The organism is Dyella kyungheensis, from assembly GCF_016905005.1.
GTDB lineage: Bacteria > Pseudomonadota > Gammaproteobacteria > Xanthomonadales > Rhodanobacteraceae > Dyella > Dyella kyungheensis.
This window is the reverse complement of record NZ_JADIKC010000002.1, coordinates 279,728-337,398: the sequence shown is the minus strand read 5'-3', so window position 1 is coordinate 337,398 and position 57,671 is coordinate 279,728. Positions and strand designations below refer to the sequence as shown.

Here is a 57,671-nt window from a genome sequence, read left to right as displayed (position 1 = left end):
CAGAGCCAGGGCTTGAGCCTCACCGACGTGCAGCACGTGGTCGAGCAGTCGGGCGATGCCAAGTCCCTGCACCACATCAGCCCCGGCCAGGAGTTCGATTTCCTGCTCGACAGCGACGGCAGCCTCAAGGGCATCCGCTTCGACAAGGACGAGTCCAACCGCACCACCATGCGCTTCGAAGGCGACAAGGCCACGGTCACCGCGCAGGCGCGCGAAGTGGACCATCGCGAACACGTTGCCCACGGCACCATCGACAGCTCGCTGTTCGCCGCCGGTTCCAAGGCCGGCATGAGCAACGCGATGGTGCTCAAGCTGGCCGAGTTGTTCAAGTACGACATCGACTTCGTGCAGGACCTGCGCGAAGGCGACAGCTTCACCGTGATCTACGACGACGTGTACCGCGACGGCGCCTATCTGCATGAAGGCGACATCGTGGCGGCGGAGTTCGTGAACCAGGGCGAGCGCTATACCGCCTACCGCTTCAAGAAGGACGACGGAAGCTTCGGCTGGTTCAGCGAAGACGGCCGCCCGATCCAGAAGTCGTTCCTGCGCATTCCGGTGGACTTCACCCGTATCTCCTCGCAGTTCAGCGCGGCGCGCATGCATCCGATCCTCGGCCTGATGCGCGCCCACCAGGGCGTCGACTATGCCGCGCCCACCGGCACGCCGATCCACGCGGCCGGCGATGGCGTGATCAAGTTCAAGGGCTGGATGAACGGTTACGGCAATTTCGTGATCGTGCAGCACAACGGCTCGATCAGCACGGCCTATGGGCACATGTCGAAGTTCGCCAATGAAAAGGTCGGCCAGCACGTGAGCCAGGGTGAAGTGATCGGCTATGTGGGCATGACCGGCCTGGCCACTGGCCCGCATCTTCACTACGAATTCCGCGTCAACAACGTGCAGCGCGATCCGCAGAAGGTGACCCTGCCCAAGCCGGAACCGCTGCCGGGCGTACAGCTGGCCAAGTTCAAGGCACAGGTGGTGCAGCCGCAACTGGCCCGCCTGAAGACGCTGGACGCCAACATCAAGCTGGCCAAGGCCAGCGGCACCAAGCGCAACGACGACTGATTCCCGTGGACAACGCTTCGGCGCTTTACCTTGGCCTGATCTCGGGCACCAGCGCCGACGGCATCGATGCCGCCCTGGTGCGTTTCGACGACAACACGCCCCAACTGGTGGATGCGCTGACGCATCCGTGGCCGGACGACCTGCGCGCGCGCATCCTCGCGGTGGCGCAGGACGAGGAACGGCTCGATCTGGATGCCTACGGACGTCTCGATGTCGCCATCGGCCAGTGTTTCGCCGAGGCTGCGGCCAAGCTGCTCGAACGAAATGCCGCTCACACGCCGCGGGTGCGGGCGATCGGCTCGCATGGACAGACCTTGCGCCATCGTCCCGCCGGCGAGTTTCCTTTCACGCTGCAGGTGGGCGATGCCTCGGTAATCGCCGAACGCTGCGGCATCGACGTGGTGGCCGATTTCCGCCGGGCCGATGTCGCGGCCGGCGGCCAGGGAGCGCCGTTGCTGCCTGCCGTGCACGCGATGTTGCTGGGTCGTCCGGACGGGACGCGCGTCGTGCTCAATCTCGGCGGCATTGCCAACATCACCGTGCTCGATCCGGCCGGAAAGGTCTTTGGATTCGACACCGGGCCAGCCAATGGCCTGATGGATGCGTGGCATCGGCGCCACCGCGGCGGCGCCTACGATGCGAATGGTGCCTTTGCGGCATCGGGCCGCGTGGATGAAGCGCTGCTCGCCGCCTTGCTGGCGGATGCGTACTTTGCGTTGCCGCCGCCCAAGAGCACCGGGCGCGAGCATTTCCATCTGGCGTGGCTGGAAAGCCATACGGCTGTGGCATCGGGGGCGCCCGCCGACGTGCAGACCACCCTGCTGGAGCTTTCGGCACGAAGCATCGCCGATGCCATCGGGCGCCATGCACCGGACGCCCTCGACGTGCTGGCATGCGGCGGTGGCGTGCACAACGCGGTGCTGATGCGGCGACTGGGTGAACTGCTGGGAACACGCACGCTGGCAAGCACCGCGGTGCATGGCGTCGATCCGGATTATCTGGAAGCCACCGCCTTTGCGTGGCTCGCTCGGCAACGCCTGCTGGGGCTGCCCGGCAATCTTCCCGCGGTCACGGGGGCCCGGGGTCCGCGCGTGCTGGGTGCGGTGTATCCCGCACCACGCTGATCAGAAGCTGTCGTCGCCCAACATGCCATGGGCCTGCGCCAGCGCCGCCGTCGGAGCGCGGGAAAGCGCCTGCACGGCCTCCTGGAAGGCGGCCTTTTCCTTGGCGTCCCATTGACCGCCCAGGGTGGTCAGGTCGCCCGGATCGAGCATGGTTTCCGCAAACACATTCGACGAGGCCATGCCCAGGCCGTGACGCAGTGCATGCAGCACCACATCATTGATCGACCACTGCCTTTCCTTGGCCAACGTCTTGATGCGTTCGGCCATGAGGTTGTCGATATGGCGTATGACGAGGTCCGGCACGGACGCTTCCTCCGACGGTCATAAGCCCCCTGTGACTTCATCTTGTCACAGGGTCAAGGGCGAGACTATCGACCGCTTGGCTGATTCACGTAGAAGGTTCTTTCGCTTCGGCGATGTCCCCGGGGCGCTCCTTGCTGAAGCGCGGCCACAGGATGGCGAACAACAGCATCGCCGGCAGCATCGAAATCACGGTAATGGCGAAGTACCCGCCATACCCGATGACGGCAACCAGGCCGCCGGCAAAGAAGCCCAGGACCTTGCCGGGGAGGTTGACCAGCGAGCTCAGCAGCGCATATTGCGTGGCCGTGTGCTGGCGGTTCACCAACAGCGAGAGAAAGGCGACGGTTGGCGGCCCAAGCATGCCTTCGGCGAAGTTCTGCCCGGAGATCGCCAAGGTCAGTACCGCGAGACTCCCCTGGTTGCCCAGCAGCAGAAGGTAAAGCAGGTTGCTGCAGGCACCCAGTACGATGCACGCGCCCAAGGTCTGCCAGGCTCCCCAGCGGGCCACGCACGCACCACCGACGAACGCGCCAGCGATGCCGATCCAGACTCCATAGATCTTGGTGACAGCGCCGATTTCGGTCTTGCTGAAACCCATGTCGCGCATGAACGGGTTGAAGATCGTACCGATGGACTGCTCGGGCAGCTTGAAGAGCAGGATGAACAACAGCGTGAGCCCGGCGACAACCCAGCTGTATCGGCGGAAGAAATCCGTGAACGGGTCGATGATGCTTTCGCGCATCGCCATGCGCCAACCGAGCGGCGTCGATCGGGCGACGGTCGGTTCACGCATGAAGAGTGTGGTGACGATCGGCAACACCATCGCCACCGCCATGGCCACGTAAATCCACGACCACGGAATGTGGTCGGCCAGGATCAGCGCGACGGCGCCACCCAGCAGCAGACCCAACCGGTAACCCAGCGCATAGGTCGCCACCAGCGCGCCCTGGGCCGAAGGCGGCGCGATCTCGATGCGATAGGCATCGATGGCGATGTCCTGGGTCGCCCCCATGAACGCCACCAGCAGGGTCGCCAACACAAAGGGCTGCAACTGAAGCGGGGTGAAGGCGGCCATCAACAACAGGCCGCAAAGCACACCCAGCTGCGCAAACAACAGCCAGCCGCGACGCAAGCCTAAACGCGTGAACAGCGGAAGCCGCCAGTGATCGAGCAACGGCGCCCATAGAAACTTGAGCGCATAGGTCATGCCTGCGCTGGCGATCATCGTCACGCTCTTCAGCGCAATGCCGTTTTCCTTCAACCACAGGGACAACGTGACGGATACGAGCAGGAAGGGCAGCCCGGAGGAAAAGCCCAGCAGGCACATGGTCCACGCCGCCGGTTCGGTGAACGAGCGCCAGACCGACGGCTTGCGTGCTGCCGGCGCGCTGGCCTCAGTCGGCATAGTCGACCGTATATGGCGCGTGGTCGGAGAACCACGAATCGCGATAGACCGAGCAGCGCTTCAGGCGATCGCGCAGGCCGGGCGTGACCATCTGGTAGTCGATGCGCCAACCCACGTTGTTGGCGCGCGCGTTGCCGCGGTTCGACCACCAGGTGTAGTCCTCGCCCTTGGGGTGCAGCGTGCGGTAGCTGTCGACCCAGCCGTGCTTGTCGACCAGGTCGTTGAGCCACGCGCGCTCTTCGGGCAGGCAGCCGGAATTCTTCTGGTTGGATTTCCAGTTCTTGATGTCCAGCTCGCTGCGCACGATGTTCCAGTCGCCGCACAGCACGTAGTCGCGGCCGCTGTTCATCCATTCGGCAAAGATCGGCGCGATCCAGTCCATCACCTTGAACTTGAATTGCTGCCGCTCATCGCCCGATGAACCCGACGGCACGTACAACGACACCACGCTCAACTTGCCGAAACGTGCCTCGATATAGCGGCCTTCGCAGTCGAACGGTTCCCAGCCCAGCGCCGTGCGCACTTCGTCGGGCTCGCGCTTGGCGTAGATCGCCACGCCGCTATAGCCCTTCTTGCTGCTGGCATCGCGATAGAAACAGTGGTGCCCATCGGGGCGGAACATGGCATCGGACAGCTGGTCTTCCTGCGCCTTGGTCTCCTGCAGGCAGACCACGTCGGCCTTCTGCTTGCGAAGCCACTCGAATACGCCCTTGGTACCGGCGGAGCGGATGCCGTTGGCGTTGAGACTGATGATGCGCATGTCAGGTGCTCTGGATCCCGGGGATGGGCCATCATAGCAATCATGTCCGATCACCCCGATATCCGCGTCGTGCCGGCCGACGCTACCCGCTATCCCACGCTATTGCAGTTGCAGGTGCATGAACCGCAGCGCGATTTCGTCGGGCCCGTCGCTGTCTCGCTGGCCGATGCCGCGCAATGCGGCGGCAGCCAGGCCATGGCCATTCTGTGCGATGACGAACCGATCGGGTTCTACCGCATCGAGCGGCAGCCGCGCAGCATCGCGGACCGTGATTTCGAGCGCGCCACGCTGGGCTTGCGCTCGTTCTTCATCGACGCGCGCTGGCAAGGCCGGGGCCTGGGTACGCTCGCGCTGGTCGCGGTGATGCACGATCTGAAGCAGCGCCATCCCGATGCGTGCGACGTGGTGCTGACCGTGAACGTCCGCAACACGCCCGCGCTCGCACTGTATCGGCGCGCCGGCTTCCAGGAGACCGGCGGGCTGTACCATGGCGGGCGTTCCGGGCCGCAGCACGTGATGCTGGGTGCCCTGCCTACCTGATCCCCACCAGAGAACCTGCCGTGCACGACTACCAGCGCGATTTCATCGAACTCACCCTGCAGCGCGACGTGCTGCGTTTTGGCGACTTCACGCTGAAGTCCGGCCGCCAGAGCCCCTACTTCTTCAATATGGGCCGCATCGATTCCGGCGCCGCGCTCGGCCAGCTGGGTCGCGCCTATGCCGCCGCCGTGGTGAACTCGGGGATCGAGGTCGACATGCTGTTCGGCCCGGCCTACAAGGGCATCGCCCTGGCCGCCGCCACGGCGATTGCGCTGGCCGACCAGCATGACCGCGATCTGCCCTGGGCCTACAACCGCAAGGAAGCGAAGGATCACGGCGAAGGCGGCGTGCTGGTGGGAGCCCCGCTGAAGGGCCGCGTGCTGATCGTGGACGACGTGATGACCGCAGGCACCGCCGTGCGCGAATCGCTGGCGCTGATCCGTGCGCAGGGCGCCACGCCGGCCGGCGTGCTGATCGCGCTGGACCGCCAGGAGCGCGGCCAGACCGACCTATCCGCCGCCCAGGAAGTCACCGCCGAGTTCGGCATCCCGGTGATCGCCATCACCAGCCTGGGCGACGTGCTCGCCTATGCGGGGGAACGGCCGGAGCTCGCCACCGAACACGCGCGACTGGTGTCGTACCGGCAACAGTACGGCGTGAATGCCTGAACGCCCGGGCGTTGGCGAAACCGATCACATCGCCATGCCTGGCATCATGCCAACCTCAAGCTGTCACGGTTCCGGCCGCTATACTTCCGCCCATAAGAGCCTGTTCAAGACCTCCTCGTAGCCCGCGTTGTTCTTGAGTGGCCGCCAGGCGGCAGTGCGTGGCGCAGCGCCTGCCTGGTGGGCAGGTCAAGCCGCGCGCTGCCGCCTGGCGGCCACTCAAGAACAACCCTCCGGGCCGGGGCTGTTTGCCCACAGGCCGGCGTCATCATTCAGTCGTGTACGGACGTACACTCCTTCATTCTTCCTTGTCCTGCGCGCAAACAGCTCCCGGCGCGGGCCACGAGGAGGTCTTGAACAGGCTCTAAGGGGGAATTCATGCGTAAAACAGCTTTCGTCATCGCGTTGCTCGCGCTGACCACTTTCGTGCACGCCCAGAACAAGGCGCCGACCTATCGGTATCGCTGGAAGGATGCGGCTGGCCTGCCGCACTACAGCGACAGCCTCACTTCCGATGCCATGAAGTACGGCTACGAACTGGTGAACGATCGCGGCATCGTCGTCCAGCATGTCGACCGCCAGCTCAATCCGGAAGAACGCGCCGCCGCGCAGAAGGCGGCCGAACAGCAGGCCGTATTGGACCGTGCGGCCGAACAGCGCAAGCGCAGCGACGCGCAGATGCTCGCGGCCTATCCCACCGAGGCGTCGTTCAAGACCTTGCAGCAGGAAAATCTCGACAGCCTCGATCAGCAGATCAACACCACGCGTTCGAACCTGCGCAGCCAGGAGAAGGCGCTGACGGATCTGCTGACCCGGGCGGGCGATATCGAACGCGCCAAGCAGCCGGTGCCGCCCTATCTGACCCAAGGCATCGCCAAGCAGCGCGACGTGGTGGCCCGTCAGCGCGAGGCGCTGGAGCGCGAACAGACTGCGCGGGACGCCCAGGTGCAGAAGAACACGCAGGACCTGATCCACTATCGCGACTTGAAGGCCGCCCAGGCCAAGGAAGAACAGGGCCAGTAAGCGGCGTTCCTTGCAACGAAAAAAGCCCCGGTATGTCCGGGGCTTTTTTTCAGAACGGCAGCTTCAGCGAAGGGTCGGTCGCCAGCAGTTGCTCGCGGAAGACCTTCTTGATGCGCGCGAGCGCCGCCTCGTTGTTCGCGTCGAAGCGCAGCACCAGGATCGGCGTGGTATTGGACGCGCGCACCAGGCCCCAGCCATCGGACCAGTCCGCACGAACGCCATCGATGGTGGTGAGCGTGGCGTCGCCGAAACTCGCCTTCTGGCGGAACGCCTCGATGAAGCGGTAGTGCTCGCCCTCGGCCATCTCCACCTTCAGTTCAGGCGTGGAGACGCCCTTGGGGCAGGTGGCGAAGATCTCTTCGGGCGTGCGCTCTTCCAGGTCGCCGGCGAGGATTTCCATCAGGCGCGCCGCGGCATAGATGCCGTCGTCGAAACCGTACCAGCGTTCCTTGAAGAAGAAGTGGCCGCTCATCTCGCCGGCCAGTTCCGCACCCGTCTCGCGCATCTTGGCCTTGATCAGCGAATGGCCGGTGCGCCACATCATCGGACTGCCGCCGGCATCGAGGATCACGCCCTTGAGGTGCCCCGTGCACTTCACGTCGTAGATGACCGTGGCGCCTGGCTGGCGCGACAGCACATCGCGCGCGAACAGCATCAGCTGGCGATCGGGGAAGATGATCTCGCCATCCTTGGTCACTACACCGAGGCGGTCGCCATCGCCGTCGAAAGCGAGGCCAAGGTCGGCGCCGGTCTGCTTCACCGCGAAGATCAGGTCTTCCAGGTTGTGCGGATCGGACGGATCGGGGTGATGGTTCGGGAACGTGCCATCGACATCGCAGTACAGCGGAATGACCTCGCAGCCGATACCTTCCAGCACCTGCGGGGCTACCGCGCCGGCAATGCCATTGCCGCTGTCGATGACGACCTTGAGGCGACGCTCCGCCTGCACATCGGAAGTGATGCGATCGACATAGTCGGGCAATACGTCGACATGGCGCAGATTGCCCTTGCCGCCGCGCTCGAGGCGGTTGCCCGCGATGCGCTGGTAAAGGTCCTGGATGGCGCCTTCGGCCAGGGTCTCGCCGCCCACCACGATCTTGAAGCCGTTGTAGTCCGGCGGATTGTGGCTGCCGGTCACCGCCACGCCGCAACCGGTATTGAATCGGTACGCCGCGTAATAGACGACCGGCGTGGGCACGGCGCCAAGATCGATCACGTCGATGCCGGCTTCGCGCAATCCATCGGACAACGCCCCCGCCAACTCCGGGCCGGAAAGCCGGCCGTCACGCCCCACCACGATTTCCGGCAGGCCCTTCTCGCGCATCACCGTGCCGATGGCCAGACCCAGCAGGCGCGCGACTTCCTTGGTCAGCGATTTGCCCACCACGCCGCGCACATCGTAGGCGCGGAAGATGGCCGGATCGATGGTAGCGGGCGCTGCAGGGGCCGGTTTGGGCGGAGCAAGACGCACCGGCCGAACGGGCGCTTCTTCTTCCACTGGCGTATCGAGCAGATCGGCCAGCACGGGCTCCGCCAGTTCCTCGCGAACGCGGCGACTCCGCGGACGATTGCGCATCCAGATCAGGTAGATGCCGGCGGCCAGGCACAGCAGACCCAATACGGCGGTCAGGGGCCACACATGGGGCAGCACGATGAAGGCGGTCGGCAGGGCCGCGAGAATGCTGAAGGTGCTGCCATCGACGGCGATGCCGTTGGCTTCGCGCTCTGCCGAGGGGCTGCCCGACGCAAGCAGGCGCATATCGCCGCGATCGTCGCCCTGGCGTAGTTCCAGTCGGCCGCCCGCGGTGGCGATGGATTCAAAGCGCTGCTGCACGGGAGTGAACGGCAACGCGGTCCACACCCACGCCTGCGGATGCGCGGCAGGACCCACTGGCACCACGATGGACAGCACGCGCGAGCCCTTGGTATCGGGCACGCTTTGCGCCAGCGGTTTGCCGTCGGCGCTCTGCGCCGCCATCAGCTGGGCCGCCTTGCCGTAACCGAACACGCGATAGTTGGCGTGCAGCACTTCGTCGAGACTGCCGCTGTAGACCTCGACCGCCTGCGCTTGCGGGACGAGTTGGCGAAGTTCGGTGGCAGCCTGGGCCGGGTCGGCAATGATGTGGGCCGGATCCATCGTGTGAACGGCGGCCTCCACGCGGCCGCGTTCGCTGGCGATCTCCGCCGCCACCGCATCGACTGCCTGCTTCTGTGCCGCGTGCACGCGTTCGACGGCGCTGCCCTCGTCAAAGATCTGCCAGGTCTGCCAAAGGCAGAAGAAGCCGGCGAGCACCAGCAACGTGCCCGCCGCCAGCGGCAGCAGGCGGCGCCCGTCGATCGATCCGGCAGCGCCGGTATTGAAGATCTTGGCCATGTCCTGTCCCCGCACAGGCTATCTGGTCGCTTCGAGCACGGACGCGAACGCCCGCACCATTCAGTTGACGCCGGTCGAACCGAAGCCGCCCTCGCCCCTCTGCGATGGCGCGAACTCTTTCACCACCTTCAGCCGCGCCTGCGCCACCGGCACCAGCAGCAGCTGGGCGATGCGATCGCCCACCGCAATGGTGTACGGCTGCGCGCCGCGGTTCCAGCATGAAATCATCAGCGGGCCCTGGTAATCCGCATCGATCACACCCACCAGGTTGCCCATCACCAGGCCGTGCTTATGGCCCAGGCCCGAACGCGGCACGATCAGGGCGCACCAACCCGGGTCACCAATATGGATGGCCATGCCGCTGGGCACCAGCACGCTTTCACCCGGCTGCAGCGTCAACGGCGCCTCGATGGCGGCGCGCAGGTCCATGCCGGCGCTACCGAGGGTGGCCGCCTGCGGCAGCGGAATCGAATCACCCAGGCGCGGATCGAGAATCTTCAGCTCGACGTCGATGCCGACGCCAGCCGTCATGGGCGCACCGCCCGGTAACGCTCGGCCACCTTGGCCACCAGCTGGCGCGCCAGCTCCGTCTTCGAAGCGCGCGGCAGTTCGATGGCCCCCTCGGGACCGTACAGCGTAAGAGCGTTGTCGGCGGCCTCGAAGCCGAGGCCACCGCCCACCTGGTTGGCGGCAATCATGTCCAATCCTTTGCGCTTGAGTTTGTCTTGCGCGTAGCGCTCCACATCATGCGTTTCCGCGGCGAATCCGACCAAGAAGGGGCGCACGGTTTGCGCAGCCAGCGTGGCTAGGATGTCCGGGTTCTCGGCAAGACGCAGCTCCAGCGGCTGGCCGTCGTGCTTCTTGAGCTTCTGCTCGGCCACTTCGGCGGGGCGGTAATCGCCCACCGCGGCCGCGGCGATATAGATGTGCGCGCCGTTCGATGCCCCTACCACCGCGTCGCGCATCTGTTCGGCGCTGCGCACGTCGATGCGCCGGGCAATGCCCGGCGGCGTCGCCATGCTCACGGGACCGGTGACCAGGGTGACCTCGGCACCGGCCTGTGCTGCAGCCTCGGCCACGGCGAAACCCATGCGACCGGAGCTGCGGTTGCCGATGAAGCGCACCGGATCGATGTCTTCGTAGGTCGGTCCGGCACTGACCACCACCTTCAGTCCGCGCAGCACTTCGTTGCCGAACGAGCCGACGATGGCTGCACGCAGCTCCAACGGTTCGAGCATGCGGCCCGAGCCGATGTCGCCGCAGGCCTGGTCGCCCGACGCGGGGCCGAGGATGTGCACGCCGCGCTGGCGCAAGGTGTCCACATTGGCCTGCACGGCCGGATGCGCCCACATCTGCTGGTTCATGGCAGGCGCCACGTACAGCGGCGCGGCGCTGGCGAGGCAGACGGTGGTGAGCAAGTCGTTCGCCATGCCGTGGGCGAGGCGGGCAATCAGGTCGGCGCTGGCCGGTGCGATGACGATGCGCTCGGCCCAACGCGCCAGTTCGATATGGCCCATGGCCGCTTCGGCCTCGGCATCCCACAGGCTGCTGCGCACCGGCTGGCCGGACAGGGCCTGGAATGTCGTCGCGCTCACGAAGTGCGCGGCGTTCTCGGTCATCACCACGCGGACCTCGGCATCGAGGTCGCCCAGGCGGCGAACCAGTTCGCACGATTTGTAGGCTGCGATACCGCCGGATACGCCCAGCAGGATGCGGCGTTGGGCAAGACTCATGTGATAGGGCCTGACTACCGTTTGGTGCCGTAGCTTACCGGAATCATTCCTGCGTCTCGGTGAAACGATGGCGGGCGGCGCATGGCCGCCCGATGCTCAGGCCGTGACGCGTGGATGCAGGATGTCCTCCAGACCGATGCGGCGCAGCAGCTCCGCACGCACGCGATCGGCCACGCCGTTGACGATCTCGGCGCCGTCCTCGGACGGATCGATATGTACACGGAACGGGCGCTTGCCGAAGGGCTTGTCCACCACCTCGACGATGGCCCGCGCCACGGCTTCCGGATCGGCATCCGCCGGTTCCAGCGAGGCCAGCCCCTTGAAGGCGACCTCGCCAAAGTCGGCGGTGGGGCCCTCGGCATACGTCTTGGCAACGGCTTCATCCGCCGGCGCGCCGGCATGGGCAAAATGCTCGGTGCCCTTGGTGAAGGCGCCCGGCACCACGATGGACGTCTCGATCCCCCATCGCGCCAACTCGCCGGCATAACTCACTGCCAGTGAATCCATGCCCGCCTTCGCCGCGAAATACGGCGCCAGATAGGGCGGCGTGCCGCCGCGGACGCTGCTGGAGGAGACCCACACCACCAGTCCGCGTCCCTGCTTGCGCAACTGCGGCAGCGCGGCGCGGTTGACGCGCTGCGTGCTCAGCACATTGGTGTCGTAGAGCTGGGCGAACTGCTCCGGCGTGAACGCTTCGGCCGGGCCGTAGGACATGTGGCCGGCGTTGTGGATCACCACGTCGAGACGCTGCTGTTCGCCGATGATGTGTGCGATGGCGGCATCCACCGACGCTTGCGAAGCCACATCCATCTCGACGGCGCGCAGGTCCACGCCGTGCTCCTTCGCATACTGCTTCAGCTCCTCCACGCGGGCCGCGTTGCGTCCGTGGGTTTCGCGCATGCCTGCATAGACCGTATGACCGGCGTGGGCCAACGCGCGCGCGCTCATCAGGCCGAAGCCGCTCGAGGCGCCCGTAATGACGATGACGTACTTCATGATGCGTACTCCGGGAAGAACATCGCGTGGCGATGTGTGGAAGGGAACTCAGACCAGGCCGCCGTTGGCGCGCAACACCTGGCCATTCACCCAGGCGCCGTCGGGACCGGCGAGGAAGGACACGACGCTGGCGATGTCATCGGGCGTGCCCAGGCGCTCCAGTGGCGCGGCCTTGGCGAGCTGATCGATCTGCTCGGGCGTCTTGCCCTTGAGGAACAGATCCGTCGCCGTCGGGCCCGGTGCCACGGCATTGACCGTGATGGCGCGGCCGCGCAGTTCCTTCGACAGCACGTGCGTCATCGATTCCACGGCGGCCTTGGTGGCCACGTACACGCCGTAGCCCGGAAAATTCAGGCCCACCACGCTGGTGGAGAAATTGACAATGCGGCCACCCTGGCGCAGGCGCTTGCCCGCCTCACGCAGCGTGTTGAAGGTGCCCTTGAGGTTGATCGCGATGGTGCGGTCGAACAGTGCATCGTCGCTGTCGCTGATCGGCGCCAGCTGCATGACGCCCGCGTTGTTCACCAGCACATCGACGCCGCCGAAGGCGGTTTCGGCCGCATCGAACATGCGGCGTACGGCGGCCGGGTCGGCCACGTCGGCCTGGGCGGTCAATGCACGACCGCCCTCGCCTTCGATCTTGCGGGCGAGGTCCTCAGCCGAGGCGGCATCGCCGGCATAGTTGATGACGACGGTAAAGCCGTCGCGGGCCAGTCGTTCGGCCACGGCGGCACCGATGCCGCGGGAAGCGCCGGTGACGATGGCGACCTTGGATTCGTGCTTGGCAGACATGGGGAAAATCCTCTGAAGGGGCCGACCGTTGTCGGCGTGAGCAAAGGATGGTCTTTTCTTATTGGCGGATAATCTGCTTGAATCCGTCATCATCATTCGGACTGAGCGAACAATGGACAAGGTCGACGCCATGCGCCTGTTCGCCCGCATCGTGGAGCGCCGCAGCTTCACCCTGGCCGCGCAGGACCTGGAATTGCCGCGTTCCACCGTTACCGACGTGGTCAAGCGGCTGGAGGCCCGGCTGGGCGTGCGCCTGTTCGAACGCACCACCCGGCAAGTGCGCCCGACGCTGGATGGCGAGGCCTATTACCAGCGCTGCCTGTGCATCCTGGCCGAGATCGAGGAAGCCGAGGCCGCCTTCACCGGCGCTCGTCCCAGCGGCCAGCTGCGCGTGGACGTACACGGCGTGCTCGCGCGCCACTTCATGCTGCCGGGGTTGCCCGATTTCCTCGCACGTTATCCGGATATCCAGCTGCGCATCGGCGAAGGCGACCGTTACGTCGATCTCGTGCGCGAGGGCGTCGATTGCGTGCTTCGCGTGGGCAAACCCACCGACAGCAGCATGATCGGGCGCCAGATCGCCAGCCTCGCCGAAGGCACCTACGCCAGTCCTGCCTATCTGGAACGCCATGGCGTGCCGGCCACGCCGGACGATCTGGACGGGCACCGGATGGTGGCCTTCGTGTCGTCGGCCGCCGGCAGCGTGCTGCCGCTGGAATTCCAGATGGCCGGCGGTGTGCGCGAACATCTGTTGCCCCACGCCGTAACCGTGGCCGGCGCCGAAATGTACGTCGCCACGGCACGACTGGGCCTGGGCTTGGTGCAGGTACCCAGCTATCGCGTGCAGGAGGATCTGGCCCGCGGCACGCTGGTCGAAGTGTTGTCGCGTTTTCCGCCCACGCCTTCGCCGGTCTACGTGCTCTATCCACAAAACCGCCAGTTGTCACCGAGGGTGCGTGTCTTCATCGACTGGCTGAGCGCCGAGTTTGCCGCACGGCTACCCACCGTGACCTGACCCGCCTGCGGCCCGAACGCTCACAGGGCCGCCGATGCCGGCCGATGGGCACGCCCACCAGTCAGCGGCAGGCTTACCGCCATGAGCATCCGTGAATGGCCCGAAAGCGAACGGCCCCGCGAAAAACTGCTGGCCCGCGGCTGCGCCGCGCTGTCGGAGGCGGAATTGATCGCCGTGCTGCTGGGCAGCGGAGTGCCCGGCAAGGACGCCATCACCTTGGGGCGGGAATTGCTCGGCAGCGCTGGTGGCCTCGGTTCGCTGCTCGCCGATCCCGGCGGCAGCATTCGCTTGCGCGGGATCGGCCCGGCCAAACGGGCCCGCCTCATCGCTGCACTCGAACTGGCCCGCCGCAGCCTGGCAGAAGAACTCGCGGACCGCCCCGCCCTGGCCAATCCTCATGAAAGCGGCAGCTATCTGCGTGCCCAGCTAAGGCACCTGCCATACGAGGTATTTGGCTGCCTGTTTCTGGACAATCGTCACCGCGTGCTGGCGTTCGAAGAACTTTTTCGCGGCACGATCGACAGCGCCAGCGTCCACCCGCGAGAAGTCGTCCGCGCCTGCCTCCGCCGCAATGCATCGGCCGTGATCTTTGCCCATAACCACCCCTCGGGCGTGGCCGAGCCCAGTGCCTCCGACCGCGCCATCACGCGGGATTTGCAGGATGCGCTGCAACTGATCGGCGTGCGCGTGCTCGATCACCTGGTGATCGGCAGCGGCGAGCCCGTGTCGATGGCGATGCTGGGGCTGATCTAGCAGCCCGCGGGCGGCCTCCAGTCTTGACGCCCAAAAAAACAACGGCGCGGGGGGAGATCCGCGCCGTATGGCCGTCTTGTGGGGAGAAAGGAGAGTAACGGCGTGCTCCTGACCCCGTCGGCGGGGAGGAGCCTGGGGGACGAGAGATAGTGTGGCCGTGCCGCATGACAGGCTCGTGACGTGGATCGAGACAAATGCCTAAGGCCTTCCCGCGGCGTGGCTTCTGTGACTTATGCACATTTGGCCTGAGACGGCACTTTCCGTTCACAATCTCCCGAGGGCTTTACATGTGCAATGCATATTGCTGATTTATCTAGTTAATTTTTGTGACACTGCGATTTCCGTGGGAAAATACGCCTGCTGACCTGCAGGACGTTGGAGCTTCCCCACAGAGTTATCCACAGACTTCCCCACCGCAACGCAGCACACGCCCACACACATCGGAGCCCGGCTGAATGGGCCTTCGTCTGATAGGATTGAGGGTTCCATCGCCGTCAGATCCCAGAGCCGTGAAAGAACAGCTGCGCGAACTGCTGCTGCAGGCCATTCGTACCCTGCAGCAAGACGCCACCCTGCCCGCCGACCTCGAAGTACCGAACTTCGTGATCGAACGCACGCGCAGCCGAGACCACGGTGACTTCGCGGCCAATGCGGCGATGCTGCTGGCCAAGCCGGCCCGCGCCAAGCCGCGCGAACTGGCCGAGAAGCTGGTGGCCGCGCTGCCGGCCAATGCCCTGGTGGGCAAGGTCGAGATTGCCGGCCCCGGTTTCATCAACTTCTTTCTCGCGCCGGGCGCCTACCACGCGGAGGTCGAGCGCGTGCTCGCCGACGGCAACGCCTACGGCCGCAGCAACAGCGGCAAGGGCGTGACGGCGGGCGTGGAATTCGTCTCCGCCAACCCGACCGGCCCCCTGCATGTGGGCCACGGCCGCAACGCCGTGCTCGGCGATTGCATCGCCCGCGTGCTCGACGCCACCGGCTGGAAGGTGAAGCGCGAGTTCTACTACAACGACGCTGGCGTGCAGATCCAGAATCTGGCCGTGTCGACCCAGGCGCGTGCGCGCGGCCTGACCCCGAACGATGCCGGCTGGCCGGAAGACGGTTACCGCGGCGACTACATTGCCGACGTGGCGCAGGCCTATCTCAACGGCGACAGCGTCGAAGTGGAAGGCCACGTGGTCACGGGCGCAAAGGACGCCGAGGACCTGGAAGCCATCCGCCATTTCGCCGTGGCCTATTTGCGCCGCGAGCAGAATCTCGATCTGGCCGCGTTCGGCGTCGGCTTCGATGTCTATTACCTCGAGTCGTCCCTCTACTCCCAGGGCAAGGTGGAAGAGACCGTGCGCGAGCTGGTCGCCCATGGTCATACGTACGAGGAAGGCGGCGCGCTGTGGCTGCGCTCCACCGACTACGGCGACGACAAGGACCGCGTGATGCGCAAGTCCGACGGCACCTACACGTATTTCGTGCCGGACGTGGCGTACCACATGACCAAGTGGCAGCGCGGCTACGTGAACGCGGTGACCGTGCTGGGCTCGGATCACCACGGCTCGCTGGCCCGCGTGAAGGCTGGCCTGCAGGCGCTGGATGACGGTATCCCGAAGGGTTACCCGAACTACGTGCTGTACCAGATGGTGACGGTGATGCGCGGCGGCGAAGAGGTGAAGCTCTCCAAGCGCGCCGGCAGCTACCTCACCCTGCGCGACCTGATCGAGGAAGCCGGCCGCGACGCGACCCGCTTTTTCCTGATCGCCCGCAAGGCCGATTCGCAGCTGGTGTTCGACATCGACCTGGCCCGCTCGCAGAGCAACGACAACCCGGTCTATTACATCCAGTACGCCCACGCCCGCGTCAGCCGCGTGCTGGAAGAACTGGCCGAGCGCGGCCTGCCGCCGGTGGACGCCAAGGCCAGCATCGCCCAGCTGGGCCGCCTGGACAGCGAGCACGAACAGGTGCTGTTCACCGAGCTGTCGCGCTATCCGGAAGTGGTGGAGGCGGCGGCCGCCAATCTGGAACCGCACCTGATCGCGCAATATCTGCGCGAGCTCGCCGGCGCGCTTCACAGTTACTATCACGAGCACAAATGGATCGTGGATGACGCCGAGTTGCGCAACGCGCGCATCACGCTGGCGCTCGCCACGCGCCAGGTCATACGCAACGGTTTGGATTTGCTGGGACTCAGTGCCCCGGAGAAGATGTAAATGGCAGCACGCAAGGGCAAGGGTCGACAGGCCGTCCGCAATAACAGCGGTGGCATGCCGGGCTGGGGTTGGGCCGTTATCGGCATCCTGATCGGTGCCGTGCTGATGTTCGCCATGCGCGGCCATCTGCCGATGGCGCCGCGCGCCAGCGATGGCCCGCAACCCAATGCCCAGGCCACCGCGCAGCGCGGCAGCGATGCCGGCGCCGCGGGTACGGAATCCACCTCCGCCAACGACAGCGCACCGGCCGCGGCCAAGAAGCCCCAGTACGACTTCTACTCGGTGCTGTCGGAGAAGGAAGTACGCATCCCCGACGCGGTGATCAGCGCACAGGCCAAGGCCGAGCAGCAGCAGAAGCAGCAGGCCGCCCAGCAGGCTGCCGCGCAGCAACAGGCTCAGGCCGCGGCGCAGAAGCCGGCGCCCGGTCCGGCCGCTGTCGCCGAAGCGATCACGCCAGCACCGGAATCGGCGGTGCGCGCACCGTCGCCCGCGCCGTCAGCGGCTGCCGCTGCGCCCGCCGCCAGCGGTTATCTGCTGCAGGTCGGCGCCTTCCCCAGCCCGTCCGATGCCGAAACGTTGAAGGCCAAACTTGCGATGCAAGGTTTCGTCGCCAACGTGTCGCCGGTGAACGTCAATGGCCAGACCTACAGCCGCGTGCGCCTGGGCCCGTTCCATTCGGCTACCGAACTGGAATCGGCCAAGCAGCGTTTGTCTTCTGCTGGTATCAATGCGATTGCGTTGAAGGAAGGCCGGTAAGGCTGATCGCGCAACGCAGCGACAAAAAAAGCCGCGCCATGCGCGGCTTTTTCTTTGGGCGGAACTTCTCTTGTGGGAGCGCACTTGTGCGCGACAACCTCACGGAGCGGCACCCTGAGAGGTGGCGCGTCGCGCACAAGTGAGCTCCCACAGTGATCGGCGTCAGCCCTTGCGCTTGAGCCTGATCAAACCGGAAATGTCGTCATCGCCGTGACCCTGCTTCATCAGCTCGGCGTAGTCGGCCAGTGAGCGCTCGATCACGCTGCGGTTGGTGCCGGCTTTTTCGGCGATGCCACGCACGATGCCCAGATCCTTGTGCAACAAGCCGAGCTTGAAGCCGACGCTGAACTCGTTGCGCAGCATGGTGGCGCCGCGCTTTTCGAGGAACCAGTTGCCGGCGGCGCCGGCACCGAGCGTGGGTAGCAGGCGTTCCGGATCGAGGCCCAGTGCTTCGGCCAACGCGAGGCCTTCGCACACGCCTTGGGCGATACCGGCGACGAGTACCTGGTTCACTGCCTTGGTGGCCTGGCCGGCACCCACGTCGCCCAGATGGGTGACGCGCAAGGCGTACGCTTCCAGCACCGGCCGGGCGCGTTCAAGCACGTCGGCATCGCCTCCCACCATCACCGAGAGCTTGCCGTTCTTCGCCCCTTCCACGCCGCCCGAGACCGGCGCATCGAGGAAATGCGCGCCGACCGCGGCGAGTTTGGCGGCGGCCTGCTTGGCCGTGTCGGGTGCCACGGTGGAGTGATCCACCACGATGGCGCCCTTCTTGAGATGCGGCAGCAGTGCGTCGACGGTGGCGAGCACGTCGGCATCGGCGGTGACGCAGAGCGCGATCACGTCGCACTGTGCGGCAATCTCCGCCAGCGACGGCGCGATGACGCCAAGTTCCTTGGCCACCGCGTCGGCGTTGGCCTGGGTACGGCTGGCCACGGCGTGGAGCAGACCGCGATCCTTCAAATGTCCGGCCATCGGCGTGCCCATGGCGCCGAGTCCGATGAATGCAGCTTTGAGACTCATGTGTGTTCCTGGGTTTTCAATCGTCGCAGTGTACGTCGTGGGTCACGAAGGGATGCTCTGCCGAGGGCTTCGCGAACCACTCCGGCTGATCGAGCGTGGATTGCATGTCGTCCCTGCCGCTGGTCCAGTGCTGGCGCATGCTGTCGGCACTGAACTCATAGTCCTTGTAGTGCCCTTCGTAGGGTTTGTTGCGGTAGATCAGATGGAACAGGTTGATCAGCGCGCCGCTGGCATAGATTTCCGCCTGGCGATACGCATGATGATGACGCTGGTCTTCCGGCACCAGGGCCATCAGATCATGCAGCACGCGCTGCTGGCGCTGGCGGTTGGCCATGTATTCGGTGATCAGGCGCGTGCGGCTGGAATACTGGATGTCCTTCGAACGCGTGGTGACTTCGGCCAGATCGCGCGGCAGGTCGCCGCGTGCGCTCCACAGGTCCACCTGGAAAACCAGCGAGTCGCGACACGAGGCATCGGACAGCACCTTGTAGAGCGGCGTGTTGGAGACCATGCCGCCGTCCCAGTAGAACTCACCGTCGATCTCGATGGCCGGAAAACCCGGTGGCAACGCGCCCGATGCCATGAAGTGCTCGACGCGCAGGTCACCCTCGGTGTTGTCGAAATAGGCGAAGTTGCCGGTGCGGATGTTCACTGCGCCTACCGACACGCGCATCGCCGTCTTGTGATTGATGCGGTCGAAATCGACCAGCCGTTCCAGCGTGGCCTTCAGCGGCGAGGTGTCGTACCAGCTGGCCGTGGTGGGCGACGCACGCCACGGCATCAGCGGGAAGGGACGCGGCGTGAAGAAGCCGGGTTGTCCTTCGCTCAGCGCGCGCAACGCGGCCAGGCCGCTCAGGCCGTTCTGCCACGGCAGCTCCCAGGCACCCGGGTCCAGCGGCGGGGTGAACCATGTCGGTATCAGCTGCGGACGGGTGATCGCCTGCCAGAACTCGTGCAGTCGCGCCACGCGTTGCTCGGGCGCGTTGCCCGCGATGATCGCCGCGTTCAGTGCGCCAATGGAGATGCCAGCCACCCAGTTCGGCTGCATGCCGGCCTCGACCAGGGCTTCGTACACACCCGCCTGGTACGCGCCCAGCGCGCCGCCGCCCTGCAATACCAGGGCGATGGTCTTGTATTGCTGATGGTGCTGCTTCAGCGAATCGAGTGCCGCAGCGTCGGGTGCTTTGGTTTTCTTGCGGACGTCCATACGAATCAGCCTCGCCTTACTCGGCCAGATAGTCGTGCACCACGGTGCCCAGGTCGAGCGTCAGGTCCGTGATGAAATGCAGCGCCGATACCACCTTGAGCACGGGCAATTCGGCCACCGGTGCAAGCGCATGCGGATGCAGTTCCAGCGAAGCGGGCCCGGTCCAGGCGCCCTTGAGCGTCACGTTGGTGGTGTAGTAACGAACCAGCTCGCAGATGCGCGGCGTGCCATCCACGTGCGGGATGATCTTGAGCAGGAAATTGGGCGCCGCCAGCGAGTCCAGCACGGCCTGGTGGTCCGCCGGGCGATGCTTGAAACCCATGGTGGCTTTGGCCACCCGCACCTTGCCGTAATCGAGCGTGCCGACCAGCGTGTCGATCTCGGTATCCAGCTGCGGGGTGGCCAGCTTCTTGGGAAAGCCCCAAAGCTCGCGCCCGCCGGCAATCGGCGGATGATCGTTCAAGTACATCGAATGCACATAGCCGCCATGCTGGCCCTGGAAGCTGACCGGAATCACCTGGCCCGATTCGGTGTAGTCGCCGAAGCCGGTGGAATCGGGCATGCGGATGAACTCGTACTTCACCAGCGGCTCGCCGATCTCCAGTGGCTCCGGCACGACTTCGCGCAAGGCGTCCGTATCGGTGCGATAGGTGATGACCAGGAATTCGCGATTGACGAAGCGATAAGGACCCACGGGAAACGCGGGACTGGTCAGGGGCATGGCAAAGGCGTTGGCCTTCACGTCGGCGATCTTCATGGCAGCGCTCCGGGCAGTGGCGGCACGCGTCGCGTCCAAGCGCGCGTGGCGCGGCAGTCCCGCCCGGGCGAGCCGGGCGGGACACGTCGATTACTGCATGTACCAGCCGTGGCTCACCACGATCGACTGACCGGTGAGCGCGGCGGACGGGAACGTGGCCAGATACAGGGCCGTCTGCGCGATGTCCTCGACGGTGGTGAATACGCCATCCACGGTGTCCTTGAGCATCACGTTCTTGATCACTTCGTCCTCGCTGATGCCCAGCTCCTTGGCCTGCTCGGGAATCTGCTTTTCCACCAGCGGCGTGCGTACGAAGCCCGGGCAGATCACGTGCGAACGCACGTTGTGCGCGGCGCCTTCCTTCGCCAGCGTGCGCGCCAGGCCCAGCAGGCCGTGCTTGGCGGTGACGTAGGCGGATTTCAGCTTGGACGCTTCATGCGAATGCACCGAGCCCATGTAGATCACGGTGCCGCCGCGGTCGTCCTTGTACATGTGCTTGAGCGCGGCCTTGGTGGTGAGAAAGCCGCCATCGAGATGGATGGCCAGCATCTTCTTCCAGTCGGCGAAGGCGAACTGCTCGATCGGATTGATGATCTGCACGCCCGCATTGGAAATGAGGATGTCGAGGTGACCGAACTGCGCGACCACCTTGTCGGTGCCCGCGTTGACGGCGTCTTCGTTGGTCACGTCCATGGCGATGCCGATGGCCTTGCCGCCGGCCGCGTTGATCTCGTTGGCGGCTGCATCGGCCGCCTGCTGGTTGATGTCGGCGATGGCTACTGCCGCACCGTTTTTCGCGTAAAGCTCGGCGATCGCCTTGCCCAGCCCACTGGCCGCGCCAGTGATGAGTGCCACCTTGCCGTCGAGACTTGCCATAACCACTCCTATCGATGGGGAACGGGGAAAGCAAAAAAACGGTTGTCAGGCTGTCACAGCCTGGGGTGCGCATCCATAAGACGAATGGACCGAGACTCCCATTCCGCCATTCCTGCGGCGGCCGGAATCCAGTGGCGTCATGGCTCGGCTGTCGCGGAAAAGCTGATGAAGCTCTCCGCGAAAACCAAGCACGCCTGCAACTGGATTCCGGCCTGCGCCGGAATGACGAGCATCTATCGCCTCAGCGCACACCTTCCGACAGGTAGGTATATCCGGTGAGACCTTCATTCAAGGTGACAAACAACTGTTCTGCTGCGGTGCCTTCGACACCCGCCGCCGCAATACGTTCGCGATAGCTGCGACGCAGCGCTTCCAGGTCGTAGCCCACGTAGTCGAGCATCAGGTCGGTGGTGTCGCCGCGGCGCCGATGCGCGAAAACATACGAATCGCCGTCGACGCGTACGTTCACCGCATCGGTGTCGCCGAACAGGTTGTGGATGTCGCCCAGCGTTTCCTGATAGGCGCCGACCATGAAGATGCCGAGGCGGTAGCTCTCATCTTCTTTCAGGGCATGCAGCGGCAGACTGACGTCCACGCCTTCGGCGTCGACGTAGTCATCGATGCGGCCGTCGGAATCGCAGGTGAGGTCCACGATCACGCCGCGGCGCGTGGGTTCTTCATCGAGGCGTGCGATCGGCGCGATCGGGAAGATCTGGTCGATCGCCCAGATGTCCGGCACCGATTCGAACACCGAGAAATTGGCGAAGTACTTGTCCACCAGCTTCTCGTCGAGTTCGTCCATCGCCTGGCGGTGCGAACGCTCGGCCGGCAGCAGGCGCGTGCGCACGGCGTTGGCGATGGCGTAGTACATGTCGTCCAGGTGCGCGCGATCTTCGAGATTGAGCTGACCCAGCGCGTACAGCGTCTGGCCTTCGGCAAGATGGTGCTGTGCTTCGTGGAAGAGTTCGAGCGCGGGACGCGCATCCATCTCGGCCCAGGTTTCGCGCAGGCGACGCAGCACCGCCGGCTCATGCTCGTGCGCCTCGGGGATGCGACCCTCGGGCACCGGCTCCACTTCGGTGATGTTCACCACCATCACGGCGTGATGCGCGGTCATCGCGCGGCCGGCTTCGGTGATGATGTGCGGCGCGGGCAGGTTCTCTTCCGCCACCGCCTCGGCCAGCGACTGCACGATGGTGGCTGCGTACTGCTCGATCGAATAGTTGATCGAGTTATGGCTGCGAGAACGCGAGCCTTCGTAGTCCACGCCCAGGCCGCCGCCGACATCGACGATGTCCAGCGGCACGCCCATGCGCTTCAGCTCCACGAAGTAACGGGTGGCTTCGCGCATGCCGTTGGCGATGTCGCGCACATTGGAAATCTGCGAGCCCATGTGGAAGTGCTGCAGCTTCAGCGTGTGCTTGAGGCCGGCCTGATCCAGGCGTTCCACCAGGGTGAGCACCTGGCTGGGCGAGAGGCCGAACTTGCCCTTGTCGCCGCCGGTGTTCTGCCACTTGCCCGCGCCGATGGAGGCCAGGCGCACGCGCACGCCGAGCAACGGCTCGACGTTCAACGCCTTGGCTTCGGTGAACACATGATCGAGCTCGGACAGCTTCTCGATCACGATGTGCACGCGCAGGCCCAGCTTGCGGCCGATCAGCGCGAGGCGGATGTATTCGCGATCCTTGTAGCCGTTGCAGATCACGATGCTGCCGGGACGCGCCATTGCCAGCACGGCCATCAGCTCGGGCTTGGAGCCGGCTTCCAGGCCGAAGCCGTGCTCGCCGGCGGCGACCAGCTCGCCGGCCACGCCGCGCTGCTGGTTCACCTTGATCGGATAGACGGCCGTATAGCCGCCCGCGTAATTCCATTCGCCGATCGCCTTGGCGAAGGCGTCCTGCAAACGCTTCAAACGATCGGCGAGGATATCGGGGAAGCGCACGAGCAGCGGCAGGCGCAGGCCTTCGGCGCGGGCGCGATCCACGATCGCCGGCAGCGACAGCGCCGGGCCGGTGGCGCCCTTGGGACGCATCACGATATGGCCGGCGTCGTCGATGTCGACATAGCCGTCGCCCCAGTGCGGGACGGCGTAGGTATGACGGGCAGCATCGATGTTCCAGTGCTTCGACATGGAGGGTTCCTTGTGCAACGGGCGTATCACACCCTGAACATGTCGTCGCAGCGGCGAGCCTTGACGAAACACCAGTCAGCCGGGCCGGAAGCCTCGCACGCCGCGGGGCCGCGGCTGACCTGACGAACCGCGGGCAGGAGGGCACGGCGGTACGGACGGCTATTGTAACGGGCTCTTGTGACAATGTGCCGGAGACCGGCCCCGGTTGAGGCGGTCCCGGAGACCCCGTTCGGCTACAATTGCGGTTTCTTTGTATCCATCTTTTGGTCAGGAACATCCCCATGTCGCAGCACCCCAGCTGGTTCACCGAAGCCCACCAGGCCTCCGGCTCCTCCATTGGCTACCGCGTGGAGAAGCTGCTGCACGCCGAGAAAACGCCGTTCCAGACCATCGAGATCTACCAGACCACCGACTGGGGCAACCTGATGGTGATCGACGGCTGCGTGATGCTGACCAGCCGCGACAACTTCCTCTATCACGAGATGATGACGCACCCGGCGCTGTTCACCCATGCGCGCGCCAAGCGCGTGGTGATCATCGGCGGCGGCGACTGCGGCACGCTGCGTGAAGTGCTCAAGCACGAGGAAGTGGAGCACGCGGTGCAGGTGGAAATCGACGAACGCGTGACGCGCCTGGCCGAGCAGTATTTCCCCGAGCTGTGCGAATCCAACAACGACCCGCGCGCCGAGCTGCTGTTCATCGACGGCATCAAGTACATGGCCGAAGCCGAGCCCGAGTCGCTCGACCTGATCATCGTGGATTCCACCGATCCGGTCGGCCCGGCCGAGGGCCTGTTCAATGCAGCCTTCTACGCCAGCTGCTACAAGGCCCTGCGCCACGGCGGCATCCTGGTGCAGCAGTCCGAATCGCCGATCGCCCACCTGGAGCTGATCAAGTCCATGCGTTCGGCCATGCGCACCGCCGGCTTCAGCGCGGTGAAGACGCTGCCGTTCCCGCAGCCCTGCTACCCCACCGGCTGGTGGAGCTGCACGATGGTGCGCAAGGGCGGCGACCTGACCGGTTTCCGCGAGCGCGGCGCGCTCAGCAAGAACTTCCCGACCCGCTACTACAACGCCGATATCCACAAGGCGGCGCTGGCCCAGCCGGAGTTCATGCGCGAAGCACTGGGCGAGTAAGTTCTACCTGTTCCCCGAGCCCGGTGCGGTGACGCACCGGGTTTTTCCGTTTCTGGGTCCGCTCAGAACAGCGTCTGGCGCGCCTTCGGCATCAACACCAGCACCAAAGTGGCCAGTGGCCCGAACACCAGGGAAACCAGGAACCACAGCAAGCCGCTGCGGTTCTTGCCCTGGGCAAGGCCCGCGTTGATCAAAGCCAGCGTGCCCCAGCCCACGAACCAGGGGGCCGCACGGCCGTCGGCCAAAAAAGAAATGTCGTTCACGTGGTCTTCTCCTGTGCTGCGCAGGATGAGGTGTCACCCCGGGGCGTCGCGAAGCGGCCATGCTAGCAAGGCGGGACGCATTCTCCCGCCCCTGGCGTCCTGCGGATCAGGCGAGCTTAATGCTTGGACGTTATTCTGGTTGTTGGCTTTGTGTAAGGACCACTCGATGCTTGGACGGCGCCCCCTCTTTTTCGCCCTGCTGCTGATGGCCGCTTCCGGCCCTGTTTTGGCGGCCAAAACGCCCGCCAAGGCTCCCGCCGGAGCCACCGATGCCCAGCAGGGCGCCCGCCGCCAGGCGCTGCTGCAATACCAGAAGGACCTGGTCAGCGTGATCGCTCCCCAGGCCGACCCCATCCCGCTGATGGGCGCCGCCCTGCTCGCCCGCCCGCTGCAGGACCAGCCCGACTTCAACAGTTTTCATAGCCTGATCGACCGCGCCGCCGCCGCCCAGGGCGCGGGACCGGAGATCAGCTGGGCCCGGCTGACCGACTGCGACGCCAAGGCCTCGGACTGCCCCAATAGCGACGCGGTGTCCAAATTGGTGCAACAGGCGCCGGACAATGCGGCGGTATGGTTGCTCAAGCTGGGCCAGGACCTGCGCGACGGCAAGAACGACGACGCCCGCCAGGATCTGGCCAAGGCGGCCTCGGCCAAGGTTTACGACGACTACACCGGGGCCACCCTCAAGGCCCTGGCCACCACCGTGACGGTACTGCCGCCACCCACCAACGTGGTGGGCCCGCTGTCGGCCACCAATGGCGCCGACGTGCAGCTGACCCTGGTCTTCGGCCTGGCGGAGGGCCAGCCACAGCCGGCCTTGCAGGCCACCTCGCGCCTCTGCGAAGAGAATGCCGACAAGCCCGCGGTCAAGGCCGATTGCCTGAAACTGGGCAAGCTCCTGGAATGGGGTTCCAGCCCGCTGGCCCGCTCGCTGGGCCTGCATCTGCGTGAAGTACTGGCCGAGGATCCCGCGCAACAGGAAGACGCCAAGCGACTGCGCCGCAACCTGGTCTGGCAGGTGCAGAGCTTCTCGCAGCTGTCGGTGCGCGCCAAGGGCGATACCGCCGTGGCCCAGCATCTGCTGGTGCTGGCCCGCTCGGGTGGCACCCAGATGAGCCTGGTGCTCACCGCGCTGCACGACTACAACATGCCGGTGGATGCGCCGGCCGACTGGGAACCGGGCAAAGCCGGCTGATCCGGCGGACTGGCCGGACGCAACGCATGAGCAGCGAAACGACACTCATGCTTGCGTCGACGCCCGGGCCATCGTGTAGGCTTGGTCCCGGCTTGGACACTGGGGCGGCATCATGCTGACGGTACTGGTAGCAAGCAGCAAAGGCGGTTGCGGCAAGAGCACGCTGGTCACGCAATTGGCCTCGCATTGGGCGCAGGATGGCAAGCACACGGCCATCGTCGACGCCGACCGGCAGCAGTCCGGCTTCCGCTGGGCGGCCAACCGTCCCGATACGGTGCCCGGCGTACTGGGTATCGAAGGCGGCCGACGCTCACTGGAAAAACTCCCTCCCGACACCCAGCGCGTGCTCATCGACACGCCCGCCGGTTCGCAGGAAAAAGACCTGGAGCCTTACCTGGAAAAGGCCGACATCGTGCTGGTGCCGGTGCTGCCGTCAACCTTCGACCTCGACGCCACGTTTGGCTTCCTCGAGGAACTGAAACGCATCAATCGCATCAAACGGGGGAAGTTGCCGGTTGGTTTGGTCGGCAACCGCCTCAAGCCGTGGACGAATGCCAGCCAGGACGCCATGAACCAGCTGTCCGAACAGGCGCCGTTTCCAGTGGTGGCGCAGTTGCGCGACAGCCAGGCCTATGTGCTGCTGACCGCACTGGGCAAGGGCATCTTCGATTACGGCTCGGAAAACGTGCGCAGCCACCAGGAAGACTGGAAGCATCTCTTGCGCTGGATCAAACGCCAGCAGTGAGGGCGTACGACACGTCGGGGAATACCAAGGAGTGCTCTGTTCTGTCCGGTGAGGGTGGCATGATGTCCAGCAAGTGGGCGAGGCGCGAAGCGCGGCGTGGCGCAGGCCGATGGCCTGGGTCCGTCACACGTCGCGGCCTGCGGGCCAACGGAAGCGGTGACACCGTCACCGCGTAGAACAGAGCATCCCCAGGAGCCAAACATGCACGAACTCATCCTGTTGCGTCACGCGGAAGCCCAGCCGGCCTCCGCGGGTGCCGACGACCATCATCGCCGCCTCAGCGGACGCGGCGAGCAGGAAGCCAAGGCCGCCGGCAAATGGCTGGTGTCGCACGGGGTGAAGCCGGATCGCGTGCTGTGCTCGCCGTCCGAGCGCACCCGCGCCACCGCGGCGCTCGCACTCGCGGCCTACAGTCACGTGCCGGTCACCGAATTCGCCGACGATATCTACGACGCCACGCCGGGCGAACTGCTGGCCTTGCTGGATCAGCACGGCGATGCCGGCACGGTGGTACTGGTGGGCCACAACCCGGGTATCGAACGGCTGGTGGCACTGTTGGTGGAAGGCCGTTCCGACGAATTCCGTGGCATGCCGCCCGCCGGCCTCGCCGTACTGCATCTCGATGGTGCGCTCGAACCGGGCAATGCCCGCCTGGATGCATTCTGGTCCCCATGAGTTTGCCGCTTGCCAGCTGCTGCCTCGCGCTGTTGCTGCTCACCATGCTGCCGGCCCAGGCAGCGGATTACCGGATCGATCCCGCACGTTCGCACGCCGATTTCGGCGTCCGCCTGTTCTGGCTGAGCCAGATCAACGGCCGCTTCGAGGAGATCGACGGCGATGTCACGCTGAGCAGCCTGCATGACACCGCCGTCGTCGACGCCCATATCGCGGTGGAAAGCATCCACATGGGTTCGGAGCGCATCCGCCGCTGGGTACTGGCGCCGGACTTCTTCGATGCATCGCGTTTTCCTTCGATCCACTTCATCTCCGATCCCATCTCGCTGGCGATGCTTGAGAAAGGCGGCAACCTCGATGGCACGCTGACCCTGCGCGGCGTCACCAAGCCGGCGCGTTTCGAGGTGCTTCCCTCGCACTGCCCGCTGGACACGCCGCAGCAGTGCGTGATCTCGGTGCGCGGCACCATCCAGCGCAGCGATTTCGGCATGAGCAACCACCGCACGGCCATTTCCGACCAGGTGCAGCTGGGCATGATGATCAGCCTGGATTACCCCATACGTTCAGCCACCGCTGACTGAGACGGGCGCCTTCTCCCTTATCATTCGCGGCATGCGCCAACGCGGGATCGCCGTCTCCTTTGTGTTTGTAGCGATCCTGATCCTGTCGGGATGCAGCGTGTCGCCTTCGCGCATCCGGCGAGCGGATGCCGCCGTGGCGGCGGGCATGCAGCACCGGCTCGATTGCGACCGCGACGACCGCTGCGCGATCGACTCGCCCCTGCTCGACGCCGCGCAGCAGGCGCTGCACGATTCCACCCCCGATCAGCCCGTGCACGTGGTCACCCTGCTCAACGACAGCGAAGCGGCGATGGTGGCGCGGCTCAACCTGATCCGCGCCGCGCAGCGCAGCATCGACGTGCAGACCTATATCTGGGACCAGGACGACGCCGGCCAGCTGGTGCTGGACGAACTGATCAAGGCCGCGCGTCGTGGCGTGAGGGTGCGTATCCTCGCCGACCAATTGTTCTCGTTTGGCGATCGCCTGCAGCTCGAACGGCTGGCGATGACCAGTCCGAACCTCGAGATACGCCTGTACAACCCGACGTTCCATCAGGCGCGCACCTCAGCGCTCGATTTCAGCGCGAGCATCGTGTGCTGTTTCATGAAGTTCAACCAGCGCATGCACAACAAGTTGCTGCTGGTGGACGAGGCCATCGGCATCACCGGCGGCCGCAACTATCAGGACCGCTATTTCGACTGGGACAACGATTTCGATTACGTCGATCGCGACGTGATGGTGGGTGGCCCGGCGGCGCACGAAATGGCGGCGAGCTTCGAGATCTTCTGGAAGCACAAGCGCTCCGCGCCGCTTACCCATCTGCGCGACATCAACCGCGCGCTGCTCGATAACGATGCGCCCGGACCGATCCCCGAACCAAACTACGCCCATCCCCAACGCGTGGCCCGCGTGATGGAGGAAGCCAGCGACGACGCCTGGATCGACGATGTGCTGGTGTCCGACACGCTGCGCACCGGCCGCGTGGACTATTTCAGCGACCTGCCCGCGAAAACCGATGACCCCGGCAAGCGCAGCGCCCGCGAGTTCACCTCGCACCTGATGCGCATGGTCGGCGCCGCCCAGCACGAGGTGGTGTTGCAGACACCGTATCTGGTGTTGAGCGACCGCGCCAAGGCGATCTTCGAACGCCTGCACCAAGGCGCATCGCCTCCGCGCATCGTGGTGTCGACCAATTCGCTGGCGTCCACCGATGCATTTGCGGTGTATGCGCTCTCCTACAAGCACCGCAGGCGCTATCTGCAGGACTACGGTTTCGAGATCTACGAAATGAAGCCGCACGCGGCCGGTCCCGCCGAAGACAACGCGGATGCGGCGGCGGACGAAGGTCCCGCGCCATCCGACCAGGGCGGCAAGCAGGTGCGTCGCCGCGTGGGTACGGAGCGTGGCCTGCTCGGCAGTCGCAGCGGCGCACGCCGCAACCGTCCCGCACCGCTGACCACGGCCGGCCGCCGGTTCGGGTTGCACGCCAAATCGATCGTGGTGGATGACGACTTCGCCATGGTCGGCTCGCACAACTTCGATCCACGCTCGGACCACTACAACACCGAGGCCGGCGTGATCGTGTACGACCCGCGCTTCGCCAGCGAGTTGCGCGACAGCATCCTGCGCGAGACCCAGCCGGAAAACGCCTGGGTGATCGCGCCGCGCCAGCAGAGCAGCTTGAGTTCGACCATCGGCGACATCTCGGCCAGCCTGCCGATCTTCGACCTGTGGCCGTACCGCTACGCCACCAGCTACGACCTCAAGGCCGGCTGCACGCCGATGCGGCCCAGCGATCCGGCCTTCCTCAGCTGCTACACGCCGGTCGGCGACTTCCCCGATGTCGATGTCTCGCCCAAGCTGATCTATACGCGGTTGATCACCGCGTTTGGCGCGGGCGTGCAAGGCGTGCTGTAACCAAGTCACTCCTGTGGAAGCGCACTTGTGCGCGACAGGCGTGTCATTCCCGCCGCGAGGTAAGGCTGTCGCGCACAAGTGCGCTCCCACAAGAGCGGGGCGTTTACAGCGAAGCGTTCGGCGGCGTTGCGTCGAAGCGCATGACCAGCGCACCGGTCAGGCCCCCGGGATGGTCGCCGGGCACCGCGAAACGCCAACGTGCAACGGTGCGCAGGGCGCGCTCGTCGAGTGCAGCGTTGCCGCTGGATTCGGCCACGGCGGCCTGATCCACGCGGCCTTCCCCATCGATACCGAGCCGCAGCACCACACGACCGTCGACGAAGGCGGTGCGCTGCAGCCACGACGTGGGCAGCGCAGGCATCTCGATGGGGGTCAGCGTGGGCAGCTCTGGCGCCACATGAGTGGGTGCTGCCGAGGTACGTACGGTGGCCACAACAACAGCCGGCTGCCCGGGTGGCGGGGTTCGAGCGTGCCGGCGCAGCACCGTCCGCACCGTGTCACGGCGTGCGGAAACCTTGCCCGCGGGTCCCTGCCAGTCGCCCGTGAGCGAGCTCAACCAGGCGGTTCCCGCCACGCCCACGGCCAGCGCAAGCAAGCTCAGGCTGATCGTGGTGCGTAGGCGAAACATCGTGAGAACAACTCCGAGCGAATGCGCTCAGCGTTCGAGGATGGCGGTGACGCCCATGCCACCGGCGGTGCAGATCGAGATCAGGCCGCGACCGGAACCCTTCTGCTCGAGCATCCTGGCCAGCGTGGCGACAATGCGCGCGCCGGTGGCCGCAAACGGATGACCCACGGCGAGACTGGAGCCGTTGACGTTGAGCTTGGCCGGATCGATCGCGCCCAGCGGCTGCTCGAGGCCAAGCCGGTGCTTGCAGTAGTCCGCGCTTTCCCACGCACGCAGCGTGCACAGCACCTGCGCCGCGAAGGCTTCGTGGATCTCGTAGAAATCGAAATCCTGCAGGCTGAGCCCGTGGCGCGCCAGCATGCGCGGCACCGCCACGGTGGGTGCCATCAGCAGGCCTTCGCCATGCACGAAATCCACCGCCGCCACTTCCGCATCGCGGAACCACGCCTGCACGGTCAGGCCGCGCTTGCTGGCCCATTCTTCCGTGCCCAGCAGCACCGCGGCCGCGCCATCGGAGAGACCGGTGGAATTGCCGGCCGTGAGCGTGCCGTGGCCCGAGCTGCGGTCGAACGCGGGCTTGAGCGAGGCGAGCTTTTCCATGCTGCTGTCCGGACGCAGGAAGCCGTCGCGTTTCAAACCGCGGAACGGCACCACCAGGTTCTCGAAGAAACCGGCGTCGTAGGCAGCGGCGAGCTTGCGGTGGCTGTCCAGTGCCAGTTGATCCTGCGCCTGGCGGGCGATATGCCACTCCTTGGCCATCTTCTCGCAGTGGTCGCCCATCGACATGCCGGTGCGCGGCTCGGCCACGCCCGGGAACGCGGGCTTGAGTTCCTTCAGCGAAAAACCCTGCGTGGCGGTGCGCAGCTTTTCCTGCCAGGTCTTGGCGCGGTTGACCGCGAGCAGACGCTTGCGCAGGCGCTCGCCCAGCACGATCGGCACGTCGCTGGTGGTGTCCGAACCGCCGGCGATGCCCGCTTCGATCTGCCCGGTGGCGATCTTGTTGGCGATGATGATGGCGTTGTCCAGCGAGGTGCCGCAGGCACGCGCGGTGGTGATCGCCGGGGTGGTGGGCTTCAAGCCCGAGGACAGCACCGCCTCGCGGGCCAGGTTCCACTCTGAGGAGTGCTTGATCACCGCACCCATGGCCACTTCGCCCAGCTCCACGCCGTGCAGGCCGTAGCGTTCCACCAGGGACCCAAGCACTTTCACCGACATGCCGAAGTTGCCGACGTCGGCGTAGGCAGTGTTGTTGCGGCAGAACGGGATTCGTACACCGCCGATCACACCGACGCGCTTGAGCGTGTTTTCCATGGCTGGAACAGTCCGAAGAACCGAGTCCTCAAGGCTAACCCGCCCTGCCACCCTGTGAAAGCCCAAAACCCCGCAAATGTTAGACTCTAGTTCTTTGCTGTTCGGGTTCGTGATCCGTGGAAGCACAAACGCTCGTCGCACTCCCCGTGGTCCTCGCGCTGGAGCTCTCCGCCGGTGACATCCCCTCGCGGCGCACGCTGAGCCGCGATGAGGCCGCCGAGCTGGCCGCATTGATCGCCGAGGATTTGCACGCGCTGGTTCCCCAGGTGGCCGAGGCGCGACTGGCGCTGGCCGGCGCATGGTTCGACGCGGTGGAACTGCTGCGGCCCGGCTTCCCCGTCTGGGCCACGCTGGATGAACTGGCCCGACGCGTGCCACGCGGCCATCTGGAGAACGTGGTGGCCTTCGGCACTCACGAGGGCCATATGCCCGCCCAGCCGCTGGAGCCGGAAGCCGCGTTCGCCGATGGCCCGATGCGTCTGCTGCCGATCTCGCTGCTCGCCCCCGAGGCGCTGGCCGAAAGCCTGTCGGAAAAACTGGAAGTGGAACTGGTCGGCCGCGGCGAAGCGGGCGCCCGCACCGCCGACTGGCTGATGCGCACGCTGGGCGTTCGCCTGGAGCATGCGCGCTATCTGAGCCGCAACGATCTGCTCGCGCTCACCTGTGTGCAGTACGAACACGTGAACCTCGCGCCGCTGTGGAGCCTGCTCGAAGCCGCGCTGCTCACGCCGTATCGCCCGGAGAGCACGATGAGCGCGCGCGGTCTCGCGCTGCGCTACCACGACGGCAAGGTCGAGGCGCAATCGCCCGCCGAGTGGTTGCGCAGCCAGCCGGGCGAGCTCAACCAGCGCGCCCACGATTTCGCCGGCGTGGTGTTCGAGCTGCGCCAGTACGCTGCCCTGCTCGATGCGCACCACATACCTCTGGTGCTCGCCGACAGCGAACCCGCCTCGGGCTACTTGCTCGAAACCTTCGGCACCGCCGAACCCGCTTACGACGCGCCCGCGCTCTACGCGCATGAAGCGCCTGGCCTCGGCGTGGTGGCGGTGACGCTGGCCCAGCGCGGCGACGGCGGTCGCGCCCGCGTGCTGGCGCACGGCTACCCGTTGCATCCCAAGGCGCTGGGTCCGCTGGTGACCGAACTGGCTGAACGCCATGGCGTCTCGCCGGATCTGCATGCGCTTGGCTGCATCCTGCTCGATGCAGAAGGCCAGTTGGGCGCGCCGGCCCAGGCCCTGCACTGACCGTTGACGCGGCCGGGTCCACAAAGGACCCGGGACCATCTGCACAGCCGGCCCTACTTGGCGCATGATGCGCTGATAAGGCGCGGGGGGTGCGCCAGCGGGCCGAACTTACGATGCGCCAAACCGATCACGAGTTTGTCCCTGCAGGAGGCGAGGGCCAGTGGCCCAGCCACGTCCTGGAAGGCACGCCCGCACTGATCACCTACGTCGACCGCGACCGGCGCTTTCGCTTCGTCAACGCCACCCATCGCACCTGGCTGGGCATCGAACCGGAACGGATGATCGGTCGCACCGTCGACGAAGTCATCGGCATGTGGAACCTCGAACGCGCCGGTGCGTGTCTTGCGCAAGCCCTGGCCGGCGAAGCGGCGGTGTACGAGGGCGAACTCTTCGCCGGTACGGCACGCTGCTATGTGCATGGCAATTTCCAGCCGGACCTGGACGAACACGGCAACGTGCGTGGCGTGTTCACCGTGATCATCGACATCACCGCGCGTCACGCGCTGGAACTGCAGCTGCGCGAAAGCGAGCAGCGTTTCTTCGGCGCGTTCCAGCATGCGCCCATCGGCATGGCCCTGGTCACCACCGAAGGCCATATGTTGCGGGTGAATGCCGCGCTCTGCGAAATGCTGGGCTACGACGAGCAGGAACTGCTCGCCCGCGCCCTGCCCGACCTGACCCATATCGACGACCTGCCCGCATCGCGCGAGCTGTCGCGTTCACTGAGGGAGGGCCGGCGCGAAACGTATCAACTGGAGAAGCGCTACATCCATCGCGACGGCCATGTGGTCTACGTGCTGCTCAGCGTTTCGCTGGTGCGTTCGATGAGCGGCGAGCCGTATCACGCGATCGCGCAGATTCTCGACATCAGCCAGCGCAAGGCCTACGAGGAAGCGCTGTTCCGCGAACGCGAGCTGGCCGAAGTGACGCTCCGCTCCATCGGCGATGCGGTCATCACCACCGACCTGCAGCACCGCGTGACCTCGCTCAACCCCATCGCCGAGGCGATGACGGGCTGGAGCCAGGCCGAAGCAGTCGGCCAGCCGATGAGCGAAGTGTTCCGGCTGATCGACAGCCGCACCCGCGAGCCGCTGCACAGCCCCCTGCTGGATGCCATCACGCGCGACGCCATCGTCGAACTGAAGGGCAACGCGGTATTGCTCCATCGCAACGGCTTCGAAACGCCGATCGAGGATTCGGCCGCCTCCATCCACGACCATGCAGGCAGCGTCATTGGCGGGGTGCTGGTGTTCCACGACGTGAGCGAAACGCGCGCGTTGGCGCTGAAGATGGCGCACCTGGCGCAGCACGACACGCTCACGGGGCTGCCCAACCGCAGCCTGCTGCAATCGCGACTGGAACAGGTGCTGGCCGCCGCGGTACGCCGCCACGACGAAGCGGCGCTGCTGCATATCGACATCGATCACTTCAAGCAGATCAACGATGCGCTCGGCCATACGGCCGGCGACGACCTGCTGCGTTCGTTCGCTGCGCACCTGCGCCATCATCTGCGCAACGAAGACACCGTGAGCCGCATCGGCGGAGACGAGTTCGTGGTGCTGCTGTCGCACGTGGACGGCCGCTCCGGCGCCAGCCAGCTGTGCGAAAAGCTGATGCGGCTGTGGCAGGCCTCGCCCGCGAGCAAGATGGGCGAGTTCAACATCACTTACAGCGTGGGCATCAGCGTCTATCCCGACGATGCGCTCGATGCCGAAGCGATGCTGCGCAACGCCGACGTCGCCATGTACGAAGTGAAGATGAAGGGTCGCAACGACTATCGCTTCTTCACTTCGCAGATGAGCGAACTGCCCGCGGCACGTCTGCGCATCGAGCAGGATCTGCGCAAGGCGCTCAAGCGAGGCGACCTGCACCTGCACTACCAGCCCAAGGTCGATGCGCGCACCGGCATCATCGTCGGTGCCGAAGCGTTGCTGCGCTGGCAGGTGGACGGCCGCGACGTCTACATGCCCGATCAGTTCATCCCGGTGGCGGAAGAGAGCGGCCTGATCGTGCCTATCGGCGAATGGGTGATCCGCGAAGCGTGTCGCCAGGCAGGTGCCTGGCATCGCGCCGGCAAATCCATCGTGGTGGCGGTGAACGTGGCGGCGCCGCAGTTCCAGCACCCCGGCTTCCACGCCACCCTGAAAACCGCGCTGGAAGAAGCGCAACTGCCGCCCTCCCTGATCGAACTCGAACTGACCGAACGCATGGTGATGTCCGCGGGCGACCAGAGTCGCGCGCTCATGCAGGGCATCAAGGACCTGGGCGTGAGTCTGGCGCTGGACGATTTCGGCACCGGCTATTGCAGCCTGTCGTACCTAAAGTACTTCCCCATCGATGCGCTGAAGATCGACCGCACCTTCGTGCGCGACATCGCCACCGACGCCGACAACGCCGCCATCACCGACGCCATCATCACCATGGCGCGCGGACTGGACATGAGCGTGGTCGCCGAAGGCGTGGAAACGCTTGCCCAGGCGGAGCACCTGCGCCGCGCCGGCTGCTCACTGCTGCAGGGCTTCCTGTTCGGCACCGCGATACCGCCGGAACAATTCAGCCAGCAATTGCTGCCTGCTTAAGCAAGGCGCGCCTTCTGTGGGAGCGCACTTGTGCGCGACGTGGGCCCCTCAAAACTCCGCTTCGTACATGAAGTAATGACACCGCTTCATGCCCAGCCCGGTATACGTACGCTGCGCGCGCTCGTTCTCCGTTTCCACGTACAGCCGTAAACCCACCGCACCGGATTGCTTCGCACGCTGCTTGGCGTCTTCATAGAGTTGCCGAAACACGCCTTCGCGACGCGCCGACTCCACCACGTACACGCTCTGGATCCACCAGAAGTCGCCAGCACGCCAGTCGCTCCATTCGTAGGTTATCAACAGGCAGCCAGCGGGTTCACCGGCACGCTCGGCTACGAGGTAGAAACCTCGGCGTGGTTCGTCGAACACGGCGGTGACGCCGCGCGTGATCACAGCGGGCTCAAGAACTTTACGCTCAGTTTCCCACGCCATCGCACTATTCCACTGCGCGATGTGCGTGATGTCGTCGCGAGTGGCGATGCGAATGGTGATGCTCATGACGGGTCTCTCAGGATTTGGACGGGCGACGCGTGCGCGACGCGCCAAGCTTGCGTGTGAGGGTGTTGCGGCCGACGCCCAGCGCCGCCGCGGCGTGCTGGCGATGACCTTCATGGGCTTCCAATGCCACCTGCAACAAAGTCTGGTCGAGTGCTTCGCGTGCCCGCGTGTGGATATCCACTTCGCCGTCGGACAAGGCCTGCGAGACCCATTCGCGCAACGCATCGGTCCAACCGCCGGAGCTGCTGGCGGACGTGCTCGCACCGAGATCCGAAGGAAGAATCTCGTTGCCGGGCGCAATCACCGCCAGGCGACGGCACAGGTTCTCCAGCTCGCGCACGTTGCCGGGAAAATCGCGTTGTCCCACCGCCTTCAATGCCGCCTTGGAGAAACGCTTGGGCGGCAGGCGAAGTTCCTGCGCCGCGCTGGCCAAGAAATGCTGTGCCAGTAGAGGGACGTCGCTGCGACGCTGGCGCAACGGCGGTAGTTCGATGCGCACCACGTCCAGGCGATGCTTGAGGTCTGCACGAAACTGTCCCGCCGCCACGCGCACATCCAGATCCTGATGGGTGGCGGCAATGATGCGCACGTTGCCGCGAATGAGTTCGCGTCCGCCAACGCGATAGAACTCGCCGCCCGCCAGCACGCGCAACAGACGCGTCTGCAAGGCCAGCGGCATGTCGCCGATTTCGTCGAGGAACAAGGTGCCGCCTTCCGCCTGCTCGAAGCGACCGGCGTGACGACGGCTGGCGCCGGTGAAAGCGCCGGCCTCATGGCCGAACAATTCGCTTTCCAGCAGTTCACTGGGGATGGCAGCCGTGTTGAGTGCGACGAACGGCTTGCCGCGTCGCGCACTTTCATCATGCAACGCACGCGCCACCAGTTCCTTGCCGGTACCGGTTTCGCCGGTGATCAACACATTGAGATCGCTCGCCGCTACGCGACCAATCAGGCGGAACACTTCGCGCATCGCCGGACTTTCGCCGAGCAAGGCGTGCGTCGGCGCAGGAGCTGCGGCCGGCGCCGCAGTCGTTGACGGTACATCAGCCAGCGCGCGTTGAACGGCAGCCACCGCCTGATCGAGATCGAACGGCTTGGCGAGATAATCCACCGCGCCGGCGCGATACGCCGCCGCCGTGGTGGCGACATCGGTAAACGCGCTCATCACGATCACCGGTCCCACGCCTTGCGCCTTCAGCGCGGCAATGAGCGCCAGCCCACCTTCGCCCGGCATGCGCACGTCGGTGACCAATAAGGCGGGCGAGGCGGAACGCAATGCCTCGCGCACTTCTTCGGCATCGCCGAATTCGCGCACCTGCAGACCCGCATCGCGTAGCGCCTCGGCCAATACGAAACGTACGCCGCGATCGTCGTCGGCGATCCAGATCTCGGAGCGTGGCTCAGTCATGCGCGTGCCCCATCGGCAAGTACAGTGAGAAAGTGGTTTCACCCGCGCGCCCCACGTGGCGCAGCTCGCCACCGTGTTCGCGGGCGATCTCGCGCGCCAGCGCCAGGCCCAGGCCGCTGCCATCGGCGCGTCCCGACACCAGCGGTTCGAACAAGGTGTCGCGCAACGGCTCGGGCACACCCGGACCGTCGTCGATCACGTCCACACGTAGCGCCATGCGTGCCATGCGTTCGCCCAGACGTACGGCCGGCTCGGCGCGCGTACGAAATGTCAGCGTCGTTGCGCCGGCCTCGATCGCATTGCGCGCGAGGTTGAGCAGCAACTGCAACAAGCGATCGGCATCGCCATAGATATCCGGCAGGCTGGGGTCGTAGTCGTGGCGCAGCGTTGGCGGCGAGGGTTCGGCCAGCAGCAGGTCACCCAGGCGTTCGAGCTGCTGATGGATATTTACCTCGCCTAGTTGCGCGGCAGCACCGTCATGACGCAGCAGGCGATTGGCCAGCGCGGCCAGACGATCGGCTTCGGCGATCACCAGCCCGGCAAGATTGCGTAGATGTTCGTCTTCCACGCGCCGCTGCAACAACTGCGCCGCGCCACGCAAACCGGCCAGCGGATTCTTCACCTCATGCGCAAAGCCGCGCAGCGTGGCCGACAGCGGTGTATCCGATGCGGCCGGCGGTGCCAACGCATGCACTTCCAGCAGCAACTCGCCACTGGCCAGTCGCTGCATCGACACATCCACCCGCACCGTCTCGCCCCGCACCGAAGGAATATCGATGCCGCGCAACTGATGCGGCGACGGCTCCCGCAACGCCCGTTCCGCCAAAGCCATCCACGCCGGCCGATGCAACAACACCGCGAGCGACTGGCCCACCGCGCTCCGCGGACCGATGTCCAGCAACTCCGCCAGCGCCGGATTCACCCACAACAGGCGCAACCCCTCATTCGCCAGCGCCACCCCGGTCGCCAACGGCTCCGCCCACTCCCGGGTTGCCGTATCGTTCATTGCACCATGATGGACTTTGCGCCCGGTTGGTGCAATGCCAAAGGCCGAACCGCCCGGAAGTTGCTGCCGCGCGCGCCGCGTTCCAAGCAGCCAACACGCAACGTAGGGAAGCACATGAGCAAGTTTCTAGGCTGAAGTCTCCGATCGTTGCGGTAGAGAAGCCGGGTGAGCCATGTAGTCGGCGCACCCGGCGATCGCTACATCGCTGTTTAGAAGTGCTTGGTGAAACCCACGCTCAGCGCGTTGTCGTTGAGATGGCTGGCGAACTGGCCCTGGTAATCCAGGTAGAGACTCCACGACGCCCCTTCGTGAGCGGTGATGCGCGCGCCCACCGTGCTCATGCCACGTCCCAGCGCATCGCCCTTGAGCGCAAATGCGGTGCCGTCCTGGCTCAACACGTTCACCACCGGTCCGCCGCCGCTGCGCGCCTCGTAGCGATAGCCCACATTGAACTGCGGCACATACATCACGCCACCTGCCGTGAACGGATGCGTGAACGACACGGACGCATACGGCTGCATGCTGGTATACGTGCTGCGCGTGCCTTGCAGTGCGAACGAGGACGCCAGCGGGCTGGTGCTGTTGATGGTTTCGTTGAAGCCATCCAGCGTCTGGTGCTGATAGAGCACACCCACCGCCGGCGTGACCTGCCACTTGGCAGCGGACACCGGCCACGCCACCTGCACTGCCGCCGCCGTGGTATTGCCATCGGGGCTCGCGTTGGCCTTGCCGATGTCGTTTGCGCGCGTCAGGCGATAGCTGCCATGCGCTTCGTCGACCATGCCCGACAACACCATGGGACCCGCGTTGGCGAAGGCGTAGATGCCGCCATGGATGTTGTCGACGTGCCCGTAGCCGCCATCACGGTCGTTGCCGTTGATGCGATCCACACCCGCCTCGACACCCAGGTGCATCATGTCGCCCATGGCCATGTCGCCACCGGCCTGCAAGCCGAAGGCCGTGCTGTCGAGGCCGTTGCTGCCGGTGAGTTCGTTGCTGGTGCCGCTGTACTGCACCCACACGCCATGGCTGCACGACGAGGTGACAGTGTTGGCGTGCGCTGCCTCGTCACTGCCGCAGTTCGCTTCACCCGGACGCAAGGTGGCATCAAGCACCGTGGTCGCGGACTGCTGCCCGATCAGGTTGGCCGCGCGCATGAAGTTGGCATAGAGCTGGCCGTCGCTGGGTGCGACAACGGTGGGGCCGGTCGGATCGTTTGGCGTCGTCGGCCCGGTGGATACGCCCGTGCCCAGCACCAGATTGGCCTGCGTCGAGGTGTATGCCACCGTCGGCGCCAGCGCCGTCGGTACCGAGCCACTGGCAGTCGTGCTGGCGAACGTGCCCGTCAGCGCATTGGCCTGCACCAGCGTAAACGTGGCACTGGTGTACGTGCCCGGCGCGTAGATCAGGCTCAGCTTGCCACCCAGTGTCGCGTTGCCGTTCACCAACAGCTTGGAAGCCTCGGTGGGCGTCACGTCGATCTGCAACGTAGCATCAGTGTTCTGCGTGTAGTTGCCATTGATGGTCAACACGCCCACGGAGCCGCCCGGCCACACCGTGCCGTCGCTCACGACATTGCCATCGACGGTGCCGTGACCACGCAGCGTGCCGTCGCCGCTCACCGCCACGTCGCTGGTCACCGAGGCCGATGCGTGCGATGCGTCGCCAATTTCCAGCGTGCCGGCTTGAATGCTCGTGGCGCCGGTGTAGGTGTTGGCACCATTGAGCACCAGCGTGCCCGTGCCGGTTTGCGAAACACCGCCCGTGCCGCTGATCACTGCGTTATAGCTGGCATTGTCCGTGCGATTGAAGACCACCGTGCCGCTACTGATGACATTGCCGCCCATCATGCCGCCGCCGGCCACCAGCAGCGCGCCGCCGCTGACGGTGGTGGTGCCTGTGTAGGTGTTGTTGCCGGTGAGGGTCAGCGTGCCATCGCCGGACTTGGTCAGCGAACCGTCGCCGCTGATCGCGCCGTTGTACACGCCGTTGCTCGCCTGATCGAAGGTGAGGTTGGCGCTGTTGCCGGACGCCGGCGCGAACGTCACGTTGCCCACGATGCTGGTGCTATTGCCCACCAGCGTGCCACCGCTGATCGTCCACGACTGGTTCGCATTGCCGGTACCCGTCAGCGTCCACGTACTCGTGCCGGCCTTGGCGAAATGTGCAAAGCCCTGGTACTTCGCGTTGCTGCCCGCCGCGCCGCTAGTTCCCAGATCGAAGCTGGCATTGGTGCCGCCGCCCAGCGTCAGCGTGTCACCGCCGTTGGTGCTGGCGCTGCTGCTGACGACGTTACCGGTGAACGCTGCGCCCGATTCGACGATCAGGTTGTTGCCGCCGCCGCTGAACTCGACCGCATCAGCCTGTACGCCCGAAACACTCACGCCGCCAGCGATGATGCCGGCGTTGTCGATGGTGGCATTTCCCGTCGCCACCACACCCACGCCGCCCACCGCGTTGCCGACCGGCGTCGCCGGGGTGGTGCCCGCACCGCCATCGCTTGCGCCGTTGCCACCGGTGATGGAACCACTGCCAGTGTTGGTCAGCATGAAGCCCGAGCCGCTGACACCCGCTCCACCGGCGCCTCCCACGCCTCCCGGCGCGCTGATGCCGTTGTAGCTGCCACCGTTGCCGCCCCTGCCGCCTTTGCCGCCCACGATGATGCCGGTGTTGGTCACGACGAAATCAGTGCCGCTAACGCCCGCACCACCATCGCCGCCCGCACCACCCGCGCCGCTGGTTCCGGAGGCGGCCGAGCCGCCGCCCGCGCTGCTCATACCGCCGGCGCCGCCACGGCCGCCCTGGCCACCGCCGATGTAGCCGGTATTGCTCAGGATGAACTGGCTGCCGCTGATGCCAGCCCCACCGGCACCGCCCGCGGCACCCGCGCCGCCGTTGCCGCCTGTGCCGCCCGTGCCGGTAACGGTGGCACCACCAGAACCGTAGACATTGCCACCCTTCCCACCGAGACCGCCGGCACCACCGTACACATAGCCACTGTTGGTCACGGTGAAGTGGTTGCCGGCAATCGCTGCGCCACCCACGCCACCCGCACCGCCGGCGCCACCGTTACCGGCGTTGCCCGCGGTACCCCCAGGCGCGCTGCCGCCGCCGTAGGCATAACCGCCGTAGCCACCGCTACCGCCCAGGCCGCCCTGCACCATCCGGGTGTTGGTCACTGAGAAATTGCTGCCGCCGATGCCTACGCCACCGTTGCCACCTACGCTGCCTGCACCGCCGTTGCCCGCATTGCCGCCCGTGCCGCCACTGGTGGCGCTGACCTGATGCACGCCCGTGGCACGACCACCCGCGCCGCCATTGCCGCCGTAACCGCCCTGGCCACCCCAGATCCCGCCGGAGTTGGTCACGGAGAACGCCGAGCCACTCACGCCCGCGCCGCCCGAGCTACCCGCGCCGCCCGCACCGCCGTTACCGGCGTTGCCACCATCGATGGAGAGCATGGACCCGGCAGTGAGCGCGGTCGCCAGTGACTGAGCAGCGTAGCCGCTACCGCCCGTACCGCCGTTGCCGCCGGTACCACCCATACCACCACTCAAGGAATTGGTATTGGTAAGGGTGAACTGGCTGCCCGTGACGCCGGCGCCGCCTGTGGCGCCCGCGCCACCCGCACCACCGGCACCCGAATTGGCGATGGACACATAGCCCGTGGTGACGCCAGCACCGGTCACACTGATATTGCCGAAACCACCGGTGCCACCATTGCCACCCCAGCCACCCCAACCACCCATGCCACCCTGTATGTAGCCGGCGCTGGTCAGCGTGAAGCCCGTGCCGGAGACAGCGTTGCCGCCAACACTACCCGTGCCGCCCACACCACCGGCTCCGCCCGCGCCGCCGCTGACGTAGCTTCCAAAGCCGCCTTCAGCGCCACTGCCACCGAAACCGCCGAAACCGCCGACACCGCCGTTGATGTAGCCGCTGGCAAGGTTGGATACGGTGAATCCCGTGCCCGTGACGGCATCGCCACCGGTGCCACCCGAGCCGCCAGCCCCGCCCTTGCCACCTCGGCCCGCCAGGACCGTGCCATCAGGGCCCAGATTGCTTTCGGCTAAGCCGCCATTGCCACCCATGCCAGCCTCGTCACCCGGCCCGCCATCGACGGTACCTGCGTTGGTCAGCACGAAGTCGCTGCCGGTGACAGCGACTCCGCCGTTACCGGAGTTGCCACCCATGCCGCCGTCCGCGCCGTCGAATCCGCCGGTGCTGGAAACGCTCGCGCTGCCGCCGGCACCACCGTTACCGCCGTTGCCAGCGCTGCCGCCACTGATCCAGCCTTGATTCTGGTTGTTGAGCGTGTAGCTCGCCCCGCTCACCGCCACGCCACCGTCGGCGCCATGGCTGCCGTTGCCACCCGCGCTTGGCGCGATGGAGATGCCGTCACCCGAACCGCCTGCGCCGCCGTCGCTGCCATTTGAACCCAGCGCACCCTGCACGCGTAGCGAGGTCTGACCATCGCCCACCGACAAGGTCGTGCCGGCGGCCATGCTGAAGTTGCCGGTGAAGATACTGTAGATGCCATCCAGTGCCAGCTCGCCACCCAGCACGGACCAGTTGGCGGCAAACTGGGACGTGGCCGTCAGCGTCCAGGTGCTCGCGCCTGTCTTCAGGTAGGTGGAGAAACCTTGGTACTGCGCGCCGCTGGCATAACCGCCGACGCTGCCGGTGAGCGTGGCATCTGCATCGCCGCCCAGCTCCAGCGTATCGCCACCGTTGGGGAGGCCAGCGCCAAAGCTGTACACATTGCCGTTGATGGTCGAGCCGGCTTCCAGCACCAACCGATTGTTGCCGCCAGTGAGGTCAATGGCCGCCTGTTGCTGGGTGCCATCACCGCTCATGCCGCCGCTGATGGTGCCGCTATTGACCAGCACGGAGTCGCCCTGCAACTCCACACCGACGCCGCCCACGTTCGAAAGCGAAGGACCGTTGCCTGAGCCACCGGCACCGGCGTTGCCGCCGCTGATGGTGCCGCTGTTGATGATCTGCACGGCATAGCCCCATACGCCATCGCCGCCGCTGCCACCCGCACCTCCGGTACCGGGCATCCCGCTCGATCCGATCTGGCCCACGACTGCGCCGCCGCCCATACCGCCCTGACCGGCGTTGCCGCCGGCACCACCATTGCCTCCCGTAATCGTGCCGGTGTTGGTGAGCGTGAACGAGCCACCCGTGACGCCTGCGCCACCGGCACCGCCGAAACCACCGTTACCGCCATTGCCACCGTTGCCGCCATTGCCGCTGCCCAAGTAGGCCGACAGGCCGCCGTTGCCTCCCGTGCCGCCGTCGCCACCCTGGCCGCCGTTGCCGCCCCTCAGGGTGCCGGTGTTGGTCAGCGTGAAGCTGGACCCAATGACGCCAGCACCGCCTGCGCCACCCCATCCACCATTCGCACCGGCGAATGCATCGCCACCGTTAGCCAGGGCGGTGGCGCCACCCGCGCCGCTGTTGCCGCCACTCCCGCCCGCGCCACCGGCGCCGCCGGCAAGCGTGCCGGTATTGGTCACCGTGAAGCCCGAACCGGTGACGCCCGCGCCGCCGTAGCCACCATTGCCGCCGTTGCCCGCAGCGCCACCGTGATAACCGCTGCTGCTGTAAAAGCCCGTGGCGCCTGCACCGCCCGCACCGCCAGCGCCACCGAACCCGCCGATCACGTTGCCGCGGTTCGTCAGGGTGAAGCCTGCACCAGAGACGGCCGCGGAGCCGAGGCCACCGCTCATGCCGCTTGAGCCATTGCCGGGAAAGCCCGAACCGCCAGGCAGCGTGACGCCATTCATGCCTTGATCGCCAGACGTGCCCAGCAGCGACGTGCCGGCATCCACCACCAGCGTCGTACCCGTACTGGCGGCCAGGCCACCGACGTACTGACTGTTGTTCCCAGTCAGATCAAGCTTGCCGCCGCTCAGCGTCCAGGCGCCATCCACGTTGACGTTGTCACCCGTCACTGTCCAGGTGCTGTTGCCCGACTTGCCGAACTGGTCGAAACCCTGGAACTGGCCGCCCAGCGTGATCGCGTCGAACGTCGAATCGATGTCGCCACCGAGCGTCAGCGTGTTGTTGCTGTTGACGCTCACCACCTCGCCGATGAACTGGTAACCCGCTTCCAGGACCAGATTGTTCATGCCGCCATAGAGAACCACGGCCACCGAGCGCGTGCCATCGGCATTCAGGCCGCCGGCGATGGTGCCTCGATTGATAATGGTAGAGCCGCCCGCGGCCTGGACACCGGCGCCGCCGAAACCATCTGCACCATCGATACCAGCCGCACCATTGATCCCGGCGAGCGCGCCGACTCCACCGTTACCAGCGTTGCCGGCGGCTCCACCCAAGCCCGCGTTGCCGCCGGTGATGGTGCCGCTGTTGACCAGCGTGAATCCCGATCCCGCAACACCCGCGCCACCGTCGTCGCCATTGCCGCCATTGCCGGCGTTACCGCCGGCTCCACCATAGCCAATCGTGGCGTTGCCGCCGTTACCACCATTGCCGCCATTACCACCGTTTCCTCCCGCACCACCGGTGATGGAGCCGGTGTTGGTGACGATGAAACCCGTGCCGAATACACCGACTCCACCATGGCCACCGTTACCACCGGCCCCCGCGCTGGCCCCGCTGCCACCGTTGGTAGAGGCATAACCATCACCGCCACTGCCACCATTGCCACCGTTACCTGCGCTGGCACCTGCGCTGCCAGTGATCGAACCAGCGTTTGTCAGGGTGAAGGAAGCACCGTACACACCCGCGGCACCTTGCGGGCCCCAGCTGCCCGCCGTCCCGCCAGCACCAGCGCCGCCATCCACCGCACCGCTGCCGATGGCACCCGCGCCGCCATTGCCGCCGCTATTGCTTAGGCCACCGGTCCCGCCGGTGATCACGCCGGTATTGACGAGCGTGAAGCCGTTGCCATTTACGCCATCGCCGCCCTCACCTGCGTTGCTGGGGCCAGTGGCGGCGCCACCGGGCGCACCCGGACCTGCACCAGCCGCGCCATCGATGGGGGCGCCACTGTTGCCGCCTGTACCACCGATGATGGTGCCTGCGTTGGTCAGCGAGAAATCGGTGCCCGAGAATCCATAGCCTCCTGGACCTGCCGGATCGCTGCTGCCTGAGACGCCCGCCGCACCAACCTGCCCGGACACTGCCGTACCCGCTTCGATCGTCACGGTGCCCGCCGACACGATGCCGCTCGCAATCACGTTGCCGCTCCCCGCCAGCGTCACCGACCCGCCGGTAGCGATGACGATGGGGCCATTGATCGCGGTGCGGAGGCCGCCATCGATGACAACGTCGTTCTGGCTGGCAATGGTGGTCGCGGCCGACATCGTCGGCAGCGTGCCGGTGACGGTGATGGTGCTGCCGGCCGGGAGCTGGATGCTGATGGTGTCGCCGGGCGTCTGGTTGGTCTGCGTGATGGCCCAGCTCAGTGTGCCAACCACGGTGCCCGTGCCGTCATCGGTCGTCTGCGTCACCGTAAACGTGCTGGGCGCCGGCGTTGCGAATGCGGCCGGCGAAGCAAGCAACAACCCCGTGCCAAGCAGTACGGCAAGCGCACCGGCCAACGGGCGCACGGAAAGCTCCGGCACGCGATCATGCGGACTCGCGACCGCGCCACCACTGGGGCTGCGCGCGAACTCCGATGCCACCTGCATGACGCACAGAGCCCGGTTCCATACAAGACGATAGATTCGATTCATGAGGTGAGGCCCCCTGTTGGCCTGGATGCATTCAATTGCTGTTTTCCACGCTGGACACAACCATGTGCCCGCGACGCGTGGCGTTCTTCCGAAACAGAAAAAATGTCGCGCGGCACCGGGTCAGGCGACGCGCACGTTGCGAGGATTGAGCGTGGGATCGAGCCAGAAGGCATCGTTCTCGAAACGGCGGAACACATCCGGCGGCAACACGCTCATGCGTTCACGCACGGAGATCTTGCTGCGCACCGCATGCAACCCCGGCGTGCCGGCGCGCAGGTCGAACTCGTCGGCCTGGTAGCTGATGTTGTCAAAGTCATGCGCGTACGCCGGCTCGCCGATGAAGTCGTAGACGGCCGCGATTGCACTCGCCGGGTTGCTCACCAGCGTCTCGTATTGCAGCAGCATGAGGTTGGCGGTTTCGTCGCCGTAAAACGCTTCTTTCAACGCGTTGTAAGACGCACCCACCATGCCCTCGCCATTGGCCAGCCCTTCGGCGCGGGTGTAGACCGTGCCGCCCGGCTGGTAGTTGAAGATGGACGACGGCTGGAACGCATTCCTGCGGATGAGCTGCTCGATGCTGTCGATGATCCACGACATGTTGCGCACACAGGCAATGACCTTGCCCTGCGGAAACAACGGGCGCAGGTGGCGCATCTTGCTGCACCAGATGCGGTTGGTGTCGAAGATCACCGGCGCCTCGAATTCGGGGCCGTAATAGTTATCGAACAGACCCTTGAGCATGCGTTTGCGCTGCTCGTCGCTGATGAACACCGAATACTCATTGCGGCCACTCAACTCGCCCAGAAGCGTATTGAAGGCGCCGCCGACGGGGCCACTCATACCCGCATGGAAACGCGGGTTCTGGCCCAGGATGGCCGAAAGCAATGTGGACCCGGACCTTGGCAGGCCCGAGATGAAATGAAACTGGCGATTCATCGTTACCCCTGTACGGACTTGCGTCGATCAACGCGTTCCACGAACCCCATCGTTCTCGCGTTCTTTGTGAATGACTTGTCACTCGAAACCGAAGAATGCTAGTGCGACCCCGCCGACCAGCAACATGTCTGTGCGTCCCAGCAGTGCGACGCACGTACCAGCCGGCCGGTCCGGCTTCAGGCCACCTGGCACAACCTCCCCGTCCCGTGGACGGCCTTCGTGTCGATCGAGGCGTGCTCCTGCGCGCGAATGCTCGCAGCGCGGTAAGCACCGGGCGACACGCCGAACATCTGCTTGAACAACCGCCCCGCATGGCTCTCGCTGGAAAATCCGAGCAGCGGCGCCAGCTCCGCAAGCGGTTGTGCGTCGAAAGCACGGTCATCCAGTTGCACGCGCAAGCGCTGCAGTCGACATTGCTGGATGTAGCGGACCACGCCACCCGAATGCTCGAACAAACGATAAAGACCGGTCCGCGACAAGCCGGTGGCATTCATCACGTCCTGCACGGAGAAATCCGGCGAGCCGGCATTTGCCTCAATGACCTGGCGCGCCGCTTCGTGCCGCGCATGCTCAAACCGGAAAGCATCCGGGCGCACCGTCGCACCTGTCGGATGCAATGCAACCGAGAGCAGATCCACCAGCGTGCGTAATACCGCGCCATGTGCGCCGACAGCCAAATGCGGGATCTGTTCCACCAGTTCGCGCAACAGCGAAGACAGCAACGCGCCCTGGCGGTGGTCGATGCAATATCCGTGGAGGCCAAGCGCTGACCCGGCCGCCGCGAGCATCGCCTCGCGCGTCACATTCATGGTGATCACCCGGACGCTCGCCGAGCTTGCTTCCATGGGAACTCTTGCATCCAGGACCACTGTTTGGCCGGGATCGATCCGAACTGGCCGACCCAGGGCGCCAGCCCGTAGTTCACCGCTCACCACGTGATGCAAGACGAAATGGTCAAGACCGTCACGGGCGTCATACTCGTTTCGCACATGGCGAACGCCGCCGTATTCGCATACTGACAGCTTCGAACGATCCAGCCACCAGCTCCGCATGCGCGCAAAGAACGGCGATGGCGCCTTCTCCACTTCGACGTCTGGCGCATGGAGCCGACGATAGCGCTCGAACGCGTCGGTCTCCGGCAAACCCGCGCTGTCGAACGCCAGGATCCCGGTCATGCACATACCCTGGCATCCATGCCAACGAGACAACATCCAGGAGACATCGCCAACGCAAAAACTTGCGTTCGCAAGACAACCGACGACAGACACACAAGAGGTGAGCTCGACAAGCAAACAGAATCAAGGGAAAGGCACAGGCCTCCCCTGATGCAACCAACCAAATCCAACAGCGGAGCCTCCCCCCAGAGGATCCTGTGCGCCTTCCCCGCGCCAGGACCGTTGCTTCGTCGATAACCAGTATGTAACTGCGTGAACAAGCGTCATGCCATTAGGACATTTGGCGTATTGGCAATCCATATGTCTTGAGTCGGGTGCCGCACGCTCAGTTGCAGATCATCGACACCCTGCGTCACATCATGACTGACGCCCTGCAAGCACGCGCCACCGCAATGTTCAGTTCTGACTCCGGACATACTTGAGCGGCTCATGGCCTCGCAGATCGCTTCGGCATCATTGGCATCGCGCCTTCCATAGCCTGAGCGCCTGGTCGCGGATCACATCGGGGCGCTCTTCGGGCCAGAACAATTTATAGCCGTCCAGACGCTCGGCGAATCTGAGGTTGCCGATGTTCTCGGTCAGATAGTGGAGGCCGTCGATACTGAAGATGCTATCGGCGGTGCCCCAGACCACGCCCATCGGAATGCAGCTGGCTTTGAGCGCAGGCCCGATGCCTTCGAGCGAATTCCTGGCCAGGGCCGAAGCGAACTGGTTGGTTCGGTGGCGCAGCTCGGCGCTCTGCACCAAGGGTGTGAAGTAGGTCGCTACGGCCTCGTTCGTCGGATTCGACGGATCGGCGTAGCACATGCCGCCAAAACCTTCCGGCGTTCGGGCAACATTCGGATCCTTCCACCAGGGCAGCAGCCATTCCTCGGCGAATCTGTTCTGTCCGGCCAGTTCGATCACCGGATTCATCGCCTTCGGTGGGCATTCGATCTCGGTGTCGCAATTGGTCAGAAGCACACTGCGGATGCGCTCCGGATGGTGGACGGCCAGAAGCTGGGCCACCGCGCCGCCACTGTCGTTGCCTACGACGTCCACCTTGTCGATGCCGAGTTTGTCGAGAAACGCAATGAGCATGGCGACTTGGTTGACAGGCTTCATGCTCACTCCCTCGCCCACCCGGGTGTAGCCCAGGCCCAGGAAATCGGGCGCCAGGCAGCGACGGTAGGGAGCAAGGCTCTGGATGGCGTCACGCCATTGGAACGAGTTGAGCGGGAAGCCGTGCAGGAAGAGCGCCGCCGGACCGCTGCCGACATCGACATAGGCGATGTCTCCGTAAGCCGTTACAAGATATTTGCGCCGCTTTACGAATGCGGAAGCGCTGGTGGCAATAACTCCCGCTGCACTCGCGTGCCTGGCGGTGCGCGCCCATATACTGCCCGCCAGCAGGGCGACGCCGCTTGCAACACTGATATTGAGGAACGTGCGGCGATTCATTCAAATGCTCCGGTGGATGGATGCATGCATAGTTTCAGCAACAGGCCACCGCACGAATAACCTCATGGATCATGACGTGATTACCTCGGACGTCATGGCGTCGGACAAAGAGTGTGATATATGCAGCAGCGACTCCTTGAATCATTACCCACCGGCGATGTCGGTTCGCTATTGCGGGGATGGCGCGATGCGCATCGCCTGAGCCAGGCCGCACTCGCTGCGGATGCAGAGATATCCCCACGGCATCTGAGCTTCATCGAATGCGGAAAGTCGCAGCCCAGCAGGGAGGTGCTCGATCGTCTGGCGGGTGCCATGAACATGCCGCTGCGTGATCGCAATCAGCTGCTTAAAGCGGCAGGGTACGCCGCTGCGTACGGTGAATCGCACATCGACGGACCCGAGCTGGCGCAGGTCCGTCATGCGATCGACTGCATCCTCAACCAGCAGGAGCCCTATCCCGCCTTCGTGATGAACAGGCACTGGGACATCCTGTGGGCCAACGAAGCGGCGGCCCGCGTCAACGCGGATGTGATGCAGGGACGCAAGCCCAGGCATGCCAACATGATCCGGCAGTTTTTCGATCCGGGCGACCTGCGAGGAGCCGTGGAGAACTGGCATGAGATCGCACAGAACCTGCTTCGTCATCTGCAGGAGTTGGTCGCCACCCATCCGACGGATGCTGTTGCAAAACATCTGCTAAGCGAAGTCCTGCAGTACCCGGATGTGCCCGCAGCCTGGCGGCGGCGTGTTGCCAGCAATCCACCTGCATCCATGATGACGACCGTCCTTCGAGGGAGTGCCGGAACGTATCGTTTCTTCTCGACCATTACGACGTTCGGAACCCCTTGGGACGTCACCGTGGACGATCTGCACATCGAGTCGTGCTTTCCGGTGGACCAGATGACCGAGAATCTTTGCCGCGGGTTGCGCTCGCCTTCTTAACCTTCACCTGTCGATCTATAGTGGCGCCTTCACTCCGCCCACCCAACCCTTATGGCCGACACCCTGCCCGCATGGATTCGCATGGCCCGGTCGCGCGGGTCGATCCTGTTGCAGCCGCTGGTGGAAGCGGTGGTGACGATGCTGGCGGTGCTGGCTACCCTGCTTTGTACGCTTGAGATTGCGCCGGGCGGCGGGCCGGCGGTGTTGGCGGTGGTGTTGAGTCTGTCGTTGTCGCGCAGCCATATGGATCACGATCTGCGCGGACGGCTGGAGGCGGTTGTCGCATTGCCACTGGTCGGCTTCGTGGCGATGGGTGTGGGTTTATTGCTGCGTCACACGCCATGGGTAGGTGCGCTGGCGTTCGTGGCCGGGATGTTCCTGGCAATCTGGTTGCGCCGGTTCGGTTCGATGGCGCGGCGCGCGGGACGCCTGATTGCCCTGCCGTTCGTGACGTTGCTGACGCTGCCGCATATACACGCGCCTTCGAATGGCCTGCTCGCCCCTGTGCTCGTACCGATCGTGGTGGCCTTGCTGTCGTTGCTGTGGGTGACGGTGTTTCATCTGCTTGCGCGTCGACTGCGTTGGTTGCCGCCGATACGGGCGCTGGAGCATGCACCGGCCACACCGGCGCAGGAGGGCGGCATGCGGCCTGTCGCCAGCACGCGTATGGCCATCCAGATGGCCGTGGCGCTGGCGCTGTCGTTCGTGGTCGGTTACCTGTTCTTCAAGGAGCGCTGGGCGTGGATCGTGTTGACGGCCTTCATCGTCAACAGCGGCAATCGAGGGCGACTGGATGTGGCCTACAAGAGCGGACTGCGCGTCGCGGGTGCCGCAGTGGGCACGGTGCTGGCGATGTCGTTGACGATCCACACCGGTGCCAATCCATCGACGACGGGCGTGCTGATTCTCGTGGCACTGTTCTTCGGCGTGTGGCTGCGTCCGCTGGGTTATGCGTGGTGGGCGCTGTTCGTCACGCTGGCACTGGCACTGCTGCAAGGCTTTGAGCCGCAGCCGCCGGGCACGCTGTTGTGGTTGCGGCTCGAAGAGATCGTGATTGGCGCCGCGATTGGCCTGGCCTCGGCATGGTGGGTGGTGCCGGTGCGTTCCAGCGATGTGCTGCGTCGACGGCTGGCCGACGCGCTGGCCGCCATGGCGGAAGCGACCGACCCGGCCACCGCCGAGCGCCTGCCCGCACGCGTGGCCAGGACGCTGGACGAACTGGAAGACATGGCCGCGCCGTTCCGCGCCGCGCGTCGGTTCACGCACCGTTTCCGGACGTTGCAACCGGCCGACTGGGTGGACACGCTGCTGGCCTGCCGTACCCCGGTGATCGATGTGATCGTGCGCGGAGAAACGCCAGGACGCGTGCGCCAGGCCATTGGCGCCGCGCGCAAGTCGCTGCGCCAGCCCGAGGCGCTGCTGCCGGCCTTGCAGCAGCTGCGCCAGACGCTGGAAGGCTGATCACTCGCCCGCGGGCAGGCTCTTCACGGCCGAAAGAACCGATACGCCGTGCTCATCGAACGCTTCCACCGCCACAACGTAATCCACGCCCTTGTTCAACGAGTGCAGCAGCAGGCGCGTCGGCTGATCGGCGAAGCGTTGATAGGTGGAGTGCAGGCGATCGGCGGCCAGGCCCCAACGCACGTTGTAGCCCACGGCACCGGGCACCGGCGTCCACACGATCTCGGCGTCGCGCGTGTCGCTCATTCGCTTGGCCGACACCAGGGTCGGCGCGGCGGGTAGCGCACCATCGGCATTGCCGAACACGCGCAGATCCGAAATGGCCAGCGTGCGTGCACCCACGTGCTTGTGGACATAGCGCACGTAGCGCACGCGTGCCGCCTGATCGAGTTCGACGTAGGCATTGGCGCGATCGCGTGTTTCGTGCGACAGATCGGCCAGCGTGCTCCAGTGCGCGCCGTCTCGCGATCCTTCCAGCACGAATTGGGTCACGATGTCGGGCGCATCGCCGAAGCGGCCGGATCGATAGTCCGCGAAGTTCACCTGCACGGCGCGCACCGTGCGTTCGCCGCCCAGGTCGACCGTGAGTGTCTGGCCGGCCGTGTTGCTGGCGGCGACCCAGAACGTACGCGGGTTTTCGTCCGTGGTGGTCGAGGCGGGATGATCGGGCAGCGACGACGAGGCCGTGGCTTTCTTGTGATACGACAGCAGCATCCAGCCGGTGAAGGTGTCCTCGCCTTCCTTCAATGCATGGTCGGGCATGCGGTGCGGGAAGTCGCCGAAGCGCGTGTCGATCCACATTTGGCCGTCCGTATGGAAACCCGACGGATAGAGCCCGATGCGCCGTTCGAAGGTCCAGTTGGCGCCTATCCATGAGGTGCCGGTGTTCCACACGTTGCCGTGCGCATCTTCGAACGTGGAACCGTGGCCTACGCCGGTGACGAAGCCGCCCGGCTTCTCGCCGATGGGGTTGTACGGTGCGTAGTGGAACGGGCCGAGCGGCGCGTCGCCCACCACGACGCCGGTACCGTAGACGTTGTATTCGGTACCCGGCGCCGCGTACTGCAGGTAGTAGCGGTTGCCGTGGCGGTTCATCCAGGCGCCTTCGAGGAAGGGCTTCGTGACATTGTCGGTGTGGTCCTGGCCGAAGCGTTCCCAGCCGTGCTCGGCGGGATCGAGCTGAAGCAGCGGTTGCGGACGCGTGAGGAAGGCCAGCCGCTTGCCGTCGCCTTCCGGCGCCTCGGCAAACTTCATGTCGAGCTGCGCGCCGTACAGCGGATACACGTTCGACGAGTCCCAGTAGAGATAGACCTTGCCGTCGTCGTCCTGGAACAGCGCGGGATCCCACGGACCCGGCGGCAGTTCGCCGGGCTTGATCGCCCACTCGCCTGCACTGGATACCGCGCCGGGAACCGGCGGCAGCAATCGCGTCCAGAACTGCCAGCGGCCGTGCGCCGGATCGGTGGAGACCATCAGCGGGCGCGGATCGGTGGCCGATTGCATCAGGAACAGCTTGCCGTCCGCGACCAGCGTCGCCGGCGCCACTTCGCTGTCGAACGGCCAGTGGTCGGGCTTGACGAAGTCCCAGTGCACCAGGTCGCTGGAGTGCCAGTAGCCGTCGGCCATGGTCATGAACAGGTAGTAGGCGTCGCCGTAGCGGACCATCGCCGGGTCGGCGCCGGTACGGTAGGAAATGCCCTCGTTCATCTGCTCGAAGTTGTAGCGGTAGTCGATGTCGAGCGGGTTGGTCCACGTCTGCGGCGCCGCCATGGCGCCCGTAGCGGTGGTGGCGGCCAGCAGTGCCATGCAGCAAAGAGCGGCACGCTGGAGGGGAACAAAGGCCGTACGAATAGGACGTGACATAGGCTCGCTTACCATGCTGCGGCGCAGCAGCTCCGGATTCTGTGAACTTCCCTTATTGATCACGTGGGCCGGTCTGTAAGAGACTCCGTGACCAGTCGCGTAAACGTTTACATCGTAGCCGCCCAAACACGGCCGGCCAACCCACTTCCCCGTTGCTCGAAGGAATCGTCATGACTAGCCCGTTGCCGCTCCGCCGCCTTGCCCTGCGCACCTGCGCAGCGGCTTGCCTCGCCCTCCTTGGCTCGGTGCATGCGGCGCCCGCCGGCAACGACTCGGTGCAACTGCAGGTGGATGCCGCTGCCAAGGGCACGCCGCTGCCGCACTTCTGGGAAAACATGTTTGGCTCCGGCCGCGCCGTGCTCGCGCTGCGCGACGATTACCGCAAGGATCTCGAAGCGGTAAAGGGCGCCACCGGTTTCACCTACGTCCGCTTCCACGGCATCTTCGACCGCGACATGGGCGTGGCTTATCGCGATGCGCAGGGCAAGCTGCAATTCAATTTCAGCTATGTGGACCAGGTGTACGACGGCCTGCTCGCGCGTGGCGTCAAGCCGTTCGTGGAGCTGGGCTTCATGCCGCCGGAAATGAGCACCCAGCCGGACAGCCATCACGACTTCTGGTATCACCCCAACGTGATGCCGCCGAAGGATCCGGCCGAATGGGATGCGCTGGTGCGCGCCTTCCTGCAGCACGAGATCGAGCGCTACGGCGTCGAGGAAGTGCGCAGCTGGTACTTCGAAGTGTGGAACGAACCCAATCTCGCGTTCTGGGGCGGCAAGCCCGAGAAAGACACCTATTACGAGCTGTATGACCGCACCGCGCGCACGGTGAAGTCGGTCGACAAGCAGTTCCGCATCGGTGGCCCCGCCACCGCCCAGGCGGCCTGGCTGCCGGACTTCCTCAAGCACGTGAAGCAGAGCGGCGCGCCGATCGATTTCGTCAGCACGCACGTGTACGGCGACGACACCGCGGACAACGTGTTCAAGACCAACGAGAACATCCCGCGCCGCGACATGGTCTGCCGCGCCGTGGACCGGTCGCACAAGGAGATCGGCGCCTCGCCGTTCCCGAAGCTGCCGCTGATCTACAGCGAATACAACGCCTCGTACGCCAACCTGCCCAATGTCACCGACACGGTCTACATGGGCCCGTGGATGGCCAACACCATCCGCGAATGCGCGGGCAAGGTGGACATGATGAGCTACTGGTCGTTCTCCGATGTGTTCGACGAACAGGGCGTGGTGAAGACCCCGTTCTACGGCGGCTTTGGCCTGATCGCCGCCGATCGCATCGAGAAGCCGGCGTTCAACGCGTTCGCCATGCTGCACAAGCTGGGCGATACGCAGCTGCCGCTGAAGACCGAGAGCGCGCTGGCCACCCGCCGCGCCGACGGCACCGTGGTGCTGGCGCTGTGGAACTACACCAAGCCGCTGGGCGATACCGCCGATTACACGCCGGGCGTGCCGACGGGCGACGCCAAGCACTTCGATGTGGACCTGAAGCATCTGGGCAAGGCCACCCAGGCCATGGTGTGGCGCCTGGACCAGGATCACGGTAACGCCGTGGCCGCCTTCGACAAGATGGGCCGCCCGGCAACCCCGAGCCGCGAACAGATCACTCAGCTACGTGAGGCGGGCAAACTCGCCGCTCCGGAACAGGCCACGCTGCAGAACGGCCGCCTGAGCATCGATATCCCGCCGCAGGGTCTGGTGGTGGTGGAACTGCACTGACCGCCAACGAGCGTGTGACGTCGCCATCCCCTCGTGGTGGCGTCGCACGCTGCTTTTCTCCGCTTCACCGGGCGCAGTGACCTCTGGCATTGGCGCCCCATCTTCCGCAGATCAAAGCTCGCGCTGCTATCCACCATGGATTCCTCCCATGCGTTTCTGGCGCGGCGTCTTTCTCATACTGCTTTCGATGCTGGCCGCCCTGGCGGCCCTGGCGCAGCGTGCGCCGGTGCACCAGTCCTTCGACCTGCGGGTGCCGTGGATGCCGGAGCCGGTGACCGTCGCGGGCAAGACGTCGCTGGTGTACGAACTGCATCTCACCAATGAGGCGCAGGAAACGCTGACGATCCAGCGCATCGAGGTGATCGACGAGCAGCAGCACGTGCTTGCCGGTTTGTCCGGCGCCGCCCTCACCGCAGCCATCGGCAGGGCCGACCGCGCCAAGGGCGACGAGCGCCTGCGCATGGCGCCGGGCATGACGGCGGTGGCCTATCTCTCCGTGCCTCTCGCTGATGCCAGCCGCGTGCGTCTGCGCCATCGGGTGGTTTACGCCGGCCATGCGGATTCGGATCTGATCGCCGAAGGCGGCCTTGTCACGCCCTCCAGCCGCTCCCTGCTGCAACTCGGACCACCGCTGCGTGGCGGTCCCTGGGTCGCGATCTACGATGCGCGGTGGGAGCGCGGCCATCGCCGTGTGCTCTACACCACCGACGGCAGCGTCAAAGTGCCTGGCCGCTTTGCCATCGACTGGATTCTGCTCGGACCGCACGGCGGCTTCGCCAAGGACAAGGGCGAGTTGCCCAAACAGTGGTTCGGCTATGCCGCCGACGTGATGGCGGTCGCCGATGCCACGGTGGCATCGACGGGTGAAGGCATCGCCGAACCGGCAACGCTTGCGGAAGGTGCCACCCACAAAGTGCCGCTGGAAAATGCCGCCGGCAACTATGTGGCTCTGGATCTGGGCGATGGACGCTACGCATTCTACGAACACCTCAAGCCCGGCAGCATCCGCGTCAAGACAGGTCAGCACGTGCATCGCGGTGAGGTGATCGGGCAACTGGGTTTCACCGGCGAATCCACCGGCCCGCATCTGCATTTGCATGTCAGCGATGCCAACGCGCCGCTGGCTGCGGAAGGGTTGCCGTATGCGCTGAAATCGTTCCGCGTGCTTGGCGCCTATGCATCGATCGAGGACTTCGCCCAGGGCAAGCCGTGGACGCCCACAACACCAGCCACCAGCGGCGAGGGCTTTCCCGCACCGCTTTCCGTGGTGGACTTCGGCAACAGCCGTTGAAGGTTTGTCCTAGAGCCCCGCAGGGAGCGGCCAGGCCGTGGGCCATGGGTTAGACGTATCGTTGTTCCACACATCCATGTGAATACTCTTGCCGTCTGCCGTGACCTCGACGTGCCGGCTGGTTGCAAAATGCATCCACGCGGGACGTGCAGCCAAGCGTTGCTGCAAGGACACGCCGTGGTCGCGCGTCTCCCGCAACCAGATCATCAAGGCACCCATGCGAAGGCTAGCCGCGGCATCCTGTTGGCGTGCGAGGTACGGATCGAAGGCGGGCCCGGGAATACGGGACAGGATAGTGCCTGCGCTATTGGATATCAGGTCGAAGATGTCGAAGCCTGGCGCAGCAGTCGGCATCGCCACGCGTTCATCCGAAAGCAATCTCTGTAGCAGCGACGTGTTGCATAGGGCGCCGTAACGTGGTGCCAACATGCGTCGTGTCGCTTTTGTATTGAGGCT

Annotated in this window: 46 protein-coding genes (2 of these 46 running past the window's edge); 21 read left to right on the top strand and 25 right to left on the bottom strand. The window is 65.4% G+C overall.

What is annotated here, in order from left to right; all coding sequences use genetic code 11:
* Positions 1 to 1,071: the 3' portion of an OapA family protein gene (locus tag ISP20_RS04695; RefSeq protein ID WP_204634918.1), read on the top strand. It extends 369 nt beyond the left edge of the window; the window shows 1,071 of its 1,440 coding nt (coding positions 370–1,440); its start codon lies beyond the left edge, outside the window; its stop codon occupies positions 1,069 to 1,071.
* Positions 1,072 to 1,076: 5 nt separating this feature from the next.
* Positions 1,077 to 2,195, top strand: a complete 1,119-nt coding sequence (locus tag ISP20_RS04690; protein ID WP_204634917.1) for an anhydro-N-acetylmuramic acid kinase — start codon at positions 1,077 to 1,079, stop codon at positions 2,193 to 2,195.
* On the opposite strand, the gene ISP20_RS04685 is transcribed toward ISP20_RS04690, so the two are convergent.
* The 3 genes from ISP20_RS04685 to ISP20_RS04675 all read right to left on the bottom strand — a co-directional run bounded on the left by ISP20_RS04685 (position 2,196) and on the right by ISP20_RS04675 (position 4,663).
* Entirely contained in the window at positions 2,196 to 2,498 is a 303-nt protein-coding gene (locus tag ISP20_RS04685) for a hypothetical protein (RefSeq protein WP_204634916.1), read from the bottom strand. It lies immediately after the preceding gene.
* 85 nt (positions 2,499 to 2,583) lie between these two features.
* Positions 2,584 to 3,903, bottom strand: coding sequence for an AmpG family muropeptide MFS transporter (locus tag ISP20_RS04680; RefSeq protein WP_239535315.1), 1,320 nt, complete (start codon positions 3,901 to 3,903; stop codon positions 2,584 to 2,586).
* Positions 3,893 to 4,663 carry an exodeoxyribonuclease III gene (locus tag ISP20_RS04675; protein WP_204634915.1) on the bottom strand — a complete coding sequence of 257 codons (771 nt, stop codon included), beginning with the start codon at positions 4,661 to 4,663 and terminating at the stop codon, positions 3,893 to 3,895. Before ISP20_RS04675 ends, ISP20_RS04680 begins: the two co-directional genes overlap by 11 nt.
* Positions 4,664 to 4,705: 42 nt before the next feature.
* On the opposite strand from ISP20_RS04675, the gene ISP20_RS04670 reads away from it, so the two are divergent.
* The 3 genes from ISP20_RS04670 to ISP20_RS04660 all read left to right on the top strand — a co-directional run bounded on the left by ISP20_RS04670 (position 4,706) and on the right by ISP20_RS04660 (position 6,891).
* Positions 4,706 to 5,203, top strand: coding sequence for a GNAT family N-acetyltransferase (locus ISP20_RS04670; RefSeq protein ID WP_204634914.1), 498 nt, complete (start codon positions 4,706 to 4,708; stop codon positions 5,201 to 5,203).
* 20 nt (positions 5,204 to 5,223) lie between these two features.
* A complete protein-coding gene (gene pyrE / locus ISP20_RS04665; protein ID WP_204634913.1) occupies positions 5,224 to 5,871 on the top strand; it encodes an orotate phosphoribosyltransferase in 648 nt (215 codons plus the stop codon).
* Between the two features lie 375 nt (positions 5,872 to 6,246).
* Positions 6,247 to 6,891, top strand: coding sequence for a DUF4124 domain-containing protein (locus tag ISP20_RS04660; protein ID WP_204634912.1), 645 nt, complete (start codon positions 6,247 to 6,249; stop codon positions 6,889 to 6,891).
* A gap of 49 nt (positions 6,892 to 6,940) precedes the next feature.
* Here the strand turns inward: ISP20_RS04660 and ISP20_RS04655 are convergent, their stop codons facing one another.
* The 5 genes from ISP20_RS04655 to ISP20_RS04635 form a co-directional block, all read right to left on the bottom strand.
* A complete protein-coding gene (locus tag ISP20_RS04655) occupies positions 6,941 to 9,265 on the bottom strand; it encodes a phosphomannomutase/phosphoglucomutase (protein WP_239535313.1) in 2,325 nt (774 codons plus the stop codon).
* Between the two features lie 60 nt (positions 9,266 to 9,325).
* Positions 9,326 to 9,796, bottom strand: coding sequence for a dUTP diphosphatase (dut, locus tag ISP20_RS04650; RefSeq protein WP_204634911.1), 471 nt, complete (start codon positions 9,794 to 9,796; stop codon positions 9,326 to 9,328).
* On the bottom strand, positions 9,793 to 10,998 hold the full coding sequence (gene coaBC / locus ISP20_RS04645) for a bifunctional phosphopantothenoylcysteine decarboxylase/phosphopantothenate--cysteine ligase CoaBC (RefSeq protein WP_204634910.1): 1,206 nt from the start codon (positions 10,996 to 10,998) through the stop codon (positions 9,793 to 9,795). The genes dut and coaBC overlap by 4 nt, the downstream gene beginning before the upstream one ends.
* A 96-nt stretch (positions 10,999 to 11,094) precedes the next feature.
* Positions 11,095 to 11,994 carry an SDR family oxidoreductase gene (locus tag ISP20_RS04640; RefSeq protein WP_204634909.1) on the bottom strand — a complete coding sequence of 300 codons (900 nt, stop codon included), beginning with the start codon at positions 11,992 to 11,994 and terminating at the stop codon, positions 11,095 to 11,097.
* Positions 11,995 to 12,042: 48 nt separating this feature from the next.
* A complete protein-coding gene (locus ISP20_RS04635) occupies positions 12,043 to 12,786 on the bottom strand; it encodes an SDR family oxidoreductase (protein WP_204634908.1) in 744 nt (247 codons plus the stop codon).
* Positions 12,787 to 12,898: 112 nt separating this feature from the next.
* On the opposite strand from ISP20_RS04635, the gene ISP20_RS04630 reads away from it, so the two are divergent.
* The 4 genes from ISP20_RS04630 to ISP20_RS04615 all read left to right on the top strand — a co-directional run bounded on the left by ISP20_RS04630 (position 12,899) and on the right by ISP20_RS04615 (position 17,511).
* Complete coding sequence (locus ISP20_RS04630) at positions 12,899 to 13,801, top strand: LysR family transcriptional regulator (protein WP_204634907.1); 903 nt, start codon at positions 12,899 to 12,901, stop codon at positions 13,799 to 13,801.
* A gap of 81 nt (positions 13,802 to 13,882) precedes the next feature.
* Positions 13,883 to 14,554 carry a RadC family protein gene (gene radC, locus ISP20_RS04625; RefSeq protein WP_204634906.1) on the top strand — a complete coding sequence of 224 codons (672 nt, stop codon included), beginning with the start codon at positions 13,883 to 13,885 and terminating at the stop codon, positions 14,552 to 14,554.
* A gap of 509 nt (positions 14,555 to 15,063) precedes the next feature.
* Positions 15,064 to 16,755, top strand: coding sequence for an arginine--tRNA ligase (argS, locus tag ISP20_RS04620; RefSeq protein ID WP_204634905.1), 1,692 nt, complete (start codon positions 15,064 to 15,066; stop codon positions 16,753 to 16,755).
* Positions 16,756 to 17,511: an SPOR domain-containing protein gene (locus ISP20_RS04615; protein WP_204634904.1), complete on the top strand. Its 756-nt coding sequence runs from the start codon at positions 16,756 to 16,758 to the stop codon at positions 17,509 to 17,511.
* Positions 17,512 to 17,673: 162 nt separating this feature from the next.
* On the opposite strand, the gene ISP20_RS04610 is transcribed toward ISP20_RS04615, so the two are convergent.
* From ISP20_RS04610 to speA, 5 genes are all read right to left on the bottom strand, one after another.
* A complete protein-coding gene (locus tag ISP20_RS04610) occupies positions 17,674 to 18,534 on the bottom strand; it encodes an NAD(P)-dependent oxidoreductase (protein ID WP_204634903.1) in 861 nt (286 codons plus the stop codon).
* Between the two features lie 16 nt (positions 18,535 to 18,550).
* Positions 18,551 to 19,741 carry a patatin-like phospholipase family protein gene (locus ISP20_RS04605; protein ID WP_204634902.1) on the bottom strand — a complete coding sequence of 397 codons (1,191 nt, stop codon included), beginning with the start codon at positions 19,739 to 19,741 and terminating at the stop codon, positions 18,551 to 18,553.
* Between the two features lie 16 nt (positions 19,742 to 19,757).
* Positions 19,758 to 20,498, bottom strand: a complete 741-nt coding sequence (locus tag ISP20_RS04600; protein WP_204634901.1) for an acetoacetate decarboxylase — start codon at positions 20,496 to 20,498, stop codon at positions 19,758 to 19,760.
* Between the two features lie 90 nt (positions 20,499 to 20,588).
* Entirely contained in the window at positions 20,589 to 21,374 is a 786-nt protein-coding gene (locus tag ISP20_RS04595) for a 3-hydroxybutyrate dehydrogenase (RefSeq protein WP_204634900.1), read from the bottom strand.
* Between the two features lie 241 nt (positions 21,375 to 21,615).
* Positions 21,616 to 23,505: a biosynthetic arginine decarboxylase gene (speA, locus tag ISP20_RS04590; protein ID WP_204634899.1), complete on the bottom strand. Its 1,890-nt coding sequence runs from the start codon at positions 23,503 to 23,505 to the stop codon at positions 21,616 to 21,618.
* Positions 23,506 to 23,786: 281 nt separating this feature from the next.
* Here speA and speE point away from each other — a divergent pair, with 281 nt between their 5' ends.
* Positions 23,787 to 24,641, top strand: a complete 855-nt coding sequence (gene speE, locus ISP20_RS04585; protein ID WP_204634898.1) for a polyamine aminopropyltransferase — start codon at positions 23,787 to 23,789, stop codon at positions 24,639 to 24,641.
* A 62-nt stretch (positions 24,642 to 24,703) separates the two neighbouring features.
* Here speE and ISP20_RS04580 read toward each other — a convergent pair whose 3' ends face one another.
* Entirely contained in the window at positions 24,704 to 24,904 is a 201-nt protein-coding gene (locus ISP20_RS04580) for an antitermination protein NusB (protein WP_204634897.1), read from the bottom strand.
* A gap of 166 nt (positions 24,905 to 25,070) precedes the next feature.
* Between ISP20_RS04580 and ISP20_RS04575 the strand changes: the two genes are divergently transcribed.
* From ISP20_RS04575 to ISP20_RS04555, 5 genes are all read left to right on the top strand, one after another.
* Positions 25,071 to 26,099: a hypothetical protein gene (locus ISP20_RS04575; protein ID WP_204634896.1), complete on the top strand. Its 1,029-nt coding sequence runs from the start codon at positions 25,071 to 25,073 to the stop codon at positions 26,097 to 26,099.
* Between the two features lie 112 nt (positions 26,100 to 26,211).
* Complete coding sequence (locus ISP20_RS04570) at positions 26,212 to 26,844, top strand: ParA family protein (RefSeq protein WP_204634895.1); 633 nt, start codon at positions 26,212 to 26,214, stop codon at positions 26,842 to 26,844.
* A 201-nt stretch (positions 26,845 to 27,045) separates the two neighbouring features.
* Positions 27,046 to 27,519, top strand: a complete 474-nt coding sequence (locus tag ISP20_RS04565; RefSeq protein WP_204634894.1) for a SixA phosphatase family protein — start codon at positions 27,046 to 27,048, stop codon at positions 27,517 to 27,519.
* A complete protein-coding gene (locus ISP20_RS04560; RefSeq protein WP_204634893.1) occupies positions 27,516 to 28,100 on the top strand; it encodes a YceI family protein in 585 nt (194 codons plus the stop codon). Before ISP20_RS04565 ends, ISP20_RS04560 begins: the two co-directional genes overlap by 4 nt.
* A gap of 31 nt (positions 28,101 to 28,131) precedes the next feature.
* The gene (locus ISP20_RS04555; protein ID WP_204634892.1) at positions 28,132 to 29,997 is read left to right on the top strand and encodes a phospholipase D-like domain-containing protein; all 1,866 of its coding nucleotides are present in this window, start codon (positions 28,132 to 28,134) and stop codon (positions 29,995 to 29,997) included.
* A gap of 103 nt (positions 29,998 to 30,100) precedes the next feature.
* On the opposite strand, the gene ISP20_RS04550 is transcribed toward ISP20_RS04555, so the two are convergent.
* Both ISP20_RS04550 and ISP20_RS04545 read right to left on the bottom strand, forming a co-directional pair.
* Positions 30,101 to 30,625, bottom strand: coding sequence for an energy transducer TonB (locus ISP20_RS04550; RefSeq protein ID WP_204634891.1), 525 nt, complete (start codon positions 30,623 to 30,625; stop codon positions 30,101 to 30,103).
* 27 nt (positions 30,626 to 30,652) lie between these two features.
* Positions 30,653 to 31,936, bottom strand: coding sequence for an acetyl-CoA C-acetyltransferase (locus tag ISP20_RS04545; protein WP_204634890.1), 1,284 nt, complete (start codon positions 31,934 to 31,936; stop codon positions 30,653 to 30,655).
* 116 nt (positions 31,937 to 32,052) lie between these two features.
* On the opposite strand from ISP20_RS04545, the gene ISP20_RS04540 reads away from it, so the two are divergent.
* Together ISP20_RS04540 and ISP20_RS04535 are read left to right on the top strand one after the other, a co-directional pair.
* Positions 32,053 to 33,180 (top strand): hypothetical protein, encoded by a 1,128-nt coding sequence (locus ISP20_RS04540; protein WP_204634889.1) that lies wholly within the window; start codon positions 32,053 to 32,055, stop codon positions 33,178 to 33,180.
* Positions 33,181 to 33,293: 113 nt separating this feature from the next.
* Positions 33,294 to 35,759, top strand: a complete 2,466-nt coding sequence (locus ISP20_RS04535; protein ID WP_204634888.1) for a sensor domain-containing protein — start codon at positions 33,294 to 33,296, stop codon at positions 35,757 to 35,759.
* A gap of 48 nt (positions 35,760 to 35,807) precedes the next feature.
* Here ISP20_RS04535 and ISP20_RS04530 read toward each other — a convergent pair whose 3' ends face one another.
* The 7 genes from ISP20_RS04530 to ISP20_RS04500 form a co-directional block, all read right to left on the bottom strand.
* Entirely contained in the window at positions 35,808 to 36,257 is a 450-nt protein-coding gene (locus ISP20_RS04530) for a GNAT family N-acetyltransferase (RefSeq protein WP_204634887.1), read from the bottom strand.
* Between the two features lie 10 nt (positions 36,258 to 36,267).
* Positions 36,268 to 37,665, bottom strand: coding sequence for a nitrogen regulation protein NR(I) (gene ntrC, locus ISP20_RS04525; RefSeq protein WP_204634886.1), 1,398 nt, complete (start codon positions 37,663 to 37,665; stop codon positions 36,268 to 36,270).
* Positions 37,658 to 38,671: a two-component system sensor histidine kinase NtrB gene (locus ISP20_RS04520; RefSeq protein ID WP_204634885.1), complete on the bottom strand. Its 1,014-nt coding sequence runs from the start codon at positions 38,669 to 38,671 to the stop codon at positions 37,658 to 37,660. The genes ntrC and ISP20_RS04520 overlap by 8 nt, the downstream gene beginning before the upstream one ends.
* A 209-nt stretch (positions 38,672 to 38,880) precedes the next feature.
* Positions 38,881 to 46,377, bottom strand: a complete 7,497-nt coding sequence (locus tag ISP20_RS04515; RefSeq protein ID WP_204634884.1) for an ESPR-type extended signal peptide-containing protein — start codon at positions 46,375 to 46,377, stop codon at positions 38,881 to 38,883.
* A gap of 120 nt (positions 46,378 to 46,497) precedes the next feature.
* Positions 46,498 to 47,313, bottom strand: coding sequence for a sulfotransferase family protein (locus ISP20_RS04510; protein ID WP_204634883.1), 816 nt, complete (start codon positions 47,311 to 47,313; stop codon positions 46,498 to 46,500).
* 176 nt (positions 47,314 to 47,489) lie between these two features.
* Positions 47,490 to 48,488 carry an AraC-like ligand-binding domain-containing protein gene (locus ISP20_RS04505; protein WP_204634882.1) on the bottom strand — a complete coding sequence of 333 codons (999 nt, stop codon included), beginning with the start codon at positions 48,486 to 48,488 and terminating at the stop codon, positions 47,490 to 47,492.
* Between the two features lie 453 nt (positions 48,489 to 48,941).
* On the bottom strand, positions 48,942 to 49,928 hold the full coding sequence (locus ISP20_RS04500; RefSeq protein WP_204634881.1) for an alpha/beta fold hydrolase: 987 nt from the start codon (positions 49,926 to 49,928) through the stop codon (positions 48,942 to 48,944).
* 120 nt (positions 49,929 to 50,048) lie between these two features.
* Here ISP20_RS04500 and ISP20_RS04495 point away from each other — a divergent pair, with 120 nt between their 5' ends.
* Together ISP20_RS04495 and ISP20_RS04490 are read left to right on the top strand one after the other, a co-directional pair.
* Positions 50,049 to 50,870: a helix-turn-helix domain-containing protein gene (locus ISP20_RS04495; RefSeq protein ID WP_204634880.1), complete on the top strand. Its 822-nt coding sequence runs from the start codon at positions 50,049 to 50,051 to the stop codon at positions 50,868 to 50,870.
* An 81-nt stretch (positions 50,871 to 50,951) separates the two neighbouring features.
* On the top strand, positions 50,952 to 52,331 hold the full coding sequence (locus ISP20_RS04490; RefSeq protein WP_204634879.1) for an FUSC family protein: 1,380 nt from the start codon (positions 50,952 to 50,954) through the stop codon (positions 52,329 to 52,331).
* On the opposite strand, the gene ISP20_RS04485 is transcribed toward ISP20_RS04490, so the two are convergent.
* A complete protein-coding gene (locus ISP20_RS04485) occupies positions 52,332 to 54,137 on the bottom strand; it encodes a family 43 glycosylhydrolase (protein ID WP_239535311.1) in 1,806 nt (601 codons plus the stop codon).
* A 227-nt stretch (positions 54,138 to 54,364) separates the two neighbouring features.
* Between ISP20_RS04485 and ISP20_RS04480 the strand changes: the two genes are divergently transcribed.
* On the top strand, positions 54,365 to 55,924 hold the full coding sequence (locus tag ISP20_RS04480; RefSeq protein ID WP_204634877.1) for a GH39 family glycosyl hydrolase: 1,560 nt from the start codon (positions 54,365 to 54,367) through the stop codon (positions 55,922 to 55,924).
* Between the two features lie 148 nt (positions 55,925 to 56,072).
* Positions 56,073 to 57,215 carry a M23 family metallopeptidase gene (locus ISP20_RS04475; protein WP_204634876.1) on the top strand — a complete coding sequence of 381 codons (1,143 nt, stop codon included), beginning with the start codon at positions 56,073 to 56,075 and terminating at the stop codon, positions 57,213 to 57,215.
* Between the two features lie 9 nt (positions 57,216 to 57,224).
* Here the strand turns inward: ISP20_RS04475 and ISP20_RS04470 are convergent, their stop codons facing one another.
* Positions 57,225 to 57,671: the final stretch of a hypothetical protein gene (locus ISP20_RS04470; RefSeq protein WP_204634875.1), read on the bottom strand. 885 nt of this gene lie beyond the right edge of the window; 447 of the gene's 1,332 nt are visible here — the last part of the coding sequence; its start codon lies off the right edge, out of view; the stop codon is at positions 57,225 to 57,227.

What these genes read in the sequence shown, in the direction of transcription:
- ISP20_RS04680 (WP_239535315.1), bottom strand. Translation starts at nt 3,903, where the DNA reads ATGCCGACTGAGGCCAGCGCGCCGGCAGCACGCAAGCCGTCGGTCTGG.
- ISP20_RS04675 (WP_204634915.1), bottom strand. Translation starts at nt 4,663, where the DNA reads ATGCGCATCATCAGTCTCAACGCCAACGGCATCCGCTCCGCCGGTACC.
- ISP20_RS04670 (WP_204634914.1), top strand. Translation starts at nt 4,706, where the DNA reads ATGTCCGATCACCCCGATATCCGCGTCGTGCCGGCCGACGCTACCCGC.
- ISP20_RS04660 (WP_204634912.1), top strand. Translation starts at nt 6,247, where the DNA reads ATGCGTAAAACAGCTTTCGTCATCGCGTTGCTCGCGCTGACCACTTTC.
- ISP20_RS04655 (WP_239535313.1), bottom strand. Translation starts at nt 9,265, where the DNA reads ATGGCCAAGATCTTCAATACCGGCGCTGCCGGATCGATCGACGGGCGC.
- dut (WP_204634911.1), bottom strand. Translation starts at nt 9,796, where the DNA reads ATGACGGCTGGCGTCGGCATCGACGTCGAGCTGAAGATTCTCGATCCG.
- coaBC (WP_204634910.1), bottom strand. Translation starts at nt 10,998, where the DNA reads ATGAGTCTTGCCCAACGCCGCATCCTGCTGGGCGTATCCGGCGGTATC.
- ISP20_RS04640 (WP_204634909.1), bottom strand. Translation starts at nt 11,994, where the DNA reads ATGAAGTACGTCATCGTCATTACGGGCGCCTCGAGCGGCTTCGGCCTG.
- ISP20_RS04635 (WP_204634908.1), bottom strand. Translation starts at nt 12,786, where the DNA reads ATGTCTGCCAAGCACGAATCCAAGGTCGCCATCGTCACCGGCGCTTCC.
- ISP20_RS04630 (WP_204634907.1), top strand. Translation starts at nt 12,899, where the DNA reads ATGGACAAGGTCGACGCCATGCGCCTGTTCGCCCGCATCGTGGAGCGC.
- radC (WP_204634906.1), top strand. Translation starts at nt 13,883, where the DNA reads ATGAGCATCCGTGAATGGCCCGAAAGCGAACGGCCCCGCGAAAAACTG.
- ISP20_RS04615 (WP_204634904.1), top strand. Translation starts at nt 16,756, where the DNA reads ATGGCAGCACGCAAGGGCAAGGGTCGACAGGCCGTCCGCAATAACAGC.
- ISP20_RS04610 (WP_204634903.1), bottom strand. Translation starts at nt 18,534, where the DNA reads ATGAGTCTCAAAGCTGCATTCATCGGACTCGGCGCCATGGGCACGCCG.
- ISP20_RS04605 (WP_204634902.1), bottom strand. Translation starts at nt 19,741, where the DNA reads ATGGACGTCCGCAAGAAAACCAAAGCACCCGACGCTGCGGCACTCGAT.
- ISP20_RS04600 (WP_204634901.1), bottom strand. Translation starts at nt 20,498, where the DNA reads ATGAAGATCGCCGACGTGAAGGCCAACGCCTTTGCCATGCCCCTGACC.
- ISP20_RS04595 (WP_204634900.1), bottom strand. Translation starts at nt 21,374, where the DNA reads ATGGCAAGTCTCGACGGCAAGGTGGCACTCATCACTGGCGCGGCCAGT.
- speA (WP_204634899.1), bottom strand. Translation starts at nt 23,505, where the DNA reads ATGTCGAAGCACTGGAACATCGATGCTGCCCGTCATACCTACGCCGTC.
- speE (WP_204634898.1), top strand. Translation starts at nt 23,787, where the DNA reads ATGTCGCAGCACCCCAGCTGGTTCACCGAAGCCCACCAGGCCTCCGGC.
- ISP20_RS04575 (WP_204634896.1), top strand. Translation starts at nt 25,071, where the DNA reads ATGCTTGGACGGCGCCCCCTCTTTTTCGCCCTGCTGCTGATGGCCGCT.
- ISP20_RS04570 (WP_204634895.1), top strand. Translation starts at nt 26,212, where the DNA reads ATGCTGACGGTACTGGTAGCAAGCAGCAAAGGCGGTTGCGGCAAGAGC.
- ISP20_RS04565 (WP_204634894.1), top strand. Translation starts at nt 27,046, where the DNA reads ATGCACGAACTCATCCTGTTGCGTCACGCGGAAGCCCAGCCGGCCTCC.
- ISP20_RS04560 (WP_204634893.1), top strand. Translation starts at nt 27,516, where the DNA reads ATGAGTTTGCCGCTTGCCAGCTGCTGCCTCGCGCTGTTGCTGCTCACC.
- ISP20_RS04555 (WP_204634892.1), top strand. Translation starts at nt 28,132, where the DNA reads ATGCGCCAACGCGGGATCGCCGTCTCCTTTGTGTTTGTAGCGATCCTG.
- ISP20_RS04550 (WP_204634891.1), bottom strand. Translation starts at nt 30,625, where the DNA reads ATGTTTCGCCTACGCACCACGATCAGCCTGAGCTTGCTTGCGCTGGCC.
- ISP20_RS04545 (WP_204634890.1), bottom strand. Translation starts at nt 31,936, where the DNA reads ATGGAAAACACGCTCAAGCGCGTCGGTGTGATCGGCGGTGTACGAATC.
- ISP20_RS04535 (WP_204634888.1), top strand. Translation starts at nt 33,294, where the DNA reads ATGCGCCAAACCGATCACGAGTTTGTCCCTGCAGGAGGCGAGGGCCAG.
- ISP20_RS04530 (WP_204634887.1), bottom strand. Translation starts at nt 36,257, where the DNA reads ATGAGCATCACCATTCGCATCGCCACTCGCGACGACATCACGCACATC.
- ntrC (WP_204634886.1), bottom strand. Translation starts at nt 37,665, where the DNA reads ATGACTGAGCCACGCTCCGAGATCTGGATCGCCGACGACGATCGCGGC.
- ISP20_RS04520 (WP_204634885.1), bottom strand. Translation starts at nt 38,671, where the DNA reads ATGAACGATACGGCAACCCGGGAGTGGGCGGAGCCGTTGGCGACCGGG.
- ISP20_RS04515 (WP_204634884.1), bottom strand. Translation starts at nt 46,377, where the DNA reads ATGAATCGAATCTATCGTCTTGTATGGAACCGGGCTCTGTGCGTCATG.
- ISP20_RS04510 (WP_204634883.1), bottom strand. Translation starts at nt 47,313, where the DNA reads ATGAATCGCCAGTTTCATTTCATCTCGGGCCTGCCAAGGTCCGGGTCC.
- ISP20_RS04505 (WP_204634882.1), bottom strand. Translation starts at nt 48,488, where the DNA reads ATGACCGGGATCCTGGCGTTCGACAGCGCGGGTTTGCCGGAGACCGAC.
- ISP20_RS04500 (WP_204634881.1), bottom strand. Translation starts at nt 49,928, where the DNA reads ATGAATCGCCGCACGTTCCTCAATATCAGTGTTGCAAGCGGCGTCGCC.
- ISP20_RS04495 (WP_204634880.1), top strand. Translation starts at nt 50,049, where the DNA reads ATGCAGCAGCGACTCCTTGAATCATTACCCACCGGCGATGTCGGTTCG.
- ISP20_RS04490 (WP_204634879.1), top strand. Translation starts at nt 50,952, where the DNA reads ATGGCCCGGTCGCGCGGGTCGATCCTGTTGCAGCCGCTGGTGGAAGCG.
- ISP20_RS04485 (WP_239535311.1), bottom strand. Translation starts at nt 54,137, where the DNA reads ATGGCACTGCTGGCCGCCACCACCGCTACGGGCGCCATGGCGGCGCCG.
- ISP20_RS04480 (WP_204634877.1), top strand. Translation starts at nt 54,365, where the DNA reads ATGACTAGCCCGTTGCCGCTCCGCCGCCTTGCCCTGCGCACCTGCGCA.
- ISP20_RS04475 (WP_204634876.1), top strand. Translation starts at nt 56,073, where the DNA reads ATGCGTTTCTGGCGCGGCGTCTTTCTCATACTGCTTTCGATGCTGGCC.